Source organism: Rhizobium sp. P2_G9 (assembly GCF_056403475.1).
Genome location: NZ_JBFUFK010000049.1, coordinates 1 through 56,016, shown reverse-complemented (window position 1 = coordinate 56,016; position 56,016 = coordinate 1). Strand labels below are relative to the sequence as shown.

The 56,016-nt window shown below is 60.5% G+C and carries 60 protein-coding genes (1 of these 60 only partly in view); 27 read left to right on the top strand and 33 right to left on the bottom strand.

Translation table 11 applies throughout. From position 1 onward, the window contains the following. A protein-coding gene (locus AC1DYF_RS32180; protein WP_477881878.1) for a zinc-binding dehydrogenase crosses the window boundary here: on the top strand, nt 1–176 show its 3' portion. Its footprint begins 802 nt before the window's first position; 176 of the gene's 978 nt are visible here — the last part of the coding sequence; the start codon falls outside the window, past its left edge; the stop codon is at nt 174–176. Nucleotides 177–222: 46 nt separating this feature from the next. On the opposite strand, the gene AC1DYF_RS32175 is transcribed toward AC1DYF_RS32180, so the two are convergent. The 4 genes from AC1DYF_RS32175 to AC1DYF_RS32160 are packed head-to-tail and all read right to left on the bottom strand — an operon-like array spanning nt 223 to nt 1,708. Next, nucleotides 223–690, bottom strand: a complete 468-nt coding sequence (locus tag AC1DYF_RS32175) for a DUF1801 domain-containing protein (RefSeq protein WP_477881877.1) — start codon at nt 688–690, stop codon at nt 223–225. Between the two features lie 11 nt (nt 691–701). Continuing rightward, entirely contained in the window at nt 702–917 is a 216-nt protein-coding gene (locus tag AC1DYF_RS32170) for a hypothetical protein (protein ID WP_477881875.1), read from the bottom strand. Between the two features lie 39 nt (nt 918–956). Continuing rightward, nucleotides 957–1,388 carry an SRPBCC family protein gene (locus tag AC1DYF_RS32165; protein ID WP_477881874.1) on the bottom strand — a complete coding sequence of 144 codons (432 nt, stop codon included), beginning with the start codon at nt 1,386–1,388 and terminating at the stop codon, nt 957–959. Next, nucleotides 1,385–1,708: an ArsR/SmtB family transcription factor gene (locus AC1DYF_RS32160; RefSeq protein WP_477881872.1), complete on the bottom strand. Its 324-nt coding sequence runs from the start codon at nt 1,706–1,708 to the stop codon at nt 1,385–1,387. The genes AC1DYF_RS32165 and AC1DYF_RS32160 overlap by 4 nt, the downstream gene beginning before the upstream one ends. Nucleotides 1,709–1,909: 201 nt before the next feature. Here AC1DYF_RS32160 and AC1DYF_RS32155 point away from each other — a divergent pair, with 201 nt between their 5' ends. Then, entirely contained in the window at nt 1,910–2,704 is a 795-nt protein-coding gene (locus AC1DYF_RS32155) for a lysophospholipid acyltransferase family protein (RefSeq protein ID WP_477881870.1), read from the top strand. Here the strand turns inward: AC1DYF_RS32155 and AC1DYF_RS32150 are convergent. After that, nucleotides 2,689–3,234, bottom strand: coding sequence for a gamma-glutamylcyclotransferase (locus AC1DYF_RS32150; protein ID WP_477881897.1), 546 nt, complete (start codon nt 3,232–3,234; stop codon nt 2,689–2,691). The genes AC1DYF_RS32155 and AC1DYF_RS32150 overlap by 16 nt on opposite strands. Before the next feature lie 43 nt (nt 3,235–3,277). Between AC1DYF_RS32150 and AC1DYF_RS32145 the strand changes: the two genes are divergently transcribed. After that, nucleotides 3,278–4,291, top strand: a complete 1,014-nt coding sequence (locus AC1DYF_RS32145; protein WP_477881868.1) for a DUF2125 domain-containing protein — start codon at nt 3,278–3,280, stop codon at nt 4,289–4,291. A gap of 409 nt (nt 4,292–4,700) precedes the next feature. Here the strand turns inward: AC1DYF_RS32145 and AC1DYF_RS32140 are convergent, their stop codons facing one another. The 4 genes from AC1DYF_RS32140 to argH form a co-directional block, all read right to left on the bottom strand. Continuing rightward, a complete protein-coding gene (locus tag AC1DYF_RS32140; protein WP_477881867.1) occupies nt 4,701–7,241 on the bottom strand; it encodes a TIGR02302 family protein in 2,541 nt (846 codons plus the stop codon). Between the two features lie 169 nt (nt 7,242–7,410). Further along, on the bottom strand, nt 7,411–8,679 hold the full coding sequence (gene lysA, locus AC1DYF_RS32135) for a diaminopimelate decarboxylase (protein WP_477881865.1): 1,269 nt from the start codon (nt 8,677–8,679) through the stop codon (nt 7,411–7,413). Between the two features lie 12 nt (nt 8,680–8,691). After that, the gene (locus AC1DYF_RS32130; protein ID WP_477881863.1) at nt 8,692–8,889 is read right to left on the bottom strand and encodes an LPS translocon maturation chaperone LptM; all 198 of its coding nucleotides are present in this window, start codon (nt 8,887–8,889) and stop codon (nt 8,692–8,694) included. A gap of 90 nt (nt 8,890–8,979) precedes the next feature. Continuing rightward, nucleotides 8,980–10,377, bottom strand: a complete 1,398-nt coding sequence (argH, locus tag AC1DYF_RS32125; RefSeq protein WP_477881862.1) for an argininosuccinate lyase — start codon at nt 10,375–10,377, stop codon at nt 8,980–8,982. A 29-nt stretch (nt 10,378–10,406) separates the two neighbouring features. On the opposite strand from argH, the gene tlpA reads away from it, so the two are divergent. From tlpA to AC1DYF_RS32105, 4 genes are all read left to right on the top strand, one after another. Continuing rightward, on the top strand, nt 10,407–11,072 hold the full coding sequence (gene tlpA / locus AC1DYF_RS32120; protein WP_477881860.1) for a thiol:disulfide interchange protein TlpA: 666 nt from the start codon (nt 10,407–10,409) through the stop codon (nt 11,070–11,072). Nucleotides 11,073–11,221: 149 nt separating this feature from the next. Then, entirely contained in the window at nt 11,222–12,583 is a 1,362-nt protein-coding gene (locus tag AC1DYF_RS32115; protein WP_477881895.1) for an adenylate/guanylate cyclase domain-containing protein, read from the top strand. 77 nt (nt 12,584–12,660) lie between these two features. Then, nucleotides 12,661–13,083 (top strand): hypothetical protein, encoded by a 423-nt coding sequence (locus AC1DYF_RS32110; protein ID WP_477881858.1) that lies wholly within the window; start codon nt 12,661–12,663, stop codon nt 13,081–13,083. A gap of 211 nt (nt 13,084–13,294) precedes the next feature. Continuing rightward, nucleotides 13,295–14,098, top strand: coding sequence for a DUF4253 domain-containing protein (locus AC1DYF_RS32105; protein ID WP_477881856.1), 804 nt, complete (start codon nt 13,295–13,297; stop codon nt 14,096–14,098). 59 nt (nt 14,099–14,157) lie between these two features. Here AC1DYF_RS32105 and AC1DYF_RS32100 read toward each other — a convergent pair whose 3' ends face one another. Continuing rightward, entirely contained in the window at nt 14,158–15,291 is a 1,134-nt protein-coding gene (locus tag AC1DYF_RS32100; RefSeq protein WP_477881854.1) for an ISAs1 family transposase, read from the bottom strand. A gap of 204 nt (nt 15,292–15,495) precedes the next feature. Between AC1DYF_RS32100 and aspS the strand changes: the two genes are divergently transcribed. Continuing rightward, a complete protein-coding gene (gene aspS, locus AC1DYF_RS32095; protein WP_477881852.1) occupies nt 15,496–17,286 on the top strand; it encodes an aspartate--tRNA ligase in 1,791 nt (596 codons plus the stop codon). A 286-nt stretch (nt 17,287–17,572) separates the two neighbouring features. Continuing rightward, a complete protein-coding gene (gene creD, locus AC1DYF_RS32090; protein WP_477881851.1) occupies nt 17,573–19,024 on the top strand; it encodes a cell envelope integrity protein CreD in 1,452 nt (483 codons plus the stop codon). 202 nt (nt 19,025–19,226) lie between these two features. On the opposite strand, the gene AC1DYF_RS32085 is transcribed toward creD, so the two are convergent. From AC1DYF_RS32085 to AC1DYF_RS32060, 6 genes are all read right to left on the bottom strand, one after another. Further along, nucleotides 19,227–20,417, bottom strand: a complete 1,191-nt coding sequence (locus tag AC1DYF_RS32085) for a YdgA family protein (RefSeq protein WP_477881849.1) — start codon at nt 20,415–20,417, stop codon at nt 19,227–19,229. Between the two features lie 246 nt (nt 20,418–20,663). Further along, nucleotides 20,664–21,065, bottom strand: coding sequence for an Ig-like domain-containing protein (locus AC1DYF_RS32080; protein ID WP_477881848.1), 402 nt, complete (start codon nt 21,063–21,065; stop codon nt 20,664–20,666). 120 nt (nt 21,066–21,185) lie between these two features. Then, a complete protein-coding gene (locus AC1DYF_RS32075) occupies nt 21,186–21,587 on the bottom strand; it encodes a hypothetical protein (protein ID WP_477881847.1) in 402 nt (133 codons plus the stop codon). A gap of 119 nt (nt 21,588–21,706) precedes the next feature. Further along, nucleotides 21,707–22,105 (bottom strand): hypothetical protein, encoded by a 399-nt coding sequence (locus AC1DYF_RS32070; RefSeq protein ID WP_477881846.1) that lies wholly within the window; start codon nt 22,103–22,105, stop codon nt 21,707–21,709. Nucleotides 22,106–22,211: 106 nt separating this feature from the next. Further along, the gene (locus tag AC1DYF_RS32065) at nt 22,212–22,706 is read right to left on the bottom strand and encodes a hypothetical protein (RefSeq protein WP_477881845.1); all 495 of its coding nucleotides are present in this window, start codon (nt 22,704–22,706) and stop codon (nt 22,212–22,214) included. A gap of 168 nt (nt 22,707–22,874) precedes the next feature. After that, nucleotides 22,875–23,246, bottom strand: a complete 372-nt coding sequence (locus tag AC1DYF_RS32060; RefSeq protein WP_477881844.1) for a DUF4189 domain-containing protein — start codon at nt 23,244–23,246, stop codon at nt 22,875–22,877. Nucleotides 23,247–23,518: 272 nt separating this feature from the next. Here AC1DYF_RS32060 and parC point away from each other — a divergent pair, with 272 nt between their 5' ends. Then, on the top strand, nt 23,519–25,768 hold the full coding sequence (parC, locus tag AC1DYF_RS32055; RefSeq protein WP_477881843.1) for a DNA topoisomerase IV subunit A: 2,250 nt from the start codon (nt 23,519–23,521) through the stop codon (nt 25,766–25,768). Here parC and AC1DYF_RS32050 read toward each other — a convergent pair whose 3' ends face one another. The 6 genes from AC1DYF_RS32050 to hemB form a co-directional block, all read right to left on the bottom strand. Next, nucleotides 25,769–26,155, bottom strand: coding sequence for a type II toxin-antitoxin system death-on-curing family toxin (locus AC1DYF_RS32050; RefSeq protein WP_477881842.1), 387 nt, complete (start codon nt 26,153–26,155; stop codon nt 25,769–25,771). Further along, the gene (locus tag AC1DYF_RS32045; protein ID WP_477881841.1) at nt 26,152–26,373 is read right to left on the bottom strand and encodes an AbrB/MazE/SpoVT family DNA-binding domain-containing protein; all 222 of its coding nucleotides are present in this window, start codon (nt 26,371–26,373) and stop codon (nt 26,152–26,154) included. Before AC1DYF_RS32045 ends, AC1DYF_RS32050 begins: the two co-directional genes overlap by 4 nt. A 50-nt stretch (nt 26,374–26,423) precedes the next feature. Further along, nucleotides 26,424–27,305, bottom strand: coding sequence for a DMT family transporter (locus tag AC1DYF_RS32040; RefSeq protein ID WP_477881840.1), 882 nt, complete (start codon nt 27,303–27,305; stop codon nt 26,424–26,426). Nucleotides 27,306–27,308: 3 nt separating this feature from the next. Beyond that, nucleotides 27,309–28,088 (bottom strand): arginyltransferase, encoded by a 780-nt coding sequence (locus tag AC1DYF_RS32035; protein ID WP_477881839.1) that lies wholly within the window; start codon nt 28,086–28,088, stop codon nt 27,309–27,311. A gap of 132 nt (nt 28,089–28,220) precedes the next feature. Further along, entirely contained in the window at nt 28,221–28,697 is a 477-nt protein-coding gene (locus AC1DYF_RS32030; RefSeq protein WP_477881837.1) for an RDD family protein, read from the bottom strand. A 243-nt stretch (nt 28,698–28,940) separates the two neighbouring features. Beyond that, nucleotides 28,941–29,954 (bottom strand): porphobilinogen synthase, encoded by a 1,014-nt coding sequence (gene hemB / locus AC1DYF_RS32025; RefSeq protein WP_477881836.1) that lies wholly within the window; start codon nt 29,952–29,954, stop codon nt 28,941–28,943. 114 nt (nt 29,955–30,068) lie between these two features. Here hemB and AC1DYF_RS32020 point away from each other — a divergent pair, with 114 nt between their 5' ends. Further along, a complete protein-coding gene (locus tag AC1DYF_RS32020; RefSeq protein ID WP_477881835.1) occupies nt 30,069–30,497 on the top strand; it encodes a DUF6163 family protein in 429 nt (142 codons plus the stop codon). Nucleotides 30,498–30,662: 165 nt separating this feature from the next. After that, the gene (ldtR, locus tag AC1DYF_RS32015; protein ID WP_477881834.1) at nt 30,663–31,178 is read left to right on the top strand and encodes a transcriptional regulator LdtR; all 516 of its coding nucleotides are present in this window, start codon (nt 30,663–30,665) and stop codon (nt 31,176–31,178) included. Nucleotides 31,179–31,419: 241 nt separating this feature from the next. On the opposite strand, the gene AC1DYF_RS32010 is transcribed toward ldtR, so the two are convergent. Beyond that, the gene (locus tag AC1DYF_RS32010; RefSeq protein WP_477881833.1) at nt 31,420–31,764 is read right to left on the bottom strand and encodes a hypothetical protein; all 345 of its coding nucleotides are present in this window, start codon (nt 31,762–31,764) and stop codon (nt 31,420–31,422) included. Between the two features lie 891 nt (nt 31,765–32,655). Between AC1DYF_RS32010 and AC1DYF_RS32005 the strand changes: the two genes are divergently transcribed. From AC1DYF_RS32005 to AC1DYF_RS31990, 4 genes are all read left to right on the top strand, one after another. After that, nucleotides 32,656–32,874, top strand: a complete 219-nt coding sequence (locus AC1DYF_RS32005; RefSeq protein WP_477881832.1) for a hypothetical protein — start codon at nt 32,656–32,658, stop codon at nt 32,872–32,874. A gap of 290 nt (nt 32,875–33,164) precedes the next feature. Beyond that, nucleotides 33,165–33,404 (top strand): hypothetical protein, encoded by a 240-nt coding sequence (locus AC1DYF_RS32000; RefSeq protein WP_477881831.1) that lies wholly within the window; start codon nt 33,165–33,167, stop codon nt 33,402–33,404. A 129-nt stretch (nt 33,405–33,533) separates the two neighbouring features. Further along, nucleotides 33,534–34,118, top strand: a complete 585-nt coding sequence (locus AC1DYF_RS31995) for a hypothetical protein (RefSeq protein WP_477881830.1) — start codon at nt 33,534–33,536, stop codon at nt 34,116–34,118. 263 nt (nt 34,119–34,381) lie between these two features. Beyond that, entirely contained in the window at nt 34,382–35,689 is a 1,308-nt protein-coding gene (locus AC1DYF_RS31990; protein WP_477881828.1) for a L,D-transpeptidase family protein, read from the top strand. Nucleotides 35,690–35,768: 79 nt separating this feature from the next. On the opposite strand, the gene AC1DYF_RS31985 is transcribed toward AC1DYF_RS31990, so the two are convergent. Then, nucleotides 35,769–37,076: a glycosyltransferase gene (locus tag AC1DYF_RS31985; protein WP_477881826.1), complete on the bottom strand. Its 1,308-nt coding sequence runs from the start codon at nt 37,074–37,076 to the stop codon at nt 35,769–35,771. Between the two features lie 221 nt (nt 37,077–37,297). Here AC1DYF_RS31985 and glyA point away from each other — a divergent pair, with 221 nt between their 5' ends. Further along, nucleotides 37,298–38,587 (top strand): serine hydroxymethyltransferase, encoded by a 1,290-nt coding sequence (gene glyA / locus AC1DYF_RS31980; RefSeq protein ID WP_477881825.1) that lies wholly within the window; start codon nt 37,298–37,300, stop codon nt 38,585–38,587. A 112-nt stretch (nt 38,588–38,699) separates the two neighbouring features. On the opposite strand, the gene AC1DYF_RS31975 is transcribed toward glyA, so the two are convergent. From AC1DYF_RS31975 to AC1DYF_RS31950, 6 genes are all read right to left on the bottom strand, one after another. Beyond that, nucleotides 38,700–39,044, bottom strand: coding sequence for a response regulator (locus AC1DYF_RS31975; protein ID WP_477881824.1), 345 nt, complete (start codon nt 39,042–39,044; stop codon nt 38,700–38,702). Then, complete coding sequence (locus AC1DYF_RS31970) at nt 39,041–40,552, bottom strand: sensor histidine kinase (RefSeq protein ID WP_477881822.1); 1,512 nt, start codon at nt 40,550–40,552, stop codon at nt 39,041–39,043. Before AC1DYF_RS31970 ends, AC1DYF_RS31975 begins: the two co-directional genes overlap by 4 nt. A gap of 404 nt (nt 40,553–40,956) precedes the next feature. Then, a complete protein-coding gene (locus AC1DYF_RS31965) occupies nt 40,957–41,448 on the bottom strand; it encodes a GAF domain-containing protein (RefSeq protein WP_477881821.1) in 492 nt (163 codons plus the stop codon). A 48-nt stretch (nt 41,449–41,496) separates the two neighbouring features. Beyond that, on the bottom strand, nt 41,497–42,258 hold the full coding sequence (locus AC1DYF_RS31960) for an amino acid ABC transporter ATP-binding protein (protein ID WP_477881820.1): 762 nt from the start codon (nt 42,256–42,258) through the stop codon (nt 41,497–41,499). Next, nucleotides 42,255–42,935: an amino acid ABC transporter permease gene (locus tag AC1DYF_RS31955; RefSeq protein WP_477881819.1), complete on the bottom strand. Its 681-nt coding sequence runs from the start codon at nt 42,933–42,935 to the stop codon at nt 42,255–42,257. The genes AC1DYF_RS31960 and AC1DYF_RS31955 overlap by 4 nt, the downstream gene beginning before the upstream one ends. Nucleotides 42,936–43,022: 87 nt before the next feature. Further along, on the bottom strand, nt 43,023–43,799 hold the full coding sequence (locus AC1DYF_RS31950; RefSeq protein ID WP_477881818.1) for an amino acid ABC transporter substrate-binding protein: 777 nt from the start codon (nt 43,797–43,799) through the stop codon (nt 43,023–43,025). 342 nt (nt 43,800–44,141) lie between these two features. On the opposite strand from AC1DYF_RS31950, the gene nrdR reads away from it, so the two are divergent. The 3 genes from nrdR to AC1DYF_RS31935 are packed head-to-tail and all read left to right on the top strand — an operon-like array spanning nt 44,142 to nt 46,374. After that, nucleotides 44,142–44,621: a transcriptional regulator NrdR gene (nrdR, locus tag AC1DYF_RS31945; RefSeq protein WP_477881817.1), complete on the top strand. Its 480-nt coding sequence runs from the start codon at nt 44,142–44,144 to the stop codon at nt 44,619–44,621. A gap of 21 nt (nt 44,622–44,642) precedes the next feature. After that, the gene (gene ribD, locus AC1DYF_RS31940) at nt 44,643–45,758 is read left to right on the top strand and encodes a bifunctional diaminohydroxyphosphoribosylaminopyrimidine deaminase/5-amino-6-(5-phosphoribosylamino)uracil reductase RibD (RefSeq protein WP_477881816.1); all 1,116 of its coding nucleotides are present in this window, start codon (nt 44,643–44,645) and stop codon (nt 45,756–45,758) included. 10 nt (nt 45,759–45,768) lie between these two features. After that, the gene (locus AC1DYF_RS31935; protein ID WP_477881815.1) at nt 45,769–46,374 is read left to right on the top strand and encodes a riboflavin synthase; all 606 of its coding nucleotides are present in this window, start codon (nt 45,769–45,771) and stop codon (nt 46,372–46,374) included. Nucleotides 46,375–46,770: 396 nt separating this feature from the next. On the opposite strand, the gene AC1DYF_RS31930 is transcribed toward AC1DYF_RS31935, so the two are convergent. Next, on the bottom strand, nt 46,771–47,688 hold the full coding sequence (locus AC1DYF_RS31930) for a S66 peptidase family protein (RefSeq protein WP_477881813.1): 918 nt from the start codon (nt 47,686–47,688) through the stop codon (nt 46,771–46,773). A 179-nt stretch (nt 47,689–47,867) separates the two neighbouring features. After that, a complete protein-coding gene (locus AC1DYF_RS31925; RefSeq protein WP_477881812.1) occupies nt 47,868–48,137 on the bottom strand; it encodes a hypothetical protein in 270 nt (89 codons plus the stop codon). 242 nt (nt 48,138–48,379) lie between these two features. Here AC1DYF_RS31925 and AC1DYF_RS31920 point away from each other — a divergent pair, with 242 nt between their 5' ends. The 4 genes from AC1DYF_RS31920 to AC1DYF_RS31905 all read left to right on the top strand — a co-directional run bounded on the left by AC1DYF_RS31920 (nt 48,380) and on the right by AC1DYF_RS31905 (nt 52,882). Continuing rightward, entirely contained in the window at nt 48,380–48,838 is a 459-nt protein-coding gene (locus tag AC1DYF_RS31920) for a 6,7-dimethyl-8-ribityllumazine synthase (RefSeq protein ID WP_477881810.1), read from the top strand. Between the two features lies 1 nt (nt 48,839). After that, complete coding sequence (gene nusB / locus AC1DYF_RS31915) at nt 48,840–49,316, top strand: transcription antitermination factor NusB (RefSeq protein ID WP_477881809.1); 477 nt, start codon at nt 48,840–48,842, stop codon at nt 49,314–49,316. A 12-nt stretch (nt 49,317–49,328) separates the two neighbouring features. Then, a complete protein-coding gene (locus AC1DYF_RS31910) occupies nt 49,329–50,555 on the top strand; it encodes an MFS transporter (protein WP_477881808.1) in 1,227 nt (408 codons plus the stop codon). Nucleotides 50,556–50,734: 179 nt separating this feature from the next. After that, nucleotides 50,735–52,882: a sodium-translocating pyrophosphatase gene (locus AC1DYF_RS31905; protein ID WP_477881807.1), complete on the top strand. Its 2,148-nt coding sequence runs from the start codon at nt 50,735–50,737 to the stop codon at nt 52,880–52,882. A gap of 188 nt (nt 52,883–53,070) precedes the next feature. On the opposite strand, the gene AC1DYF_RS31900 is transcribed toward AC1DYF_RS31905, so the two are convergent. Beyond that, nucleotides 53,071–53,583, bottom strand: a complete 513-nt coding sequence (locus AC1DYF_RS31900) for an outer membrane protein assembly factor BamE (protein ID WP_477881893.1) — start codon at nt 53,581–53,583, stop codon at nt 53,071–53,073. Between the two features lie 199 nt (nt 53,584–53,782). On the opposite strand from AC1DYF_RS31900, the gene AC1DYF_RS31895 reads away from it, so the two are divergent. The 3 genes from AC1DYF_RS31895 to plsX all read left to right on the top strand — a co-directional run. Continuing rightward, nucleotides 53,783–54,334: a ubiquinol-cytochrome C chaperone family protein gene (locus tag AC1DYF_RS31895; RefSeq protein WP_477881806.1), complete on the top strand. Its 552-nt coding sequence runs from the start codon at nt 53,783–53,785 to the stop codon at nt 54,332–54,334. Beyond that, complete coding sequence (locus tag AC1DYF_RS31890) at nt 54,331–54,897, top strand: YceD family protein (RefSeq protein WP_477881804.1); 567 nt, start codon at nt 54,331–54,333, stop codon at nt 54,895–54,897. The genes AC1DYF_RS31895 and AC1DYF_RS31890 overlap by 4 nt, the downstream gene beginning before the upstream one ends. Before the next feature lie 139 nt (nt 54,898–55,036). After that, a partial coding sequence (plsX, locus tag AC1DYF_RS31885) for a phosphate acyltransferase PlsX (protein WP_477881802.1) occupies nt 55,037–56,016 on the top strand: 980 nt, incomplete at its 3' end.

Here is a 56,016-nt window from a genome sequence, read left to right as displayed (position 1 = left end):
TCAAGACCACGCCGCGCGAAGAGATCGGCCGCTGGATCGGCGAACTCGTGCGGCTGGTGGCCGAAGGCAGGGTGACGCTGCAGGTCGGCGGCATCTTCGACCTTGCGGATATTGCCAAGGCAGCCGAGGCGGGTGCGGCATCGGGGCGTGCGGGGAAGATTTTGGTGCGGGGGTGAGTTTTGTCGCGGCTTGTTCAGCCGTGCCGCCGAACGACGCCTCCGCTCAAAGCTTCTCTCCAGGCAACCGGCTCGCCTGCTCAATCCACGCCGTCAGCAGCGCTTCGTCGATCGCATCGCCCTCACGGATATCGAGATAGCGCACCTCCTTCTGCTTGGACGTGCCCGGCGGCACGGGATCGAGCGACGTGCCGCGGAAAAAGGCGACCTTCACGTATTTCGCCAGGCAATGAAATCCAAGGAACCAGCCCTGGCCTTCAAGGCCATAGAAGGGCGTATTCCACTTGATCGCCTTCTTCACATCGGGAACGGCCCGCTCGATCAGTGCGTCGAGGCGCAAGCCGATATCGTGCTTCCAGCCAGGCATCGCAGCGATATAGGCCTGCACCGGCCCATCACCCTCGCCCTTGGCGATCTCCGGATTGCCACCGGAAAGCAATTTCGGCTGTGCACCGGCCTGTTTGGCCGATGCCGTTTTCGCTTTCTTTGCCTTGTCAGGCGTCTCGCCGGACATCGCTGGCCTCCTCAGGCGCTCCTGCTTCGCCATTTGGCGGTATAGGGCAGCGCGAACATATATAGACCGCTGAACAAGAGCAGGAAAAGCGGCGGAAGCGGGGAATAGACGATCCAGGCCGGCGGCTGGCCGACCAAAGCCATGGCGACGAAATTGGCGATCACCGTCAGCGTGAAGATGATCGACAGCCAGCGATGCAGTTGCCGGATAGAGGCATTCCAGTTCATTGATCTCTCCTTCAGGAATAATAATGGCGCCGCCGAATGTCAGTCCGCGCGGCCCGCCACCTGCTCCAGTTTTTCCAGGAATTGCTGCCATCCGGCCTTGGCGCCGCCATAGGCCTGCTTCTGGCCCGGGCGGAAGCCCGCCTGTTCCATGCGCAGATGCGTGCCGGTGCTGGTTGGCGTCAGCGTCAACGTCACCACGCTTTTGAGGTCATAGGCCGCATCCTCATGTTCGTAGTTCCAGGTATAGGCGAGCTTCCGGTTCGGCTCGACGGTCAGCACCTCGCAATCGAGCACGCCGCCCCATTCGCCACGAAGATTGAAGCGATGGCCGACCATGGGCTGGAAATCGTTCTTCATCAGCCATTCCTCGATCAGATGCGGTTGGGTCAGCGCCCGCCAGATTTTCTCCGGCGGATGCGGGATGTCGCGCTCGACGACGGCGGTGAGCACTTCAGGCGGTACTGCGTTCATTGATCCATCCTTTTCAACAGGTCTTCAAGGTCGTCGAAACGGTCTTCCCAGAACCCGGTCATCTGCTTGGTCCAATCGACCAGCGGGGCGAGTGCCGCACGCTCGGCGCTGTAATGCGTCTGCCGCCCTTCATGGCGGTCACGCACTAGGCCGGCCTGTTTCAGCACCCCGAGATGTTTGGAGACCGCCGGCTGCGACACGCCGGCCCGCGCCGTCAGCGCCGCGACCGTCTGCTCGCCTTCGCGACACAGGCGCTCGAAAATCGCCCGCCGCGTGGGATCGGCGAGGGTCTTGAACAGCATGTCCTGGATATTTTCCATCTCGAATTCATAACCCGTTGGCTATGAGTTAATCCATAACCGACGAGCTATGAATTCGTCAAGCGGAAATGTCGCCGCCCGATTGCCATCGGCAAGCCTGCCTCCGGCCGACTGCAGAAGACGAGAGTTCCGTCTTTCGCTTGCTGTCTTCATCGGTTAAGGAAGGCGCTGTCGCTTGCGCCGCTTTCGGAATCCTGCCGCATGGTCTATTTGCGTTCCGCCCTCTTCCAGGTCACCTTCTACCTGGCCTTCATCGTGCAGATGATCATCTTCACGCCGTTCTATTTCCTCCTGCCGCGCAAGATCGCCTATCACATCGCCAAGTTCTGGTGCCGCGGCAATCTGTTCATGGCCGACAAGATCGCCGGCATCAGCTACGAGATCCAAGGGCTCGAAAACCTGCCCAAGGGCGGCTGCATCATCTCGGCAAAACATCAGTCCTTCTGGGACACGTTCGCAATCGTGCCGACCTTCGACGATCCCGTCTTCATCCTCAAGCGCGAGCTGATCTGGATTCCACTCTTCGGCTGGTACCTGGCCAAGCAGCGGATGATCGCCATCGACCGTTCCGCCAAGGCGCGCGCCATCCCGAAGATGATCGAACAAGCCAACGAGGCGATGGCGGAGAGCCGCCAGTTGATCATCTATCCCGAAGGCACGCGCAAAGTGCCTGGCGACAAGCCGGACTACAAATACGGCATCGCCAAGCTCTACACCGACCTCAATGTCCCGGTCGTGCCCGTCATTCAGCATGCCGGTCTGTTCTGGCCGCGCAAGAGCTTCCTGCGCCGCGCCGGCCATATCGTCATCCGCATCCTGCCGCCCATCCAGCCCGGCATGAACGCGCGCGAATTCTTCCTGCACCTGGCCGATTATACCGAGCGCGAAAGCGACAGGCTGCTGGTCGAAACGGTCGCCRCCAATCCGCAGGTGCCGCTGACGGAGATCACGAAGAAACGGCTTGCTGAATTGAAGGGGTCTCAGCCGAGCGCCTGATAGAGGCGCAGTTTCTCGCCGACCTCTTCCATCCAGGCATCACGGATGCCGAGCGAACGCAGATGCTCGACCGTGTTGAGCACATAGTCGATGTTGCGTCCTGATTTGCCGACCGCATTGGCGGCGATACGCGCCGCGTCGTCGATGGTCAGGGCCGGCGCATATTGCTGGTGGTCGCGGTCGACGATGTAGGTGATCGCCGTTGCCCGCCGGCCATCGGCGATGCGGATCGGCAGGAAACGTTCGAGATAAACGTTTGTCACCAGTTCACGCTCACGCAGATAGGCGACGACCTCAGCGCGATTATCAGGATGCACGCGATAGGCCGCGCCCCTGCAGGCGCCGCCGCGATCGAGCCCCAGGACCAGGCCGGGATCGAGCTCGGTGCCGCGATGCACCCAGGAATGGATGCAGAGCGCACGGTGATAGCCCCTGAGCACGGCAAGATGCCGCTCCTCGAAGGCAAAGCCCGGGTTCCACATCAGCGAACCGTAGCCAAATACCCAAAATTCGTCCATATCGGCAGGCATTGGCAAGGGCGACATCTGAATCCGGGCAGTCTGGGAGCATTGAATGACAGCAGAGGCGAGCGCCGCATCTTCACCGGCCGGACGAAAAATCCGGCGGCTCGGCATAGCGGTGGTGATCGCCGTCGCCCTTTATTCCGCCGGCTGGTTCTATGTTGCAAGCAAATTCCAGGATTTTCTCGGACAATTCGTCAATCGCGAAAGCCCGGGCAAGGTGAGCTTCACCTGCGCCAACCTCTCCACCGGCGGCGCGCTCTATCTCTTCCGTTTCGGCATCGGCTTCACCTGCGAACAGACCGGCGTCACCGATCCCATCAGCGGCGCCGAAGTCAAGGCCGGCCCGGTCCAGGCCATGGCACGCGTCTACAATCCCGGCTTCGTCAATGTCGAGCTTGCCGGCCCGGCGACCGCGACGCTGGAAGACGGAACCACCGTGACGGCCAGCTGGAAGAAGCTCGGCTCATCGCTGCATGCCGGCCTTTCCGGGCTGCAGGAGCTGTCGCTGCAAGGCGATCTGCCTTCGCTGAAGATCGATTCCCCTGCTTTCGTCGGTCCATTCGACCTCAAAGTGAAGGAGGGCGAATTCCATACGCGGCAGAACAACGGCGATCTCGATCTCGCGGTCATCGCCAACGATTTCGAATGGCTGGACAAGGATGGCACCGCCATCGTGCCGAAACTGTCGACCAGCGCGGATCTGACCGTCTACGGCAAGGCCGCAGCACTGCAGGGCAAGCCGATCCGCAATCCGATGAAGGGCGAGATCCGCGCCTTCAAGATCGCCACGCCGGACGGGCTCTACGGCGAATTGTCGGGGCCGTTCACCGTCGACGAGAAGGGCTATATCAACGGCACCTTCCGCACCAGATTCGAGAAGATCGACCTCTGGGACCAGAAACTGCGCGCCCTCTTTCCGGACGCGCAGGACACGATCGGCGCCGTCGCGGCCCTGCTCAAGGGGCTTGCCAAGGGCGGCGATACGGTGACGGTCAATCTCAAGGTCGAACGGGGCGATATTTCGCTCAGCTTCATACCGCTCGGCAAACTGCCGCGGATCTGAGGCGTGCCTCTCCTTTGATCTGAGCTAGCAGGTTGAGCACGACATCCGGACGCGAAATGGCGTCGCGCCCACGGGGGTGAGCAGCGACAAATGGCGTAGCCCTCAGACACCCGTCTGACACCGGTGTCGGACGGGTGTCGACATACAGAGACGGAGACACAGACTGAGACGGAAAACGAGACGGAAAACAAAACCAAACAAAAACAAAACTTGAAACCCCGCCTTCAATCAAGGCCGCCCCCAGCCGAACCGTTGCCTAGCTCTGGAATGCAAGCAGGCGGACAGATGGGAGTAAGGAAGACAAGAGCCGTGTGGACCGGCGAATGGTCTGCTTTGCCTCTCGCCAAGACGCCAGCAAATTGTCGACGCGTCGCGTTTGATAGTCCAGCGCTGCAGCAACCTATCGGGGTCACTGCAGATCCAGCAGCCTTTCGAGATATTCCTTCTCGATAATGCTCGCCGGCCCGTCGCCAAGCTTGCGGCGGATGGCGTCGAGAATCTCGCGGGCGCGCTGCACGTCGATCTGGTCGGGCACCTTGACTTGGTCGTCGACATCGGCGCCGAGCTGGCCGGAGCGGCGGCCGAGCGGGTCGTTGCCGTCGGTCTGTTCATTGCCCGGCATCGGCATCATTTGCTGACCCTGCCGGCCGTTCTGGCTCAGCTGCTGCATCAGTTCGCCGGCACCCTTGCGCAATGCTTCGAGCGCGCGCCCCTGGGCATCGGCGGAGCGCTGGCCATCCGGCTTGCCAAGCGCCTCGTCGGAATTCTTCATCTCCTTGCCGGCATCACCGAAGCCGGGCGTTGGTTTCAAGCCGAGTTCCTTCAGCTTCTTGCCGAGACCGTCGAGGTCCTTTTCAAGGTCCTTCTGCCGCGCCTGCATGTCCTTGAGCGCCTTGCGCAGCTCTTCCGTGGTCATCTTGTCTTCGGGAGACTGCTTGCCGGGATTCTTCTGCGCCTGGTCACCGGGCTGCTGCTCGGTCAGCGGCTCGTCGTTCAGCCCTTGCTGGTCCTGGTCGCTTTGGTCGCCGCGCTGCATCCGGTCGAGCAGCTCCTGCTGCGTCCGGTGCGTGTCCTCCATCAGCTTTTCCTGCTTTTGCATCAGCTGGCCAAGCTTGTCGATCTGGTCGCGCATCGGATTGTTTTGCTGCTGCTGATTGCTGCGCCGTGCCGTCTGCATGTTGTTGAGCATGCGCTGCATTTCCGACAGCAATTGCTGGGCCTGGTCTCGGGCGCCGGAACGCGCCAGGTTTTCCAGCTGGTTCATCATATTGTCGAAATCCTGGGCACGCATCATCCGCTGCGCCTGCATCGACAGCTGGCTCGGATCGCCATCCTGCATGCGCTTGGCCAGCTCGGCGAGATAATCCTTCATCGCCTGCTTGAGCTCGCTCATCAGCTTTTCGATCTCCTTGTCGGAGGCGCCGCGTTTCAGCGCTTCGGAAAGCTTGTCCTGGGCATTCCTCAACCGCTTCTCTGCCGAGGATAGGTCGCCATCCTCGATATAGCGGGCGACATCCCAGAAATAGGCCGAGGCATCGGTCAGGTCCTGGACGCTCCGCGCCAGCCGCAGCCGATCGCCCACCGATTGCAGAAGCAGGTAGTAACTGACATTCGGGATCGTCTCGTCGGCCCGGAAGCCGGCCGCATCGTTCAGTTCCAGCGCCCGCGGAATCTGGCGGATATCCAGGCTGAACACCTGCCGCTGCTCGGCGATCGAGCCGGCGAGCGGCTCGGCGAAGAAGCGCGCCGGCAGCACGATCTCCTTGGTTTCGCTGCGGCCTTCGAGCCCTGCGGCATCCTTGGCGACAAGCGTGATCCTGACCTTCTTGCCGGAAAGCGGGTTTTCCGTCAGATCGCGGCTCGATGTTCCCTTGAGGTCTTTCGGATTGCCGCCCGGCAGGTCGAGCGGAAAGGCTGGCGGATCGAAAAGCGGCGCCGCTTTCGGATCCTGCTCCACCGGCACGATCTCGGCGCGCGCCTCGGTGACGCCATAGTCATCCTTGGCCTCGAACGCCACGTCCAGGGCACCGTTGACGGCCCGGCCCGGCTCCTTGGAGAAGACGATTTCGGGGTTATGATCGGGCGTGATGGTGAAGGCATATTCGGTATTGCCCACCGAAATCTTGCCGTCACGGACAAGCTTCAGCTTATAGCTGGCGCTGGTCGCGGGCGTTGCGGTTTCGGCGGCATCGGCCTTCGCCGTCTTGTCGGCCTTTTCCGGCTGTAGCACGACGGCCTTGTCGCTGTCGGGCAAAGTGAAAGTCACCGCATCGCCGGCCCCGTCGCCGCTGATCCGCACCGTCAGTTCGGAAAATTGCGGCACCCGGATCAGCTCGTCGGGCGCCCTGACCTGGGAACCCGAAAGATAGATCGGCGCGACACTGGTATAGGCGGGTGGAGTCACCCAGGCATCCACGCGCGTGTTCGCCGCGGCCACCTTTGGTCCGGAATAATCGAAGGCATCGGCAACCCGGCCGCCATAGTTCGACCAGGAGAAACTCCAGCCGACGACCAGGAGCAGCACCACGGCGGCGCGGAGCGCATAGGGATCGTGGCGGGCGATGTCAGGCGATGGCGGACCGCTGTCGATCGCCTTGATCCGCTCGGCCATGCGCGCCTGGTGTGCCTTCCACAGGGCTTGCGCATAGGGGTCGTCGCCGGCAGGCATTTCCGTCTGGACGCTGATTGCCTGATGTTGAAGCCCGCTTCTCTCCTCCAGCCGGCGATCGACCGCCGAGCGGGCAGGCCATTGAAAGCCGCGGAACCTGTAGAGCGCAACGACGAAGGCCAGGAGAAACAGGAGAGTGGCAGCGATCTTCAGCAGATCAGGCAGGAAACGCCAGAGCCCGAACCAGCTGACGATCAGGAACAGACCGGCGACACCGAGCACCGGCAGGGCCGCCACCAGCAATCGCTCGGCCGCCATCACCGAGAAAGCTACTGCACGCATGCCGGCGATCCGCCGCGTCAAACCGACAAATCCGGGACTTGGCTCGCTTTGGCCGCTCTCGATCATCCTCTGCCTTCGTTGTTCATCTCGAAGCACAAAGCATAGCATTGTTTTGGGCAAAGGCGAGGCAAACGGTCGCAGAAACCGATCACAATGGCTTTAGCCGCGTTTATTCCAGCCAGTCCGGAAGATCATCGGCGCCGATCATCTCGTCATAGGTCGGCCGGGCTCGGATGACGTGGAACTGGTTATCCTTGACCAGGACTTCCGGCACCAAAGGCCGCGAATTGTACATGCCCGCCTGCACCGCACCATAAGCACCGGCCGAGCCGACCGACAGAAGGTCGCCCGGCTTCGGCCGCGCCATTTCGCGGTCGAGCGCCAGATAGTCACCAGTCTCGCAAACCGGGCCGACGACATCCGCCCGGATGCGCGGGCTGTTCGCAGCGGGGACAGCCACCGGCGAAATCTCGTGCCAGGCTTCATAGAGCGTCGGGCGGATGAGATCGTTCATCGCCGCATCGACAACGACGAAAGTCCGGTCCTCGGTCTCTTTCACATAGATGACTTCGGTCACCAGGATGCCGGCATTGCCGACGATGAGGCGGCCCGGCTCGGTGACGATCTTGCAATTGAGCCCGCGCAGCTGGTTCTTGACCACTTTGGAATAGGCATCCGGGTTCGGCGGCGGATCGTTGTCGAGCTTGTAGGGGATGCCGAGCCCGCCACCGATATCGACATGTTCGATATGGTGACCATCGGCCCTGAGTGTCTCGACCAGTTCGCGCAACAGCCGGAAAGCGTCGTCGAAGGGCTGCAGCTCGGTGATCTGGCTGCCGATATGCATGTCGATGCCGTTGACGGCGATGCCCGGCAGCGTCGCGGCGCGGGCATAGATATCGCGGGCGCGCTTGTAAGAGATGCCGAACTTGTTTTCCTTCTTGCCCGTCGAGATCTTGGCATGGGTCTTGGCATCGACATCCGGGTTGATGCGGAAGGAGACCGGCGCCTTCTTTCCCTTGGCAAGCGCCCGCTCGTTGAGCACGTCGAGTTCCGGCTCGCTCTCGACATTGAAGCAATAGATGCCGGCGTCGAGCGCAAAATCCATCTCGCGCGGCTTCTTGCCGACGCCCGAAAACATGATCCTGTCCGCTGGAATGCCCGCCGCCAGCGCCCGGCGCAACTCGCCTTCCGACACCACGTCGATGCCGGCGCCGGCGCGGCCGATCGTCTTCAGCACCGCCTGGTTGGAATTGGCTTTCATCGCATAGCAGACGAGCGAATCCACATCCGCAAAGGCTTCCTGGAACACGCGGACATGCCGCTCCAGCGTCGCGGTGGAATAGAGATAGAAGGGCGTGCCGACCGCGGCAGCGATTTCCGGCACGGGCACGTTTTCGGCGCAGAGCACGCCGTCCTTATAGTCGAAATGATTCACGGCAATGGTCCGTCAGAGAAGAGGATCGAGAAGGAAGGGACGCTCGGGGATTTTGGCTTTTTGTTTGGCGCGTCCCTCGAGGTCACCGTTTTTCACCGGCGCGTGCCCCGGCGCATAAAACTCGGGCTTGCGGCCGCAGCCGGAAAGGGCAAGCCCCATTCCGGCGAGCACGGCGAGCGTCAGAGTGAGGGATCGGAGCGTGATCGGCATGTCGTCCTCGAACAATTGTCGGATGTTCTTAGCGAATCTCGGAAGTCTTGTGCACCCTGATTCTCCTGAACACAGAATCAAGGTCTTTGATCAATTGCGCGCCCGCCACCAGGCGATCTGCTTGCGCACTTCTTCGGGCGCCGTGCCGCCAAAGCTCTTGCGCGCCGCGACCGAGGCTTCGACGGTAACGACATCAAAGACATCCGCCGTGATCTGAGGATGGATAGCCTGCAATTCATCGAGCGGCAGATCCCATAGATCGCATGCTTTGCTTTCCGCCAGCGCCACGATCCGGCCGGTGACGTGATGCGCCTCGCGGAACGGCAGGCCGACGGTGCGCACCAGCCAGTCGGCAAGGTCAGTGGCCGTCGAATAGCCGGCGCCGGCCGCCGCCTTCATCCTGGCCTCGTTGATCGTCATGTCGCTGACCATGCCGGTCATGGCGGCAATCGCCAGTTCGAGGTTTTCGGCGGCGTCGAAGACCTGTTCCTTGTCTTCCTGCATATCCTTGGAATAGGCGAGCGGCAGGCCCTTCATGACAGTGAGTAGCGCCACCAGCGAGCCGTTGATGCGGCCGGTCTTGGCGCGCACAAGTTCGGCAGCGTCCGGATTCTTCTTCTGCGGCATGATCGAGGAGCCGGTCGAGAAGGCGTCGGAAAGGCGCACGAAACCGAATTGCGGCGTCGTCCAGATGACAATCTCCTCGGCGAAACGCGACAGATGCACGGCGCAGATCGCGGCGATCGACAAAAACTCCAGGGCAAAATCGCGATCTGACACCGTATCGATCGAATTGCGTGTCGGCTCGCGAAAACCGAGCGCCTTGGCCGTCATGTGGCGGTCGATGGGATAGGGCGTGCCGGCCAAAGCCGCGGCGCCGATCGGGCTTTCATCGAGATGTTCGATGGCATGCCGGACGCGACTGCGGTCGCGGCCGAACATTTCCACATAGGCCATGCAATGATGGCCGAAGGTCACCGGCTGCGCCGTCTGCAGATGGGTGAAGCCGGGCATGACGGTGTCGGCATGCTTTTCCGCCTTGTCGAGGAAGGCCGTGATCAGGCCGGTCAGCGCCTTCTCGGCCTTCTGCAGCTCAGCCTTGACCCAGAGGCGGAAATCGAGCGCCACCTGGTCGTTGCGCGAGCGAGCAGTGTGCAGCCGCCCCGCAGCCGGACCGATCAGGTCGGCGAGCCGTGATTCGACATTCATATGAATGTCTTCAAGTCTGCGTGAGAATTCGAACTTGCCGCTTTCAATCTCACTCTCTATCTGCTTCAAGCCGGAGACGATCTGATCGCGGTCGGCCTCGGTGATGATGCCTCGCGCGGCGAGCATGGTCGCATGCGCGATCGAACCGGCAATGTCCTGGGCGTAAAGCTTCTTGTCGAAGCCGATGGAGGCATTGATCTCCTCCATGATCGCGGCGGGACCGGCGGCGAAACGTCCGCCCCACATCTGGTTCGAAGAGTTGGAATTGCCGTCAGCCATGGCGCGCCCTGGAAAATGAGAGTGATGACATGCAGGACAAGAAGCCGAGACTTTTTCCTTCCGCAAAGCTGATCGCGATCGCGGCCGTTCTCGGCGTCCTTGCCGGTGGTGTCGCCGTTTACATGAAGGGAGGCGTCCAAAGCAATGCCGATGATGCAGCTGCGTCCATCGATTGCTCGCCGGCCGCCGCGGCCATCGCGCGCCTCTCACCCTTCGCCAAGGGGCAAGTCGCGGCCTTCGTCCCGGCCAGTCAGTCCCATGCCCTCGTCCTGCCGCCGTTCAAGGATGGCGCCGGCAAGGACGTCAAGCTCGCCGATTTCGGCGGCAAGGTGCAGCTCGTCAATCTCTGGGCCACCTGGTGCGTTCCCTGCCGCGAGGAAATGCCGGCGCTCAATGGCCTGCAGAAGGATATGGGCGGCGACAAGTTCCAGGTGACTGCGATCAACCTCGACAATGGCGATAGCGTCGACAAGCCGCGCCAGTTCATGGCCGAGACCAAGATCGATGCATTGACGCTCTTCCATGACGGCGGCCTCAGCAGCTTCAACACGCTGAAGAAGGCCGGCGTCGCCATGGGCCTGCCGGCAAGCGTGCTGATCGATTCCAAGGGCTGCATGCTGGGCGCCATGAATGGCCCGGCGGCCTGGCAAAGCGATGATGCCAAGGCGATGATCAAGGCGGCGATCGGGACTTGAACGCGGACTGAACCTGCCTTGGTGACGTCGTCGCGAGCGGATGCTAGATATGCCCTGCAACGGGGGCTCTGCTTGTGGGATTGGATTCCGTCGAACATCAACCGGACGAGGCGCGTCAGCGCGGGACTTGGATAAGTCGCTGGTTGCCAGTGGCCTGGGATCTGCGATCGACGCGTGAAGCAGACGAACGGCTGGCCGAGCGCAACCCGCATCTGGCCCGCGCGCTGGAAATCGAAAAGATGGAGGGACAGCGGATCGCGACATGGGCGCGTGCGGCTGCCTTGGCCGTCGTGGCGGTGCTGCTGATATATCTCAACCCGCGCATCGAGAGTTTATATTACGAGGCCGGACTGCTGCTGTTCGTCCTGATCGGCATCGCGCAGATGCGCGCCGCCCGCGTTGGTCAGTCGCGTCTGGAACTGGCGTTGATCACGGCAGATCTGGTGCTGCTGACGCTCATCATCACCGTGCCCAATCCGTTTTCGCGAGATTCCTGGCCGACTGCCTTCCAGTTCCGCTTCGACGGGTTCGACTATTTCTTCATCTTCCTGGCCAGTGCGACGCTCGCCTATAGCTGGCGCACGGTTCAGAGTTTCGGCTTATGGGTGGCGGTCATCTGGCTTGGTGGGATCGGCGGTGTCTGGCTGTTCGGAACCACCTATCCGGATCTGTCGGAAAAAATGCGGCAGGCGCTGGCCGGCCACGAGCGCGTGTTCGAGGCGCTCGACCCGAACAGCATCAATTTCGCCAACCGGGTTCAGGAGATGACGATCCTGGTCATTGTTGCTGTGATCCTCGGCCTGAAATCGAGGCGCGCCAGCCAATTGCTGATTCGGCAAGCAGATCTCGCCGCTGAACGGGCCAACCTGTCGCGCTATTTCCCACCTTCCATGGTCGAGGAACTGGCGCGCCGCAACGAGCCGATGGGCGGCGTGCGCTCGCAGGAAGTCGCCGTCCTGTTTGCCGATATCGTCGGCTTCACGCGCTATGCGGAGGCGCACACGCCTGCCGAGGTCATTTCGCTGCTGCGCGAGTTTCACGCCACGCTCGAAGAGGTGGTGTTTTCCCATGGCGGCACGCTCGATAAATATATGGGTGACGGTTTGATGGCAAGTTTCGGCACGCCCAACCCATCGCCATCCGATGCATCCAACGCCATTGCCGCTGCCTTCGCCATGCAGGAAAGCGTCAGGCATCTCAACGCCGAACGGACCAGCAGGGGGCTGGAAGCGATCCGGCTGTCGGTCGGTGTGCATTTCGGCTCGGTCATCCTCGGCGACATCGGCAATGCCCGGCGGATGGAATTCGCCACCCTTGGCGATACGGTCAACGTGGCCGCGCGGCTTGAGGCCGCCACGCGCAGTCTTTCCTGTGGCATCGTGGCCAGTCAGTCGGCGATGGAGGCTGTCACAGACACCGCGCTGCGCGAGCGCTACAGCCGCGACATGCGCTTCCACCAAGGCCTAGCATTGAGAGGCCGGAACGAAGCGTCCGACGTCTGGATCGCATGATCCGCGAATAATTCCCGCGTCTGAATCGTAGATCTCTCGGGACAGAAGACCAACACCTTGGATCCGGGGGGCATTCCATGAAGATGTATCTGGTTGCGATCGTCATTGCGTTCATCGGCCTGTTGATCTCCAGCGAAATCAAGGCGGCCGAGCTCTGCGGCCTCCGCTCCGATCGCGTCTTCACCGTCAAAAGCTGGAAGGTCGAACCAGCCGCAGATGACGAACTCGACTATACGATTGTGGTCAAATCCAATGACGACAAGGCAATCAAGTCCGTCGGCGGCACGATCGAATTCTTCGTCGGCAAGAAATCCATCGCCAGCACCAAGATCATCCTCTACCAGCCGGTGGCCGCACACGCGGAGGCGGAACTCGACCTCGGCGGCCCGGATGATGACAAGAGCGACAAGCTGTTGAAGCCGGGCAAGCTGAAGATCACGGCGCTGGCCTGCGTCGATAGTGTTGAGTACTCGGATGGCTCCAGCGTGATCATCAATTGAGCCTGCGACGGCATGCGCGCGATTCTGCGCTGCAAGAGTGTCGGATCGCAATCTTAATATGTCCCCCCCCTTTTCCTTGCACACTATTGCGTGACCCTCCGTCTTGCTGATTGCTGGCACGCACGCTAGCGTAGCCGTAGCAAACCTTCCAACGCCTCATAACTGGCTGGAGCATGACTTCCCGCCCGCATTTCTAGCAAGGTGTCGCAAATTGGCAGAAGCGGAATTTCCATCATCGTCCATGCCGGAACGAATTGTTGTCAGCGCCAAAAATGCGCTCCTGGAATGGGAGCGTATCAAGATCGAAGGCCCCGGCTGGCCCATAATTGTCGGCGACGATAAGCGGATGAACCAGGTCATAAGCCTGGTCGATCTTACGTCTTCGGGAAAGACGGAAATCTTGACACGCGCCGAAGCGATAGACTTTCCAGCTGACCTGGACGCGCAACGGACTGCAACGTGGTCCAAGGCGGCGAAGAAAATCAAAGCTAAATTGGCAAAACCGGATGAGGAACTTACCGGCCTCATGAACTTCAGCGAAGACAGAGGGGTCTATGAAATGACTCCGGAGGAAGTCAGAACGGATCTTCTTCGACAATTGAACGAAGGCCCGTTCCCCTTTGGCGAATGGCCGGACGAACCCCCATATCCCCATGATGCGCTGCCGATTTATGACCGCGAAAGAAACCTCTTGCCAGAGATCAACATCCTTAGAATCCCCGTCTCAACTGGCCCCGAAGCTCTCGCCTATTTCAACTACACTGCAGGAAGCGGCCCTGAACCAGAATATCATGTGGCAGCTCTGAAACGATGGTATGCCGATGTCGGCGCCGAGCTTGTTGCTTTGACCCGGGATTCGGTAACCCTTCGTGTTGCGAGCCGCCCTCAAACCAAGGAGGAAGCGTTGCGATTGGCGAAAGAAAGGGTCCTATACTGCAGCGACGACGAAAGACCGCTTGCGCACATTGCCCATGAAATAATGCACACCGATGAGTGGTTCTTCTGGTGGGACTGACCTCTCTCAGCGGTTTTGACGCCGCCCTTACGCCAACCACCCCAGGGCAATCGGGTGAGTTAATTTCCGCGGATTACGGCCTCGAGGTATTTGTCATCCCAGTTTGCGGTTTTGCGCTTGRGGTTGATKGAATCCTTGCCGGGAGCGAGCCTGAGCAGGTTTGCGGTTATGTGTTTCATTGCGGTGAAGATAGCGGGTGCATTGTCGGTGCGGACGCGGCTTTCGTCGTCGCGGAAGCTCATGTCGAGAACCCAATGAAGGCTGTTTTCGATGGCCCAGTGATCGCGCACATAGGCTGAGATATCGGCGGCACTTGCCGAAAGCGAGGTGATGTAGAACCTGGTTTCGGATTGGCTTTTGCCCTGGATTTCACGCAGGCTGTTGACCATGACGATGGATGTGAGGCTTGGCCAGTCGTGCCGGTCGGCCAGCCAGCCGAGATCGCTCAGCACATGGACGCTRCGCGTCTCGATCCGACCGTGCTCGCCGTCGACGGTCAGGTCGCTGTCATGCCGGCAATCGGCGAAGCRGCGSYCGATCTGTTCGGCTGCAAACAGTTTGACGTCCTCATGCAACGTCCCCTGATTGCCCTTTAGCGCCAAAATGTAGTTGGCTTGTTTGTCGATAATTTTGCGGGCGACCTCTTTCTGGCAGCCCATGGCATCAATCGTCACCACCGCGCCTTCGATCGAGAGCATGTCGAGAAGCACGGGGATGGCTGTAATCTCGTTGGATTTCTCCGAGACTTTGACCTGCCCCAGAACCAGTTTCTGCCGTGCTGAGAAGGCACTGAGCGTATGCAGGGTGTCATTGTTACCTTTCGTGCCGGAGCGGCGAGAGGTTTTGCCATCTATGGCGATGACCTCAGCCGGTCGACCGGTCACCGCCGCTACCCATCGGGCAAAACAGGCTTGGAACGCTTGAACATCAAGGCTTGCGAGAATGACGCCCAGTTGATCCTCACAYGGYGTTCCGTAGGTATACGGGCTRAAYCGACGCAGCAGTTCCAGCCGCTTYTSGCCAAAYCGGGCAATCTCGCTGACGCAGTTGCAGTCGCAGATCATCGCRACAAGRCAAAGAAGCAGAACCTCYTCAAGCGGATAACGCACCTTCAGGGCTTGCCGCTTGTCCGGAAGCTCWGAGAAATACGAAAGAAAAACAATCCCTTCCGAWATAGCCSKCKRCAATTCCATGCTCGAACCTCCCTCACGAATCAGAGGCTTCACACAGATTCACAGATTTCAGACGTTGTCTGCCGTTAACTCACCCGATTGCCCTGAGCGAAACCGCCTTGCGCCTTGACAAATCGGACGCAGCATGCGCTTGTCCCGCCGATTTGATGAGCCCCAAGAATCCGGGCGTTTTGACCCGGACGACAGACATTCAGGACTGACCCCATGCACCGCTATCGCAGCCACACTTGCGCCGCCCTCAGGAAATCCGACGTCGGTTCCACCGTCCGTCTCTCCGGCTGGGTGCATCGCGTCCGCGACCATGGCGGCTTGCTGTTCATCGACCTGCGCGACCACTACGGCATCACCCAGGTCGTGGCCGACCCCGATTCGCCGGCTTTCTCCATGGCTGAGAAAGTGCGCGGCGAGTGGGTGATCCGCATCGATGGCATGGTCAAGGCCCGCACCGAGGAGACGATCAACAAGCACATGGCGACCGGCGAGATCGAGCTCTATGCCCAGGAGATCGAGCTGCTCTCCGCCGCCAAGGAACTGCCGCTGCCGGTGTTCGGCGAGCCGGACTATCCGGAAGACGTGCGGCTGAAATACCGCTTCCTCGACCTGCGGCGCGAGACGCTGCATAAGAATATCGTCAAGCGCACCCAGATCGTTTCGGAAATGCGCAACCAGATGACGGCAATCGGCTTCGGCGAATATACGACGCCGATCCTGACGGCCTCGTCGCCAGAAGGCGCGCGCGACTTCCTCGTGCCGTCGCGCATCCATCCCGGCCAGTTCTTCGCGCTGCCGCAGGCGCCGCAGCAGTACAAGCAGCTGCTGATGGTCGCCGGCTTCGATCGCTATTTCCAGATCGCGCCCTGCTTCCGCGACGAAGATCCGCGCGCCGACCGTCTGCCGGGCGAATTCTACCAGCTCGACGTGGAAATGAGCTTCGTCACCCAGGAAGACGTCTGGAACACCATGGCGCCGGTGATGACCTCGGTGTTCGAGAAATTCGCCGACGGCAAGCCGGTCACCAAGGAATGGCCGCGCATTCCCTATGACGTGGCGATCCGCAAATATGGTTCCGACAAGCCAGACCTGCGCAACCCGATCGTCATGGAAGCCGTCACCGAGCATTTCGCCGGCTCGGGCTTCAAGGTGTTCGCCAACATGATCGCCAACAACCCGAAGGTCGAAGTCTGGGCAATCCCGGCCAAGACCGGCGGTTCCCGCGCCTTCTGCGACCGCATGAACGCCTGGGCGCAGTCGGTGGGCCAGCCGGGCCTCGGCTATATCTTCTGGCGCCAGGAAGGTGCCGTGCTCGAAGGTGCCGGCCCGCTTGCCAAGAACATCGGTCCGGAGCGCACCGAAGCAATCCGCACCCAGCTCGGCCTTGATGAGAGCGACGCCTGCTTCTTCGTCGCCGGCGAGCCTTCGAAATTCTACAAGTTCGCCGGTGAGGCGCGCACCAAGGTCGGCGAAGAGCTGAACCTGGTCGACCGCGATCGCTTCGAACTTTGCTGGATCGTCGATTTCCCCTTCTTCGAGTGGAGCGAAGAAGAGAAGAAGGTCGACTTCGCCCACAACCCATTCTCGATGCCGCAGGGCGGTCTCGAAGCGCTGCAGACGCAGGATCCGCTGTCGCTCAAGGCCTATCAGTATGACGCGGTCTGCAACGGCTTCGAAATCGCTTCGGGCTCGATCCGCAACCAGTCGCCGGAAGCCATGGTCAAGGCCTTCGAAATCGTCGGTCTCAGCCAGGCCGACGTCGAGGAGCGTTTCGGCGGCATGTACCGTGCCTTCCAATACGGCGCCCCGCCGCATGGCGGTTGCGCCTTCGGTATCGACCGCGTCGTCATGCTCTTGGTCGGCGCCAGGAATCTGCGCGAGATCACGCTCTTCCCGATGAATCAGCAGGCGCAGGACCTGCTGATGAACGCGCCGAGCGCTGCAACGCCGAAGCAATTGATGGAACTGTCGCTGCGTGTCATCCCGCCGGTCAAGAAAGACTGAGGCGAGCCGAAAACCGTGGCGCTGTGCGCTGCGGTTTCCCTGATCGCACCCACCTCCGAATCGCCGGTTGCCGGGCACGAACGCGTTATTATCCTACAAGATCGTCGCCGGCGGCGGGGCGATCTGTTGAGCTTCGCCGGCTCATTTGCTGTCGTCAGGCTGGATTTCTTAGATTTGCCGGAAATCCGTCCGGAATCCGGCAAATTTCTGCAGCGTTCAGGCCGCAATCGCGGCGTCAACTGTCGAAGCCCGCAGCTTGCGGGTTTCAACCGACAGGGGGTGTCGTATGTCCATATCCGAAGACCAGTCCAATCCTTCGCCCGGTGCGCCGCAAGTGTCGCCCGCAACTGACGATGTCCAGCCGCGGGGCGGCGGCTTTGCCGGTTTCATGCGCTTGCCGGGTGTAAAATTCATCATCATCGGCATCTTGTCGATGCTGCTGCTCATTCCGACCCTGCTCGTCTGGACGCTCGTCGACGAGCGTTCCGACCGCGCCAATCAGGTGTCGGCGACCATTGCCAAGGGCTGGGGCGGCCAGCAGGTGCTGAACGGCCCCTATCTCGCCGTGCCGTTTTCCGTCAACCGCAGCCAGACGAACCAGAACGGCACGGTGACCTGGGTCAAGGTCACCGAATGGGCGCTGGTCATGCCTGAAATGCTTGATATCGACGCCAAGCTGCAGACGGAAGCGCGAAAGCTGTCGATCTATTCGCTGCCGGTCTACAATGCCAAAATGGCGCTCAAGGGCCGGTTCGGCAAGGACGTCGCCGCAAGTCTCGCCCAGGTCGAGGGCACGCCGGATCTCGACCGCGCCTTCCTGGTGATGAATATTGCCGATATAACCGGCATCCGCTCCAACGCCGATATCCGCATCGACAACGCTCAACCGGTTCCATTCGAGCCCGGCATGCGCGGCATCACCGCCTACAAACCGAACTTCGAGAATACTTACTATGACAATCAGTCGGTTTCCGACACTGGCATCAACCGGCCTGTCGGCCGTGATTTGCTGGAAAAAGGCTTCGACTTCTCGATGGAATTGTCGCTCAACGGCTCGGGCCGCTTCTCCGTGGCGCCGGCCGGTCAGACGACGAAGCTGACCGCCGCCGCCAACTGGGCCGATCCCGGCTTCGAAGGCACCTTTCTGCCGGACACCAAGACGATCACCACAAAGAACTTTTCCGCCGGTTGGACCATTCCCTATCTCGCGCGTGGCCTCGACAAGGTGGTGTCGGGCACCAGCATGCCGCTCTCCAACACGCTGATGTCGGTCAACCTGGTGGAGCCGGTGAAGTTCTACCAGATGATCTCGCGGACGCTCAAATATTCCATCGGCTTCATCTCGCTGATGTTCTTCGCCGTCTTCATTATCGAGCTCAAGAGCGGCAGGCTGGTGCACTGGGTGCAATATGTGCTGAGCGGCTTGGCGCTGATCATCTTCTATATCATGCTGCTCGCCTTCGCCGAGCATCTCGGCTTCGGTATCGCCTATGCGATCGCGGCAGCGCTGACGACGGTGCTGATCGCGCTCTATGTCGGTGCGGCGACGACCAGACACAGCGGCATGGCACTGGCCGTCGTTCTCGGCGTCACCTATGGCATCATGTATCTGATCCTGCGCGAGGACGAATATGCGCTGCTCGCCGGCGCCATCGTCTCCTTCCTCACCATCGCCGCGACCATGTATTTCACCCGCAATATCGACTGGTCGGGCAGCAGGGTAGCGACAGTGCGATAGGCGCCGGCGAGGTTCCGGCGTCTCCGCGGCAGTCCCCCAACAGGGGACTGCCTCTTCGCGAATTTCGGCTGCGCCGACTGCATGATGCCGTCAGGGCGGAACGCATCGGGCCGAACGGCGCCGAGCCTTCCTCGGATGGCGCTCCCACATACAAAACCGGCGGCCAAGGGCCGCCGGTCGCAAATGAAGGCAATCAGCAAACTTACTGGTTGGCCGTGACCTTGACGTTGAGCGTCTTGGCGAGGTCGGCCGGATTGCCCATGGCCGCACCCATGATCTGCGGGAAGGGCAGGCCCTGAGCCGGCTTGGCCGAAACTTCGAGGCTCTTCGGCGCATCGAGATAGGCATTGGCGGCATCGACGATCTGCTTCTGCAGGTCGGGCATGTTCATCTGGCCGAGCATCATCGGCAGCATGCCTTTGATCGACTGGGCGAACTGCTTGCCGTCGACGCCCTGCTGCTTGCCGGCATAGTCGAGCACCTTGGCGGTGATGCCGGCATCGTCGAAGCGGATCGCAGCGCCGTTATAGGAGAGCTGCTGCATCAGGCCCATCATCGACATGCCGAGTGCTGCATTGGCGGCTGACTTGTCAGGATTGTTCTGGGCCGCCTTCACCGCGTCCTGCATGCTCTTCATCAGCGCCATCGTATAGCCCGAAAGGCTGAAATTGATGTCGAGACGGCCGACATTGTCGAAATCGAAGGCATATTCGGAGATGTCCATCTTGCCATCGGCCAGCGTCCAGCTGCCCTTCATGGTGATTTCGCCATCGAGATTCTGCAAGCCGAGCGCCTGGATCGCTTCCTGGGCCTTCGGGTCCGGCGCGGACGTCAGATCGATCTTCAGGCCGGCGATGTCGGCGTCGAAGGACACCTTGCTGTCGTCGTCGGCGTAATCATAGTTCACGGTGGTCTGGTCGATGGTCATGACGCTCTTGTTCTTCGCCATGATCGCGGTCGAGCCGACATGCACGGACTCGGCCGAGAGCATCGAGCTCAAATCGTTCGCATCCGTCTTGCTCGGGATGCCGAGACCGTTGATATAGATATCCTTGGCGGCAATCCCGTCACCATTGTCCATGATATTGAGGTCGGCGAAGGAAGCCTTCTTGACTTCATAGCCCTCGTCGTCCTGCGACACGCCTTCGAGCTTGACGTCGCCAAGCGGGATCTTCTTGTTGTCGGCGGTGGTGAGCGTGGCAGTGACGCCGCTGAGCGTGACATTGTCGCCGTCGACCGTAGCGCTCGCCGCGGCAATGACGACGCCGCTCTTCGAGCTCAGCGCATTGAGCTTGGCGACGATATCGTTGCCATCGAGCGCGAAGGCAGCACTTGCGATGGAGACGAAAGCCGTGCTGGCGAGCATCAGGCCGATGGAGCGATGGAGTTTCATGGAAGTCCCTTTCTGAGAGCGATAAGGTGGGGTTTCGGTGCAAAGGACGAGCAAAGAAAGATGATCCGGTTGGACGCCCTCCGCCTGGTCCAATGCGTCAACGGATCAGCGGAGCTTTATATTCTGAATGTGAACATAATCCGAATGAAATCGCCGGCTTTTTTTACGAAGCCGGCGACAAGAAGAAGAATTGAAAATTGTTTTGGATAAATCGACCGAGCGGTCAATGGAAGCACCGTCAGCCGGCTACTTGACCTCTATGTCGATGACATATTCCTTCGGGGAGACTATGTAGTCGTTGCCTTCGCCTTCGGAGAGCACGAACGATACCCTGTCTGAGCCGTGATAGCCTGGATTGGGCCGATAGACGACCAGCGTGCCATGTGCCGGCTTACCGGTGCAGACGCCGCCTTCTTTGCCGATCCTGAAACCTTTCCAGGCTGAGGTCACACTTCCATGCCCTGGTTTACCAGTGAGGTGAAACTTCGGCTTTGCACCCGAAGAGCAGTCATCCTGAGAACCGGTATAAAAGAAGCCAAGTCCCGAAGCGCGGTTGGCCGGGAGGACGCGGGTCTCAGACGCGAGCACCGGCGAAACAGCCGTCATGACCATGGCCGCGGAGAAAAAGACTGTGAGGAAGGAACGCATTGTTGATACCTATTTTAAGTCGCAGAGCTCGATCCGGCTCCTTCTTGAGAAGCCGGCGAGACCAAGAAAATTGTCAATCGGGTTCGTCAGACGCGCAGGTCGTGCGCCTCGGAACACGCGTTACTTGACTGTGATGTTGACGGTGAATTCCTTCGGCCGGACGAAATAGTCGTTGCCTTCGCCTTCGGAGAACACGAAGGAGACCTTGTCAGTGCCGTGATAGCCAGGTGCCGGCTTATAGACGACTTGGGTGCCGTGGACCGACTTGCCTGCGCAGCGGCCGGCGGCGCTGCCTACCCTGGTCGCTGTCCATGCCGAAGTAACGCTGCCGTGCGCCGGCCCGCCCGTGACGGTGAACTTCGGCTTGGCGCCGGAATAGCAGGTATCGCCCGAATAGGTGAAATAGAAGGCAATTGTCGAAGGGCGATTGGCTGCGACGACGCGTGTCTCGGATGCGAGCACCGGCGAAGACATCGTGATGACTGCGGCAGCGGAAAGGATGACGGAAAGCATTGAGCGCATGGTTGATACCGTGTGATGAGTTGCAGAAGTCGTGCCGGCTCTCTCTGTTCGAAAGCCGGCGATATGGGGAAGCTTGTCGATCGCGTTGGTCAGACGAGCGGGGAGCGCCTCAAGGCGTGTTACTTGACCGTGATATCGATGATCCATTCCTTCGGCCGGGCGAAGTAGCCGGACGGCGCATCGTTGCTGAATATGACGGCCACCTTGTCGGGGCCACGGTAGCCCGCCTTCGGTCGATAAATGACCAGCGTGCCATGCTCCGGCATCCCGGCGCATCTCCGTCCCTTGGGCACAACGAAGGCCTTCCACGCAGTGGCAACACTTCCATGCGTCGGCTCGCTGCTGAAGTGGACGGTCGGTTTGGCGCCTGAATAGCAAGAGTCTTCGGTTGCGGCCCAGTAGAAGAAGATTGCCGAAGCGCGGTTGGCCGGCACGACGCGCGTCTCTGAGGCAAGCGCCGGCGAAGAGACCGCAATTGCAGTGGCTGCGGAGAGGATGGCTGGAAGCAAGGAACGCATAAGTGATACCGTATTACGTGTTGTGATGATCGGCGACCATATATTTGATATATGATGGAAAATCTTATGCAACCCGGTTGCGTGTAGATTCTTTACATACTTGTATTTAAGACTTTTTGCATGTATGCCGTTGGCAATGGCTGTGGGCGACCTTGCCGATGCCCCTTGCCGGACGCGCTGGCCCCGAACGGACGCTGGTGCTGACATTGACGTCTATGTGGAAGCCGCGGCTCAGGGCATAGGTCGGCCCCGGATAGATGCCGGAGCCGATCAGGTCGAATGCGATCGAATCGATGCCCTGGAAACCCTTGTTCGGCGTATAGATGATCATCGTCCCATAGGCCGGCTGGCCGGCGCATTTCCCACTATCACTCGTCATCTTCGAAGCCTGCCATTTGGCGATGACACTGCCATGGGCAGGCGCCTGCGTCAGCCTGAATTTCGGCTTGCCGCCGTAGTGGCAGCTGCTGTGGGTATAGGTGTAGTAAAAACCGATCGTCGACGTCTTGTTGGCCGGGACGGTGCGGGTCTCGGCGGACGCTTGGCCGAGTGAAGCCAGCGCAAACGCAAAACCGACCATGCCGAATTTGAGGGGACGCATGAATGAAAGCCTATCCAGATTGCGGATGCTGCACTGTTATTTGGTTGCGAACAACAACGCAACCAAAACGAAAGGCTTTCAGTCTCCGGATGTAAGTGAATGCCCTAGCGCGCACGGCCGGCAATACCCGGCGCCGGTGGCGGCCGGCCATCCAAACCGACGATCGCTTCATTCGGTGCAGATGCTGAGAGCGATCTTGCAATTGGTGGTGTATTGGCCGCATGTCGCCAGCGTCTTGGTTTCGGCAGCCGTTGTCGTCGAGTCCCAGTTCGAGCCCCAGCCGTTGTCGCCCATGGCGATCGCGGCGCAATTGTTCTTGAACGTATTGGTGAGCTTGCAGTCGGTTGCACCCTTTTCTGCGCATTTCGCCATCGCGCCCTGTTCCGCGTCGTCTTTCTCCTTGTCGTTCTTGACCCAGCCGATCTCACCAGTGGCGGGCGAATAGGCGATGGCGCCGAAGGAGTCATCCGCAAAGGCGGCCGCGGGCGCCGCGACAATAAGAAGAGCAAGTGCGATTGCCGGCATTGATCTTATTGGCATAGGATGTTCCCTCACGATCGTTGATGGTGGTTCAGCCCGCCGCCTCGCTCCTGACGATCCCCGGCCGGACAGTGCGTCCCTGAGGCTTCATAGCGGATCGTCAGCCACGGCGGGCGACCATTTCTGGGTGTATCGACACCTCCTGGATGCCGGGGCGTCATTATAGCCGCCACGCCTGCCTGCCAATTTCCACCAACCACGTCAACGCGCTGTCCACAGCCTGTTTGCCGGGAATTCTTGCTCGCTGCGGCCGGTTCGGATAGACGGGGGTCATGGGAACAAACGATATGCCGCCCTCTGGCGGAGACGACATCCAGCCGGTGGACCTGAAGACGGCGCTCGAAGAGCGCTATCTCGCCTATGCGCTATCGACCATCATGCACCGGGCGCTGCCCGATGTCCGCGACGGTTTGAAGCCGGTGCATCGCCGCATCATCCACGCAATGAGCGAAATGGGGATCCGCCCCAACACCGCCTACAAGAAATGCGCCCGCATCGTCGGCGACGTCATGGGTAAGTTCCACCCGCATGGCGACCAGGCGATTTACGACGCCCTGGCGCGCTTGGCGCAGGATTTTGCCATCCGCTATCCCGTGGTCGATGGTCAGGGCAATTTCGGCAATATCGACGGCGATAATCCGGCGGCCATGCGTTACACCGAAGCGCGCATGACCGAGGTGGCGGCGCTGCTGCTCGACGGCATCGACGAGGACGCCGTCGATTTCCGCCCGACCTATAACGAGGAAGACAGCGAGCCGATCGTCCTGCCGGGCTCATTCCCGAACCTGCTCGCCAATGGCGCCTCCGGCATCGCCGTCGGCATGGCCACCAATATCCCGCCGCATAATGTCCACGAGGTCTGTGACGCTGCACTGCATCTGATCAAGAATCCGGATGCAACGATCGAAAAACTGGTCGAATATATCCAAGGCCCAGACCTGCCGACCGGCGGCACGATCATCGAAAGCCGCGCCAGCATCATCGACGCCTATGCCACGGGCCGCGGCGGCTTTCGCGTTCGCGCCAAATGGGTGCAGGAAGACCTGGGCCGCGGCGGCTACCAGATCGTCGTCACGGAAATCCCCTATCAGGTGCAGAAGTCGCGGTTGATCGAAAAGATCGCCGAACTCCTGATCGCCCGCAGGCTGCCGCTGCTCGAGGATGTGCGCGACGAGTCGGCGGAGGATATCCGCATCGTGCTGATGCCGAAAAGCCGCACGGTCGATCCGAAGCTGTTGATGGAATCGCTCTTCCGCCTGACCGAGCTCGAAAACCGCATCTCGCTCAACATGAACGTGCTTTCCATGGGCCGCGTGCCCAGGGTGATGTCGCTCAAGGAAGTGCTGACGGAATGGCTGGCGCATCGTCGCGAGGTCCTGGTGCGCCGCTCGCGGCATCGGCTGGGTGTTATCGACCGGCGGCTCGAAATCCTCGGCGGCTATCTGATCGCTTATCTCAATATCGATGAGGTGATCCGCATCATCCGCGAGGAGGATGAGCCGAAACAAGTCATGATGGAGCGCTTCAGCCTCACCGACTTGCAGGCAGAGTCGATCCTCAACATGCGTCTGCGGTCGTTGCGCAGGCTCGAAGAATTCGAGATCAAGACCGAATTCGACAATCTCTCGTCCGAAAAGGCCGGTATTGAGGCACTGCTCGCTTCGGAAGAAAAGCAGTGGCAGACGGTTTCCTGGGAAATCGGCGAGGTGAAGAAGAAATTCGCCAAGGCCACCCCACTCGGTCGCCGCCGCACAGATTTTGCCGATGCGCCTGATACCGACAATGAGGCCATCCAGCAGGCGATGATCGAGAAGGAGCCGGTGACCATTGTCGTCTCAGAGAAGGGCTGGATTCGCGCGATGAAGGGTCATATGACCGATCACAGCGGCCTGCAGTTCAAGGAAGGCGACAGCCTCAGGATCGCCTTCAATGCACAGACGACCGACAAGGTCATCATCTTCACCACCGGCGGCAAGGCTTTCACGCTCGGCGCCGACAAGCTGCCGGGYGGCCGCGGTCATGGCGAACCGTTGCGTATCATGATCGACATGGAAAACGACCAGGACGTGCTGACCGCCTTCGTGCTCGATACGTCGCGCAAGCTGATCGTCTCGTCAGTCCAGGGCTATGGCTTCGTCGTGCCGGAAGCGGAACTCGTCGCCAACACTCGCAAGGGTAAGCAGATCCTCAACGTCGCGATGCCCGACGAGGCCAAGCTCGTCGTGCCGGTCACCGGTGATCACGTCGCCGTGGTCGGCGAAAACCGCCGGCTGGTCGTCTTCCCGCTGGTGCAGATCCCGGAAATGACCCGCGGCAAGGGTGTTCGCCTGCAGCGCTACAAGGACGGCGGTGTTTCCGACATCCGCACCTTCCGCATGGAAGACGGCCTCACCTGGGACGACAGCGCCGGCCGCACCTTCGTGCGCAAAAAGGACGAACTGGCGGAATGGCTTGGCGACCGTGCCGGCGTAGGGCGGACGGTGCCGAAGGGTTTCCCACGTTCGGGCAGGTTCGCCGGGTGATCAGAGTGGGACGGTGAAGTCGCGCAGAAAGCGCGTCGCGCCGTCCTCGTCGATTTCGCCCGCTGCGACCTCCAGCGCGAATTCGATGACATCCGTCTGGTCGGCTTCGATGAGGTAGCCGTTCAGGTATAGAAAGGTGAAGGCAGCAAGATAGCCGGTTCGCTTGTTGCCGTCCGAGAACGGATGGTTTTTGACGAAGCCATAGAGATAAGCAGCGGCGAGCGTGAATATGTCGTCTTCGCCATAGGCCGCCTTGTTGAGCGGCCGGGCAAGTGCAGACTCCAGGGCGTTCTCGTCCTTAACGCCGGCGAGCCCCCCATGTTCGGCCAACTGCTCACTGTGGATGATCTCGATGGCCTCGCGCGTCAGCCAACGGAATCCGGTCATTTCGCAAGCTCGCGCAGCGCGACACGGTATTTCGCCATGCCAATGCGCGCAGCCTTCAATTGATCGGCCAGGTCAGCATTCTGTGGGTGTAGTTCGATGGATTTTTCACCTTCGACCACATCGACGGCGTCACCTTCCTTGATACCGTAACGATCGAGCATTTCCTTGGGAAGGATGATGCCGAGAGAATTGCCAACGCGGCGAACTGTAATATTCATAGCCGTACCTCGAATGTTGTTACGGCATTATAACATATCGCCGTCCGCAATCAATGCAGCGGTATCTTGTCCCGCCGCATCGTGTGCGTCGAATGCCAGATCAGCGCCCCGAGGATGATTGCCCCGCCGATCAACGTCGGCACCGGCGGTCGATCGGCGAAAATCAGCCACACCCAGACCGGCGCCAGTACGGTTTCCAGCAGATAGAACATCCCCGTCTCCGCCGCGGAGAGAAAGCGCGGGCCGGTTGCCAGCGCCCAGAAGGCGAAAGGCGTGAGGAACAGTCCGTTGAAGATGATCCAGCCGGGCGAAACGATGTGAAAGCCGCCGGTCTGGGTCGCCAGGAACCCGCCAACGACCGCTGGCAGGATCGTTGCCACCATCGGGGTGAAGCCGAAATCCTGTTTCGCGGCGCGGCTATAGGTCAGTGCGCAGGCGATCGAGAAGGCGGAGAGCGCCGCACAGCTATCACCGAACAGATGCCCGCTTTTGAGCCCGCTGCCGACGATCAGCAGCACACCGGCCGTCATCGCCGCCATGGCGACGAAGGTCGCCATCCGCGGCCGCTCTCTCAGGAAAATCCAGGAGAGCAGGGCAGCGAACATCGGATTGAACGCCAGGATAAAGGCGACATTCGCCGTTGTCGTATTGAACACCGACAAGATGAAGGCGATGCTGCTCAGCGAATAGAAGATTGACACGATCACGCCTGCGCGGCCGGGCACCAGCACCGGTGCTTTGCCGGCAATGAGCCGCAACGCGGTCCAAAGGATAAGCGTTATGATGAGCGTGCAAATGCTGCGCACCGCCAGGATCGACCATGCCCCGCCGTCGGCGAGACGAACGACCGGGATGTCGAAGGACAGCGCCAATCCGCCGAGGAAGGTGATGAACACACCTCGGGCGTGAGGCGACAGGAAGGAGAGCGGCATGACTTATTTGCCTGCCACGCCCGGTTCGCCAGCCGGCGGCTGGTAGAGCGTCCAGCCCTGGTGCAGCAGATGCTCCTGCGGCAGGAAGCGGGTCTTGTAGGTCATCTTGCGCGAGCCCTCGACCCAGTAGCCGAGATAGACATGCGGCAGGCCCTTGGCCTTGGCGCGGCGGATATGATCGAGGATCATCCAGGTGCCGAGCGAACGGTGATCTTCTTCCGGATCGTAGAAGGAATAGACCATGGAGAGCCCGTCGGCCATCACGTCGGTCAGCGCCGTGGCGATCAGCTTGCCGGTCGGGCGTCGCTGCACGCCATCGCCTTCCTCGCGGATGCGGAATTCGATGATGCGGGTGTTGACATGCGTGTCCTCGACCATCATCGCATAGTCGAGCACCGACATGTCGGACATGCCGCCCTGCTGGTGGCGGCTGTCGAGATATTTGCGAAACAGCGTGAACTGTTCGGTCGAGGGTTCGGCGGCATATTCCCGGGCAACGAGATCGGCATTGGCGGCAAGCACGCGCTTCATCGATTTCGTCGGTTCGAACTGGTCGGCGAGGATGCGCACCGAGACGCAGGCGCGGCAGCTCTCGCAAGCCGGCCGGTAGGCGATGTTCTGCGAGCGGCGGAAACCGCCCTGTGTCAGGATATCGTTCATTTCCGGTGCGCGCTGTCCCACCAGATGCGTGAACACCTTGCGCTCGACCTGGCCCGGCAGATAGGGGCACGCCGCCGGTGCCGTCATGAAGAACTGAGGAGAGGGATGGACCTGAGTATTCATTCTCGACGCAGTATCTCGCTTCCTTCGATGCAGCCTATCAGCATGGCGAAAGAATAGAAAACGTCAACTGTCCAAAGCGGCGCGAGACGGTCTTTTCCCGCATCTGCGGCAATGAGGTGGCGCAATTCGGCCTTAGCGCCAGCCCGGCGCAAGCCACCGGCTCGCCCGTACCTGCACGGTGCCGAGCGCGATGTCGTGCAGCAGGCGCTTGCGGTTGGTAAAAAGGGCCGCGAGCAGGATGAAGGGTGTCAACACTGAATTGAGGATCCAGAAGATCACCAGATGCGCGATCGCCGTCGGAAAATCGATCCGCAAGCCGTCGTCCCGGACCATCATCACATCCATGACTCGCATGCCCAGGCTCGCCTGCGCCGACGAGGAGAGCGTCAGCCCGAAATAAAGGCCGGCTATGATGAAGAACAATACCGGATAGAGATAGAAGCCGAGCCCCAGCGTCAGCACGCCGATGAAGAATACCGCCACCGCAGCCGGGATCATCAGGAAGGCCACGATCATATAATCGATGACGAAGGCCAGCATGCGCCGGGTGAGAAGTCCGTCGAGAAGATAGTGATCGAGCGCGCGATCATCGTCATAGATATTTGCCATCTGTTCCGCCTTTCGGGACAAGCACGTGGGCCAGATGTGGGAATGCAAGGCAGGCGCCGCAAGATGCGCACGCCTGAGGCCGCTTGGACGACAACTTATGGCTCCGGCCATGTTGGTCCGGAGAAGCCTCGTTCATCGGTTTGAGGGCATTGGAATGCCTGAATGCAGGAATTCAATTCTTGCGCCGATATAGTGCAGAACTCCCTGGCATCGCGGCCGCATTTTCCCAAAACGGCATCATTATCAGCGGCGGCTGAGAATTTTCGCCACATCCATGGCGAAATAGGTGAGAATGCCGTCGCAGCCGGCGCGCTTGAAGCAGAGCAACTGTTCGAGCATGACACGCTCGCCGTCGATCCAGCCATTGGCGGCGGCGGCCTTGACCATCGTATATTCGCCCGACACCTGGTAGGCATAAACCGGCAGGCCATAGGCCTCCTTGATCCGCCAGCAGATGTCGAGATAGGGCAGTCCCGGCTTGACCATCAGCATATCAGCACCTTCCTCGACATCCATCGCCGCCTCGCGCAGCGCCTCGGTGCCGTTGGCCGGATCGATGTAGTAGGTCTTCTTGTCGCCCTTGAGCAGGCCGCTGGTCGAGATCGCCTCGCGATAGGGACCATAATGGCCGGAAGCGAATTTTGTCGCATAGGACATGATGCCGACATCCTGGTGACCGGCGGCGTCGAGCGCCCGGCGGATCACGCCGATACGGCCGTCCATCATATCCGACGGCGCGATGATGTCGGCGCCGGCATCGGCCTGCATCACCGCGGCACGGGCGATCTGGTCGACCGTCTCGTCGTTGACGATGATGCCCTCGCGCAGGATGCCATCATGGCCGTGGCTGGTGAACGGATCGAGCGCCACATCGGTGATCACGCCGATATTCGGCACCGCCTTCTTGATTGCCGCTGTCGCCTGGTTGATCAGGTTGTTCGCGTTGAGGACTTCCGAACCCGTATCGTTGCGCAGGCCCAGATCGACATTGGGAAAGGTGGCGAGCGCCGGAATACCGAGATCCGCCGCTTCTTTCGCCGCCTCCACCGCCTTGTCGACCGAAAGCCGGTTGACGCCGGGCATGGCCGGGATCGGCTCGACCACACCGGAACCCTCGGCAAGAAAGATCGGCCAGATCAGGTCGTCGACCGTCAGCCGGTTCTCCTGGATAAGCCGCCGCGACCAGTCGGCCTTGCGGTTGCGGCGCATGCGGCGATGGCCGGTGATTTCGTCAACGATATGGGTCTTGTCGGTCATGGCGGAGATCCAAGCGGGGAGGTGGCGCGTGATTAGCATGTAGATAGGCGCATTGCAAAAACCAGAATGCCGCGGGCTCTGGTTTTCATATCAGCCATCGACTAGAAAGAATGCATGACCGACTTTGCCCTGAAACCGCCAAAGCTCTTCCTGCCCGATCTGCTGATGACGCTGTTCCTCAGAGTGGTTTCACTCGGCTGCCTTTGGTATGGCCTGCAATTGTGGGGCGATCTCATCGGCTACAGTCATGGCGGCAAGCTGCGCTTCGATCTGATCGGGGTCGATATGAAGGCGGCGCATACGACGCTGGCCGTGCTTTATCCGGTGGCGGCACTGGGGCTCTGGCTGCGCGGCGCCTGGGGGCCGGTCATCTGGACGGCGGCCGCGGCGATGGAAGTCGGCATGCATGAACTGATGCGGCCCACCTTCGGCGATGACCGCATCAAGGTCATTGCGATTGCCGCAACGGCACTGGTTTACATCATTTTCAGGCTGGCGATCTTCTTCCTCAAACCCGCTCGCAACGCTGCCGCGCGCGGTTAACAAACCCTTTACATTAAGCCTCTGTTGACTCTGTCGCTTCGTTCTTTCCCCGTAACGACGCGTTAATCCTATGATTTAAGTAGAATTTTAGAGGTCCCCGCTACTTTGCTCATACAAGGCGGGATCAAAAAAACAAGAACCGCCGGCAAACAGCGAGGCAGAAAAATGAACCCGAAATTCAAAGTCCAGGCAGCACCGGTCGCCGTCGATCCGCAGGAACAGGTCATCCACAACCTCTATCTCGAATCCGTCCACCTGGTGGAGCGTTTGCATCGCCGCCTGCTCGACGTGATCAAGGACGAATTCGACCGCTCCGGCCGCGACGACATCAATGCGGTACAGGCACTGCTGCTGTTCAATATCGGCGCCTCCGAGCTGACCGCCGGCGAACTGCGTTCACGCGGTTATTATATGGGCTCGAACGTTTCCTATAACGTTAAGAAGCTGGTCGACATGGGCTTCATCAATCACTCCCGCTCGCGCATCGACCGCCGCTCGGTCCGCATCTCCTTGACCGACAAGGGCCAGTCCGTGGCCGAAACCGTCGCCAAGCTCTACCAGCGCCATGTCGGCTCGATCCACAAGGTGGGCGGCATCGGCACCGACGAATTCGGCCAAATGAACAAGCTGCTGCAGCGGTTGGACAGGTTCTGGAACGACTCTATCCTCTATCGTCTCTAAGGAACTAAGTAGCTGAAACTGCTTCATTTCCTCCAGTCATGAAGTGGCACGACGGGGCGCATGAGGGCATGAAAATGCGCTCGGATGCGCCCCGTCTCGTGCCGTTTTCGTGCCAGTAAATTCGGTCGCCAGAGGCCTCTGGCTCTGGCCAAAGCAGCCCACCGTGTCCTGCCGGAGTTCGACGCCAACCTCACCCGCCGACTGCGCCGGAATCTGAGAGGGTGCCTCTGGCACGGGCTGCCTAATTCGCGCATGGGTACAGGGTTTCAAATATTTTCTGCACCCTATCAACACCATAGACGCCATCTGTCGGCGGGTGTGCCTTTGCGTAACTACACATCGCTTCGGCTGCAGCTAGACCAGTCGTGCCATTGGGCGCGCAATACGCACCGAGGATCGCTTTCTTAAGGGTATCGTAATCTTTGTTTCGAGTTGCATCGTGGGCCGCAATCTGGGCGTCTAACACTTTGCCGAAGTCGCTCATCTTTTGAAACATAATGCCCGTCAAATACCCCTTCAACACATCTCTGTTGGCGCACATCAGGACAACGGCGTCTCGCGTTTCCGCCGATGCAGGGGAACTCATGGACAGTATCGCAATCAAAACTAGAATAGCACGCACAAATCACCCCTATGCTTCGTCGGCTTCCACACTATCTGCTCCTTCGCTTCCTTCAAGAGCCACTCCTCGAAGATGGTCGTAACCTCGTAGCTGTCACACTGCTCATATTTGAAGGGCAGCGATTCCGGCGTGCGGTGATGGCCGCACATTCCTGCCAAATCAGCTGCCATGAATCGCGCCTCGCGCTGTCAGGTTGGGCAAGTTATATTGTAGGTGCGGCTGCTCAATTGTAGGTGGATCTATGTCACACAATATTGTTGCCGTTGTCGGGCCTCTTGCCGCGCTTACAGCGATCGTCGAGGCAGCAGGCTGCCCTGAGCCCACCTTATTGCCCTTCGGGTTGGCGATTGTACCATTGGGCGATCAGCAGATTGACCGACTGACGAACCTGCAGCCCCGCCACTACCGGGAAGGCTTCCGAAGCCTGTCCTCGGCCATCGAGAAAGCCCTTGTCGCAGTGTCCAGGAACGGTCCGCAGGCTTATATCGAGACGAGCTATTTCGGTGGTGTGGGTTCGCAAGCGGCCGCGGTAATTCGTGGGCGGAGACGAGGTCTTTTGCGCGGCGCTTCTGATCTCGCGAAACCGGGCTGGCCCCGGCGACCCGATCAATGCGGCCCTACGCGTTCTTGATGTTGAAGCAGGCGAGCGTGGTGATGAGTTCGATGTCTTGGGTCTCGGCCGTTTTCGTCGTCTCGAAGACCTCAGGATCGACGAAGAGGACGACGATTAGGCGCCGGTCGCACTTTCCTAACCTCTTGAGAATTGGTTAAGCAAGATCGCAGAAATAAACCGCCTGCACGGAACTTTGACCAAATCTTGTGGCTTCATCGCTTGAACGAGCAGGCGAACCGAACATGACGGAATGGTTTGATCAGCGCTATATCTCACGCGACGAACACCAGCAAATCGTCGATTATTACCGCAAGCAGGTGGCGCGGCTCTATCATGAATTGTCCGAATTGCGCTCCGGGATGGAAGCCCAAGGCAGGAAAGACACCGTAGAGCGCGCTCTGCCGCAGCAGGCTGCCGATGGCGACAACGTTATCAGATTGGACTTCCGGCGCCGACACTAACGGCTCGGCGATATGAAGTTGCGATTGGAACGCTGACGTTCGATTTCACCTGTCGCCATCAAAAAGCGGCCCTCGCCGAGAGGGGACGAGGGCCGAGGTTCCGGCTTGGGAGGATCGCCGGGTTGGAAACCGCGCTCAAACCATCCAGCCCTGCTGAGGGTTCCCCATCCAAATGGTCTTTCAATTAATGTTCGGAACAATCGATTTTTTAAAATCGATCGCTGGCCATGATCGAATCGTCCGTTTGTGCGTTTAGGCTAGGCAAAGCCAATCCAGCCAGGGAGCCGATCATGGCCAAGACATTCGACCTATCCGACTTTTCCGAAGACGAACTGACCCGGTTGATCGACGAGGCGACCAGCCTGCGCCATACGCTACGGCAGAGCCGCGAGCGTGAATTGCCGGCGGCTGTCGATGGCTCGCGGGGACAGGACGTGCGTGACCCCGACCATGGCGTGATCCCGGTGCCGACACCGCGCGAGGTCAAGGAGGAGGGGCCGGCGCATGGCGCGGTCCGGCAGACCGGTTGATGCCACTTCCGGCAGAATCGACCGAGTCCGGCGGGAAGATGCGAGACAAAATTCGCAGGCCGGTGGAATGACTCCGCCGCCTGAAACGTCTCCACGGAAAGGCAGCTTGTCGCCTGGCGGAGATTTGAGATGCGTCTTGCAAAATTGGTGATCGCACTGTTGGCGCTGGTCTGGCTGGCCGGCTGCTCTTTCCAGTCCGATGTCATCCTGCCGACCGCCGATGCCGCCGGCGATGCGATCCCCGGCCTGCCGACCGATGCGCCGTTCAAGCTCGAAAGTTTTGACCGCGACACGCAAAAATTCCGGCTGACCGGCACGATGACGCCCGTGAAAGCCGTGGCAAGCGACCAGATGCACTACACCTTCATGTTCAACGGCGAATCCGACCAGTTGGCCATCCGGGCGCAGAAACTCGGCGATAATGCCTATGTGCTGCGCTATGCCGAGACCGGCAAGCCGGATGCCAGCGCCAGCCAGACAGCCCTGGTTTTCCTGACCGCGGACAATGGCACTTACTACGTGCTTACCAGTCTCGCAGACCAGAAACTCTATGACAAGGTGTATGCGACGGGGACGCGGCCTGAGATCATGGGCAACGACGCCAAGTTCGCCACCATCGACCAGGCAAAACAGCTCGCCGACTATTTTGTCGCCCACCGCTCCGAATTCCTGATCAACCAGGACTATATGCAAATGCGCGTTGCCCGGCCGTAGGCGCTTTACCTCGTCCGAGGATCAAGGCAATCCGGTGCTCACGCGCTCGTGAATTCCTCTCTGCACATTCCGGCCACATTATTGTGGCATGCCGGCCACAACGGGGAAGGCAATCGGGTGGGCTTGACCATTCGTCCGATCAATAAGTTGCGACGCGTTCTACGGCAGTGCACAAGGAACGCGAGACTTCCCCATTGTTAACCACGACCGTGTTAGGGYGAAGCGCGATCCACAATTTGCCGGATAGTTGGAAGGCAGTACGCATGTCGGACAAGGACAATTCTTCTTCTTTTTCCCGCCGGGCTTTTCTGCGCTCGGCGACTTTTCTGGGTGCCGCGGCCATAGCCGGCCGCGCCGCTGCGGATGATCTTTCCCTGCAGGATATCATCAATGCGCCGCGCCGTGGCAACTGGGATGACCAGTTCGACGCCAAGGCGTCGCGCACAGCCGCCGCGGTCGTTTCCAACAATCCGATCTTCGGCGTCGACGCCGCCGCCAATCTGCAGCAGGCAATCTACGATTACGAGACCATCAACGCCAATGGTGGCTGGCCCAAAGTGGTGACAAACCAGAAGCTGCAGATCGGCGTGGCCGATCCGGCCGTGGCGGCGCTGCGCAAACGGCTGATGATCTCCGGCGACCTGTCGCATTCCGCTGGCATTTCCAATTCCTTCGATTCGCTCGTCGAAGAGGCGCTACGCCGCTTCCAGGCGCGCCACGGCCTGCCCGAAGACGGCGTGCTCGGCAATTTCACCCTCGAAGCGATGAATATTCCGGCCGATATGCGCCTGGCGCAGCTGCGCACCAACCTGACGCGTGTGCAGGCGATCACCACCGATCTCGGCCAGCGCTATGTCATGGTCAATATCCCGGCCGCCTATATCGAAGCGGTGGAGAACAACCGCGTCGTGCAGCGCCATACGGCGATCGTCGGCCGTATCTCGCGCCCCACGCCAATCCTGGACTCGAAAATCTACAACGTCACGCTCAACCCCTATTGGACAGCGCCGCGCTCGATCATCGAAAAGGATATTGTGCCGCTGATGCGCAAGGATCCGACCTATCTGACGAAGAGCAAGATTCGTCTGTTCGATGCCAAGGGCAATGAAGTCGATCCCAAGACCATCGACTGGAACGCCGAAAAGGCGCCGAACCTGATGTTCCGTCAGGACCCGGGCAAGATCAATGCCATGGCGTCGACCAAGATCAACTTCCACAACCAGTTCGACACGTATATGCACGACACGCCGCAGCAGGGCCTGTTCAACAAGCTCTCGCGCTTCGAATCGTCGGGCTGCGTGCGCTGCCAGAACATCCGTGATCTGACGACCTGGATCCTGCGCGACACGCCCGGCTGGAGCCGCCAGCATATCGAGCAGGTGATCAAGACCGGCGTCAACACGCCGATCGATATCACTGAGGAAATCCCGATCTATTTCAAATATGTCACCGCCTGGTCCGCCAAGGACCATGTCGTGCAGTTCCGCGACGACATCTACCAGATGGATGGCGCCCAGGAACTGGCGCTGCAGACCGGCCTCAACCAGGAACCGGCCGTCGCCAACAACTGAGTACGGATAAGAACATGCAAAAGCCCGCCAAACTGGCGGGTTTTTGCATGTCTGCGAACACATTCTTCCTGAGCATTGATCAGGCGCGCGAGCGGCCTGTGCGGCCCTTTCGCAGCCAGGCGCGTGGCGAAAGCCGGCTCGGCTTGAGCGGCAGAGGCGGTCGCGCCGCCCGGTCGAACGACGGCAGATGGACGGCCGTCGCCACGCTTTCGATGATTTCGGCGGTTTCGAACACGGCGCGGTTTTCGGGGATGTTGTTGGCGATATTGGCCTTGTAGCGGTCGAGATCGGCAAGGATGCGTTCGGCGGCGCCGACAATCTCCTTGCGGAAGGAGCGGACGACGATGCCGACATCGTTGTCTCGCACCCATTTGACGTTCGGCAATTCCTGCGGCATCGTCGTCGCATTGCCCTCGACGATGACCGGCCGGCCGAGATGCACCGCCTCGCTGATGCTGCCGGGGCCGGGTTTGCCGATGAGGAAATCCGCAAGCCGGATATAGTCCGCGACATTGGTGATGAAGCCGAGGGGATGACAATTGGCGCGGCCCTGGAGGCTGGCAGCAAGCTTGGCATTGTGCCCGCAGAGCACGATCGTCTGGATATCGAGCTTGGAACGCTCGAACTGGGAGAGGATTGCCAGCGTCGAGCGCAGCGATCCATTGCCACCGAACATGATCAGCGCTGTCGGTTTCTTGGGATCGAGGCCGAGTGAGGCGCGCGTCAGGCCTTCCGCTGCCGGCGCGGCATAGAAGGATTCCTTCAGCAGCATGCCAGAGACACGGAAAATCTTCTCCGGTGCGTAAAAACCGGTCTCCACGGCCTGCTCGAACGCCTTCTCAGTGCCACAGACCATATACTGGTCTTGGTCCTCCATCCAGAAATGCGGCGGGCAATCCACCATGTCGGTGATCACGGTGAGATAGGGTATCGCCGTGTCGAACCGGCGCAGCGCCCGGAACATCACACTGTTGAAATTCGGGATGACCGAGACCACCAGGTCCGGCCGCGGCGTTTCAGGCCGGCGCCAGCGCGCTTCGAGCAGCATTTCGATCTGTGGCGAATAGCGGCGCACGAAGCCCTGCAGGATCGGCAGGATCGCGCCCATGCCCCGCGTCGCCCCGCGCTTCAGCGCCGTATTGTAGATATCCTGCGCCTGGATGGGCGAAAGCGCAAATCTTGGCGCCAGGAACCGCTTCAGCGATCCAGTCAGCTTCAGCGTCATCCGGTAGACGGGGTCGATCGGCTCAAGCAGCTTCTGCAGGTCGACGGGAATGATCAGCCAGTCCGGGTGCTGCACGCTCAATTGCCGCGACAGGACATTCATCGCGTTGCGGTGGCCGCCGCCGGCGTCGAAATAAAAGAGCTCGACGGTTTTGGAAGACAAGTCAGGCTCTTTCGGTGTGGCTCTCGATTCAGGTGGCGCCATCTTTGCCAGTTTCCGCCAGGTGTCAAGCTGCGGCGAAATCGCCACATGCGGCGGCGAGCGGGCTCGCCAAGAACGCCGCCGTGCCGCAGGCGTCACATTCGTCGGCGCAAATCGTCTTGCTCCTCCGCCCGTCTGCCGCTAAGACCGCTCACATTCCTGGTTCCCGGAGAGATGAGCCCATGAGCGCCACCGATACCTTCTTCACCCGCACGCTTGCCGATACCGATCCTGACATTTTTGGCGCCATCACCAAGGAACTCGGCCGCCAGCGCCATGAGATCGAGCTGATCGCCTCCGAAAACATCGTCTCCCGCGCCGTGCTCGAGGCGCAGGGCTCGATCATGACCAACAAATATGCCGAGGGCTATCCGGGCAAGCGCTATTACGGCGGCTGCCAGTTCGTCGATATCGCCGAGGAACTCGCCATCGAGCGCGCGAAAAAACTGTTCGGCGTCAATTTCGCCAATGTCCAGCCGAATTCCGGCTCGCAGATGAACCAGGCCGTGTTCCTGGCGCTGCTGCAGCCCGGCGACACGTTCATGGGGCTCGACCTCAATTCAGGTGGCCACCTGACCCATGGTTCGCCGGTCAACATGTCCGGCAAGTGGTTCAACGTCGTTTCCTACGGCGTGCGCGAGGAGGACCACCTGCTCGATATGGACGATGTCCGCAAGAAGGCCGAACAGACCAAGCCGAAGCTGATCATCGCCGGCGGCACCGCCTATTCCCGTATCTGGGATTGGAAGGCTTTCCGCGAGATCGCCGATTCCGTCGGCGCCTATCTGATGGTCGACATGGCTCACATCGCCGGCCTCGTCGCCGGTGGCCAGCATCCGTCGCCGTTCCCGCATTGCCATGTCGCCACGACGACGACGCATAAGTCGCTGCGCGGCCCGCGCGGTGGCATGATCCTCACCAATGATGAGGATTTGGCCAAGAAAATGAACTCGGCCGTGTTCCCCGGTCTGCAGGGTGGCCCGCTGATGCATGTCATCGCCGCCAAGGCCGTCGCCCTCGGCGAAGCGCTGCAGCCGGAATTCAAGGAATACGCCGCCCAGATCGTCAAGAACGCCAAGGCGCTGTCTGCCTCGCTGATCAAGAACGGTCTCGACGTCGTCTCCGGCGGCACCGACAACCACCTGATGCTGGTCGACCTGCGCAAGAAGAACGCCACCGGCAAGCGCGCCGAAACCGCGCTCGGCCGCGCCTACATCACCTGCAACAAGAACGGCATTCCCTTCGACCCGGAAAAGCCCTTCGTCACCTCCGGCGTCCGCCTCGGCGCCCCGGCCGGCACGACGCGCGGCTTCAAGGAAGCCGAGTTCACCGAGATCGGCAACCTGATCGTCGAAGTGCTGGACGGCCTGCGCGAAGCCAATTCGGATGAGGGCAATGCCGCCACGGAAGCCAAGGTGCGCGACAAGGTCGTGGCGATGACCGGCCGCTTCCCGATGTACGGCTATATGTAAGCTTGATTGGCTTTTGGGCCGATCCTTGGGACCTTCTCCAGCGATGGAGAGGGTTCTTTCTTTAGGTAGCCTTGTTGTTCGGTTGCGCTTGAGCCCCCGTGCCGCAAGTCCGCTATCGTGCCGGCACCCGCAGCAGCATTTTCGCGATCTGGTCGACCTCGAACGGCTTCTGCAGCACCGGCGCACTGCGATAGGGGTCGACCAGGCCGGCAAGGCCATATCCGCTGGCGAACATGAACGGAATGCCGCGCTCGATCAGTCGATCCGCCACGGGAAATGATTGCTTGCCCGCAAGGTTGATGTCGAGAATGGCAAAATCGAAGTCTTCCTCGCCGGCCGCCGCCAGTGCCGCGTCCAGCCGCATCGCAGGCCCGACCACCTGATGTCCGAGATCGGTGACCGCGTCTTCGATCAGCATGGCGACGAGCATCTCGTCTTCGACGACAAGTATTCTCAAAATTTATCCTCTGATCGGCGCGGCTTGTCGCTGACGGCCTCAAGCGTCGTGGTCAGGCTGAAGACCACGCCAGTGCAACGATAGTCGATCTCGGCGGTTCCTTGCAGTTCCTTCGGYAGCACATGAAGGATCAACCTGGAGCCAAAGCCTGTCCGATCTGTTGTAACGACGGTTGGGCCTCCGGTTTCCATCCAGGCAAGTTTGAAGACGTCGCCGGATCCAACCGACCAGTTTACGTCGACGACTCCCGTTGGACTGGAGAGACTTCCGTATTTTGCGGCATTGGTCGCAAGCTCATGCATTGCCAGCCCGATGGAAAGAGCGGCGTGGGGACCGACGCGCAATTTCGGACCTGAAATATGGATCGCCGCGCGCCCGGCATGCTGGAACGCCTCCAGCGAATGCTCCACCATGGTGCGCAGGTCGGCGCCATCCCAATTCTCGTTCGTCAACACATTGTGCGCGGTCGAGAGCGCCTGGATGCGTGAGGAGATCGCCTTCGATGCCTCCTCCGTGGTCTGCACGCCTCTCAACGTTTGCGAGACGATAGCCTGGATCGACGCCAGCGTGTTCTTGACGCGGTGATTGAGTTCGTTGATCAACAGTTTCTGATGGTTTTCGGCGCGGAYCCGCTCGGTCACATCGTATCCTTGCACGAAGATATGAGTCACCGTTGCCTTTTCATCGCGGATCGGCTGATAGACGAAATCGACGAAGCGCTCTTCGAGAGGACCTTCGTCGGTCCATCTCAACAGGATGCGCTCGGATGTTCTGGCAATCGCTTCACCCGTCTGGAACACCTGGTCGAGCAGCGTGACAAAACCCTGCTCGACGACTTCCGGCAACCCTTCGGCAATGGTTTTTCCGTCGACCAGGCGATTGCCGATCAGCTTACGATATTCGGGGTTCACCAGTTCGAAGCAGTGTTCCGGCCCACCGAGCACGGCCATGAAGGTCGGGGCCTGCGAAAACATGTTCTGCAGACGCTGAAACTCTTCCTTGTTGCGCCTCTCTGCCAGCACGCGTTCGGTCGTCTCGACGACGATGGCGATCACGCCTGCCGGCTTGCCGTTTTCATCAAGAACCGGGGAGTAATCGAGGTTCATCCAGACCTGCTCCGGATAGCCTTTTCTGTGCAGGGTAAGTTCCTGGTCGCGATAGGCAAGCGTGCCACCGGAGAGGCCGACTTTCATGACGTTGTCGTTGAAGTCCGCGACCTCCGCCCAGCCTTCGCGCACATTGGAACCAAGCAGCGCCGGGTGGCGATGGCCGGCGAAAACCGAATAGGCGTCGTTGTAGATCATCACGCCGGTCTCACCCCAGAGCATGACGATCGGCACGGGAGAATGAAGCAGCAGAGCGGTGGCAGTTTTGAGGGATGGCGGCCAGCTTTGCACGGGGCCGAGAGGCGTCGATGCCCAGTCGAAATTCCGGATCAGGCGGGCAACATCGCCGTTATGGCCAAGAAATCGGAAGGGATCACCGCCATGAAGATCGCCCTGCAACATGTACGTCCCCTGTTTACTCGTTACCTTGCTTGGCCGCGACGGGGACCGATGAGCAAATCATGCAGTCAAGGTGTGTTTTCCATTCTTCAAGAATGAAACTCCCCAGCACCTATAATTATTGAGACACGGATTTGTTCCGCCGAACCGAGACGCAATGCCGTGGCTGGCGACTTGGTTTTCGGGCGGATTATTTCATGCAACGAAAAGTAACATTGCAATGGCGCAGTGCAATTCAGTTGACATGCCTTTGCGCTCCGCCGCTCTCCGGCACGTTCCGGATATCCCCCGGTTTTCTAAGCTGAAGTTACATGATCTGGCCAAAAAGCATACGGCGCAATGCGCATACGGTGCGGTGAAGTTTGAGGCCAGGACCTGCCAAATTCGAGTAGAACGACAGGTGAGGGTCAGACATCGCTCGCGCCGACATAGATCTCGGCAAGGCGTTCGAAGCCCGCTTGGTCCGCGGTGTCGAACCGGCCCGGCAAGGGGCTGTCGAGATCGAGTACACCGATGACCCGGCCATTAGCGATCAGCGGCACGACGAGCTCAGAGCGGGAATTGGCGTCACAGGCGATATGGCCCGGAAAAGCATGGACATCCGGGACCAGCATCGTCCTTTTCTCCGCCACCGAGCTGCCGCAGACGCCTTTGCCAACCGCGATGCGGACGCAGGCTACCTTACCCTGGAACGGGCCAAGCACCAGTTCCTGCGGCGTTTTCAGGAAATAGAAACCTGCCCAGTTGAGATCCGGAGCCTGATCGAACACAAGCGCCGAAAGATTAGCCGCATTGGCAATCGGATCGCGCTCGCCTTCGAGTACGGCTGCCAGTTGTTGGGCAAGTTCAGCGTAGAACGTCGTCTTGTCGGATGAGTTGATGGCGGCAACACTATGCATGTCGGAAAAGCGTCCTCTGCGCTGGCATTCAAAATCTGACAACAGGGCTCAGATATCGTAACTATGCCCCGCATTCAGCGAGGCAATGAATCTTTTCGTTCGCTCCCGCTCCGGCGACTGGAAGATCGCCTTTGGCGGACCGCTTTCGACAACCAAACCGCCGTCGAGGAACAGGACCTGCTCGGCCACGCGAGACGCGAGCCGCAGGTCATGCGTCGCCATGATCATCGTCGTGCCTTCACGGGCAAGCCGGCTTAGCACCTCGACAACTTCCTCTGCGAGTTCGGGATCAAGCGCCGAGGTCGGCTCGTCGCAAAGCAGCACGCGTGGCGATGGCGCCAATGCCCGGGCGATGGCGACGCGTTGTTGCTGGCCGCCCGAAAGCGTGGCCGGCCAGGCATCGGCCTTGTGGGCCATGCCGACTTTCTGCAGCAGTTCGAGCGCATGCGCTCGGGCTTTCGCTTTCGGCCATTTCAGCACTGTCACCAACCCTTCCATGACATTCTCGATAGCGGTCTGGTGCGGAAAGAGCTGAAAACTCTGAAACACCATGCCCGTCTGCCGGCGCAGGTGCTGGATCGCATCCCAGCCGACCTTTTTGCCCGGCTGGAAGTGGATGTTTTCCTCGCCCAACCGGATGTCGCCCGAGGTCGGTATTTCCAGGAGGTTGATGCAGCGCAGCAGCGTGCTCTTGCCGCCGCCCGAGGGGCCGACAAGCGCCGTCACCGTGCCTTCTGAGATCCGGACGCTGATATCCTTCAAGACGATATTGTCGCCGAAGCGCTTTTCGATATGGGAGAGCTCGATCATGTCCGCGCCTCCAGGAAGCCGCCATAGCGGGCGAAGCGGCGCTCGAGCCGCACCTGCAGCGCTGAAAGCACCGAACTCATGGCAAGATAGATCAGCGCCGCTTCGATATAGAGGATAAGAGGCTCATAGGTAGTGGCGACGATGCGTTGCGCCGTCTGGAACAGTTCCGGCACCGTGATGGCGGCGGCGAGCGACGTATCCTTGACCAGCGAAATGAAGGTGTTGGAGAGCGGCGGCACCGCGACGCGGGTCGCTTGCGGCAGGATGGTGCGGCGCATGGCCTGGCTCCAGCTCATGCCGATGGAATAGGCCGCTTCCCATTGCCCGCGCGGGACCGAGGAAATCACGGCGCGGATGATTTCGGACGTATAGGCGCCGATATTGAGCGTGAAGCCGATCAGCGCCGCGGGGAAGGCGTCGAGGAGGATGCCGAGGCTCGGCAGGCCGTAGAAGATGACGAAGAGCTGCACGAGCAACGGCGTGCCGCGGATCACCCAGACGTAGAACCGGACGATGACGACCAGCGGTTTGGGCCCGAATAGCCGAACCACAGCCACGACCAGCCCGAGCGTCAGCCCCAGCGCGAAGGACAAGAGCGTCAGCGGTATGGTGAAGATCAGCCCTGCCCAGAGCAGAGGCTGGAGCGAATCCAGCATGAGTTGAAGCCAGGAAGGCAAATCGGACCCCTTGAACGAAAATCCGCTCCGGCACCCGGAGCGGATCGAACTATAGTGCCTTGTGTCGAACGGTGAAATCGCCGGAAATTATTTCGAAACGTCCGCGCCGAAATACTTCTTCGAGATTGCGTCATAGGTGCCGTCGGCCTTGATGTCCGCCAGGGCCTTGTTGACCGCCGCCAGTAGCTCCGGCTCGCCCTTGCGGATGATCACGCCGGAATAGTCGGCATTGGCTTCCTGTGCCACGATCTTCACCGGCGCATCCGGCTTGTGCTTCTTGAAGTCGAGAAAGGACAGGCTGTCATTGATGGTGGCGTCGGCGCGGCCGGTCAGCACCAGTTGGATCGACTGGTCGAAGCCGTCCGTGCCGACGAGCTCGGCGCCGGAGGATTCGGCCAGCTTGCCGAAATTGCTGGTCAGCGACTGCGCCGACTTCTTGCCCTTGAGATCGGCGAAGGTCTTGATGCCATCATTGTCGCTCTTGACGATCAGCACCGCCTTCGAGGCGATATAGGGCTCGGAGAAGTCATACTTCTTCTTGCGTGCGTCGGTAATGCCGACCTCGTTGATGACGGTGTCATAGCGCTTGGCATCGAGGCCCGCGATCAGGCCATCCCACTTGCCTTCGACGAATTCCGCCTTGACGCCGATCTTTTTGGCAATCGCCTGGGCAATCTCGACATCGAAACCAACCAGTGCGCCGGAGGCATCATGATAGGTGAAGGGTGCATAGGTGCCCTCGGTGCCGACCTTGAGAGTGCCGGCCGACTTGATGTCTTCAAGGTTGGAGCCTGCAAGTGCGGCACCAGCCGAAACGATCTGGGCGAGAGCCGCGGCGGCGAGGAGAGTCTTGATCCATTTCATGATGTTTTTCCAATTCTGTGATCTGCTTGGGAGCAATGGGACAATCGCACAGGGCGCCTCTGCCGGAAGCGAACAGAACTTTAAATTCGAGACAAAACCGCGAAGGTTTTCCGCGGTTCCGCGATCGCGACGAAAATTTTGACCACTTATAAGGCGATAGCTCATATTTTAGGCGGCGAACCAAGCCGCCAATGCGACTAAAACGGTGCTCGGAACCTGTTGGCAGTCTCTCTTCCTGGTTTTCAGAGGGACCTTTGCTCCCGGCTTGGCTATACCCCTTGTCCCGCCTGTCGCCGGACGCTATTTGAACGCCGGAGTGATTTCTCCCCGATAAGGTTCTCCATGCGCTGCCCGTTTTGCAATTCCGAAGATACACAGGTCAAGGATTCCCGCCCCGCGGAGGATGKCTCCTCCATTCGCCGGCGGCGTATCTGCCCGGATTGCGGCGGCCGCTTCACCACATTCGAGCGCGTGCAATTGCGCGAACTGATGGTGGTCAAGAAATCCGGCCGCAAGATGCCGTTCGACCGCGACAAGCTGGTGAAGTCCTTCGAGATTGCGCTGCGAAAGCGGCCGATCGACCGCGACCGGATCGAGCGCGCCGTGTCCGGCATCATCCGCCGGCTCGAAAGCTCGGGCGAGACGGAAATCAGCTCGACCGAGATCGGCACGCAGGTGCTTGAAGCGCTGAAGAACCTCGATGACGTCGCCTTCGTCCGCTACGCCTCGGTCTATCGCGACTTCACCCATATCGAGGACTTTTCCGAGGCGATAAAGCAAATCTCGGCAAAGATCGCCCGCGACCCGATCGAGGAGCGCTGAGGTCTTTCCCGGCGGCGCCGAATGGACATGGACCAGCACACACGTGACGCAGAGCAACACCGCCTGGATGAGCGCTTCATGGCGGCGGCCATCCGCCTGTCGCGCTGGCATCTGGGGCAGACGGGCTCCAACCCGTCGGTCGGCTGCCTGATCGTCAGGGACGGCGTCATCGTCGGCCGCGGGGTCACCGCACTTTCCGGCCGGCCGCACGCCGAACCCCAGGCGTTGGCTGAGGCAGGCGAAGCGGCGCGCGGCGCCACGGCCTATGTGACACTGGAGCCCTGTTCCCACCATGGCAAGACGCCCCCCTGCGCCGAGGCCCTGATTGCTTATGGTGTGGCGCGTGTGGTCGTGGCGCTGACAGATCCGGATGAACGGGTTTCGGGCAGGGGGCTGAAAATGCTGGCCGACGCCGGCATCGAGGTCGTTGCTGATGTGTTGCGCGAGCAAGCTGAAGAACAACTTGAAGCCTATTTGAATCGGCAGCGCAGGAAGCGGCCGCAAGTGATTCTGAAGCTTGCGACTTCCGCTGACGGCATGATGGGCAAGCAGGGTGTCTCCCAATTCCCGATCACCGGCAAGGGTGCGCGAGCGCAATCGCATATCCTGCGCGCGGAAAGCGACGCGATCCTCGTCGGCCTCGGCACGGCTTTGACCGATGATCCTGCACTGACCTGCCGCCYACCAGGTTTGGAGGACCGATCGCCGCTGAGAATCGTGCTCGACAAGCGGCTCGACCTGCCGCTGACATCAAAGCTCGTCCGCACGATCCACGACGGGCATCCGCTTCTCGTCGTTGCCGAGCCGGAAGCCGATGCAGGCCGTCAGCAGGCGCTGGAAGCTGCCGGTGCGGAAATAATTGTCGAGGCAGAACTTGCTGTTTTGCTCGAGGCGCTGGCAGCTCGAGGTCTGTCGTCGCTGATCGTGGAGGGCGGTGCTCAAACGGCGAACCGTTTTGTCAACGAACAACTCGTCGACCGCATCCTGCTCTTCTCCTCGCCTGTCGTGGTTGGAGAGGGAGGAATACCGTCGCCGGTTTCGCAACAGAGCGTAGCTGATGGATTTGCCGTTCGCAGGCACGAGTGCCTTGGCGACGATGCCATGGACGACTATATCCATCGATCGAATGGAGAATGAGGGATAAGTCATGTTCACTGGCATCGTCACCGATATCGGCACGGTCGAGAAGATCACGCCGCTCAATGAAGGCATCCGGCTGCGTATGTCCTCCGGCTATGATCCGCAGACGATCGCCATCGGCGCATCGATTTCCCATGCCGGCGTTTGCCTGACGGTGACGGCGCTGGCCGAAGAAGGATCAAACCAGCGCTGGCACGAAGTCGAGGCATGGGAAGAAGCGCTGCGCCTGACCACGGCAGGCGCCTGGACCGAGGGCGCGCGGCTCAATCTCGAACGAGCGCTGAAGGTCGGCGACGAGTTGGGCGGCCATATCGTTTCGGGCCATGTCGATGGCATGGCGGAGATCGTCAAGGTCGATGAGGAGGGCGACGCGACCCGCTTCACCCTTCGGGCGCCGCGGGAATTCGCCAAATTCATCGCGCCGAAAGGATCCGTGGCGCTCGACGGCACGTCGCTAACGGTCAACAAGGTCGATGGAACGGATTTCGACGTGCTGATCATTCGCCACACACAGGAAGTGACCACCTGGGGCGAGCGCAGAACCGGCGACAAGGTCAATCTGGAAATCGATACGATGGCGCGCTACGCGGCGCGGCTTGCGGAGTTCAAATAGGCAACGAGGTGGGCCGGGGAGGTCAACCGGCCCATCTCGCTAGTCGCCGATGAACTCCGGGGGCACGAGGTTCAACGGACGTAGAGGGTCATGCCGCCATCCATGGCGGTCTTGGCGGCGACGGGCGTAGTTGCGCGGCTGATGACAATGAAGCGGTTCATGGCTTTGCTCCTTGGTCCTGTCACCACCTGCGGCGTGGATCGATCGGTCCGGTCCATCGTCGCGCTTGCAAACCAAGATCTGGACGCCGAATACGGCCGTTTCAATGCAATAAGGCACTGAAAAGAATTAAAGTTTTTTCATGTTGCGCTGCCGCGAAGATGTCGTCATGCGGCAGGATTGCGGCAGCTTGTGGGGCGCACCAAAATGCCGCACCGATGCCGCGGGTGAGACGTGTCAGCAACCGAAGGACAAAGTGCCTTTTGCTGTGTCGATCCTCGCACGCGCTCCGATCGGAACAACCATCGGCGAACTGCCGTGACCGAGCGGCAGACCGCCGAGCACGGGGACGCCGAGTTCAGTCATGTGTTCGCGCAGCACATCGATCACCGAATAGCGCTTGTTAAGCTCGAATCCAGTGAACTGTCCGAGCGCCACGCCCGTCAGGCCGCGGAGATGGCCGCCTTTGCGCAATGCCGTCAGTTGCCGGTCCACCTGGCCGATATACATGTTCGTCGCCTCGATGAAGAGGATTGCGCCTTCCATCGACGGCAGACCCCATCCCGCCATCGTAGAGACCATGTCGAGATTGCCGCCAATCAGGCGGCCGGCGGCGGAACCTTCGGTCGTCAGCGCCGATGTCGGCTCGTCGCGCCGCCACGCCACTGTTGCAAAGTCCGGCGACATGAGTGCGTCGCGCAGCGTAGCGACCGCGCTGTCGTCATCGACATCCACCAGTGCGCCGTGAATGCCGACCAGGCCGCTGGCGCTGCAGAGCATCAGATGCAGTGCCGTGATATCACTGAAACCGATGAGATATTTGGGGTCGCGCACGATAGCGGGGAAATCGAGCCGGTCGGCGATGCGATAAGAACCCTTGCCGCCTTGCGTGGCGAAAACGGCCCTGACCTCCGGATCGCGAAATGCCGCGTTGAGATCCTCCAATCGCTCCGCATCTGTGCCGGCCAGATATCCGAGCCTGTTGGAGGCATGCCGGCCTATGTCGACCTTCAGGCCCCAGGTTTCCAGGACACTGATGCGGGCAAACACGGCGTCCTCGCCGGGTGTGCTGGCGGGCGAGACGAATCGAACCTTGTCGCCGGGCCGGAGCTTCGGCGGAAACAACGGATTGGGAATATCAACCTCCGCCCGCAATCATCGATATCGATCCTCGGCATCAAAGGAGCCCGTGTCATTTCAATGAAGAAACCGGACCATTTGCTCGTGCAGGCAACCGGCATCCGTTTCGTCCATACATTCTGCATCACGACGGCAGCAAAAAGCCGGCATCGAGGCCGGCTTTATCTTTCATGGTCGCTCTGGGCGAGGCCGGCTTATTTCAGATCGCCCTTCTTGTGGAAAATGATGTCGCCATTTTCCAACGACCAGCCACTCACCGTGTCCTCGTTACGGTAAGAATCAGGCATCATGCCGAGCCCACTGTTGGTGCCGCCCTGCAGCTGACCGTTCAGACGCGCCGTCGTCGGGTCGTCGGTGGCGTTGATGCCCAGCGGGTCGCTGGTCGTCGACTGGGCATGAGCGGCACCCGCGAGCGTGCCAGCTGCGAGAGCTGCAAAAAGTGTCGCGGTGGTAAGGCGGTTCATCGTCTGATTCCTTTTCAACATGCCGAGTCTTGACGGACTTCATGTAGGTACGCGAAGCCGATTTGAGAAGCTCCGTTTCTGTCATATCATTATGGTGTGAAGCATTCTTTGCCAAGTGTGACGCGGATGCATTTTCCGGGGGGCTGGATAGGCGAAAAACCCCTTGCCAAGGCGCATCGTCCGTGGTTTGACCGGGGCCAAACGACGGCCGGGCGCCGATTTGCACATTTTCCGAGGAAAACATGGCCAAGAAGAAGAACAAACCGCATCTGTTGATCGTCGAGGCGCGTTTCTACGACGACATGGCGGATGCTTTGCTGGAAGGCGCCACCGAGGCGCTGAAGGCGGCCGGAGCCACCTATGACGTCATCACCGTGCCCGGCGCGCTCGAAATCCCGCCGGCAATCTCCATGGCGCTCGACGCCGCAGATGAGGACGGCACCGAATATGACGGCTTCGTCGCGCTCGGCATGATCATCCGCGGCGAGACCTACCATTTCGACGTCGTCGCCAATGAATCGGCACGTGCGCTGATGGATCTGGCCGTGTCGGAATCGATGCCGATCGGCAATGGCATTCTGACCGTCGAAAACGACGAACAGGGCTGGCGTCGCGCAAAACGCAGCGAACTCGACAAGGGCGGCTTTGCCGCGCGCGCGGCGCTGACCATGATTGCCCTCAAGAAGAAGCTTGGCGCCTGAAATGTCCGACGAAGCCGAAAAGCAGGACGTGAAGCAGGCAAACCAGCGGGGTGCCGCGCGCCTCGCCGCCGTGCAGGCGCTCTACCAGATGGAACTCTCCGGCACCGGCGTGCTTGAGATCGTCAATGAGTACGAGAATTTCCGCCTCGGCCAGGAGATCGACGGCCAGCAATATCTGAAGGCCGATCCGTCCTGGTTCCGGTCGATCGTCTCCGGCGTGGTGCGTGACCAGCGGGCGCTCGACCCGATCATCGCCGATTCGCTCCTCGAAGGCTGGCCGCTCTCCCGGCTCGATGCGACGCTGCGCGCCATCCTGCGCGCCGGCACCTTCGAGATCATCGAGCGCAAGGACGTGCCGACCGCCGTCATCGTCAGCGAATATGTCGAGATCGCTCATGCCTTTTTCGATGAGGAAGAGCCGAAACTCGTCAATGCCGTGCTCGACAGCGTCGCCCGCAAGCTGCGCGGCAAGAAGTGATCGGGTGACGGCGTGACGGCCTCTGTCGAAGGACTGGAGACGGAGATCCGTTCCGCGCACCGCAACGTCGCGCTGCTGGCCGCGGCGCAGGCAATACTCGGTGCGGCGCCTTCCATCACCTTCGCCGTCGGCGGGCTCGCCGCCTATCAGATGCTCGGCGCCGACAAGTCGTTGGCGACCGCACCGCTGACGGGATTCAATGTCGGTACGGCAGCCGGTACCGTCCTGGTCGCCATGCTGTCCCGCTACCTGTCGCGGCGCCCCTCCTTCATCTTCGGGGCATTGCTCCTGGGTATCGGCGGCCTGCTGGCGTCGATCGGCATTTATCGGGGCAATTTCTGGCTCTTCGTGGCAAGCCTGATGCTGACCGGCGTCGCCGCTGGCTTCACCCAGAAATTCCGCTTTGCGGCTGCCGACGCGTCACCATCCTTCTACAAGGGTACGGCGATCTCCTGGATCCTCGCCGGCGGCATCGTCTCCGCGGTGCTTGGCCCGCAGATTGCGATCCATGCGCGCGACCTCTTCGCACCGATCGCCTTTGTCGGCCCCTTCGTCGCCTTCGCGCCGATGAGCATAGCGGGCGCCCTGATTCTGTCCTTCCTGAAACTGCCGGCCTTGACGCGCGCACATGCAGATACTCATGCGCCATCGCGGCCGCTTTCGGAAATCGTCTTCCGCCGCCGCTTCCTCACTGGCATGTATTGCGGCATCGCGTCCTATGCGCTGATGACCTTCATGATGACTGGCGCACCGCTCGCCATGGTCGTCGGCTGCGGCTTCTCGGACGGTCAATCGACGCTCGGCATCCAGTTCCACGTGCTCGCCATGTTTGCTCCAAGTTTCTTCACCGGGCGGCTGATCCGCCGGTTCGGGGCGGAACGAATCGTGGCGACCGGCCTCGCTATCCTGATGATCTGCGCCGTGATCGCCCATATGGGCGTCCAGCTGTGGAATTTCTGGGGGGCGTTGACGCTGCTCGGCGCCGGCTGGAATTTCGGCTTCATCGGCGGCACCTCGATCGTCGCCCGGAGCTACAGGCCCGACGAGGCAGACAAGGTGCAGGGTTTTCACGACATCATCCTGTTCTCCACCGTGGCGCTCTCGTCTTTCGCTTCCGGCCAGATTTTCAGCCGCTTCGGCTGGGATGCGATGATTCTGCCGGTCTGGCCGCTCGCTATACTCGGCCTCGTCCTCTTGTTCTTTTTGAACCATTCCGAACCACGCTCCGAAGAAGTTTAATATTCAACTGAATTATTTGACCCGACCGATCCAAACCTGGCGGCGGAGACTTGACGTGGCGGACGCCACCCATCAATGTCCACGCGATTTGTGAATCCGGATGACTGGCGTGGGGAGTTTGCCGGTTGTCGCAGAAACTGCGGATGGCCAATCCGCCGTCAAATTGGAGGAATTTGGGAATGGGGATTTTGTTGTGCGTGATCGTGTGCGGGCTATTGTCCATCGCCTATGCTGTATGGGCGACGCAATCGGTCATGGCCGCAGACCAGGGCAACAGCCGCATGCAGGAGATCGCTGGCTATATTCGCGAAGGTGCGCAGGCCTATCTGACGCGCCAGTATACGACGATCGGCATTGTCGGCGTTGTGGTTTTCATTCTCGTATTCGCGCTCCTTTCCGCTGCAGCGGCTTTCGGCTTCCTGATCGGCGCCGTACTGTCGGGCGCGGCTGGCTTCATCGGCATGCATGTCTCGGTCCGCGCCAATGTCCGCACCGCCCAGGCCTCATCGAAGGGGCTTGCGGAAGGTCTTGAAATCGCCTTCAAGTCGGGCGCCATCACCGGCATGCTGGTCGCCGGCCTGGCGCTGCTCGGCGTCTCCGTCTACTATTTCATCCTCACCCACATTGTCGGCATGCAGCAAGGCAGCCGTGAAGTCATCGACGCGCTGGTGGCGCTCGGTTTCGGCGCCTCGCTGATCTCGATCTTTGCCCGTCTCGGCGGCGGCATCTTCACCAAGGGCGCCGACGTCGGTGGTGACCTGGTCGGCAAGGTCGAGGCCGGCATTCCGGAAGACGACCCGCGCAACCCGGCCACGATCGCCGACAATGTCGGCGATAATGTCGGCGACTGCGCCGGCATGGCCGCCGACCTGTTCGAAACCTACGCCGTGACCGTCGTTGCCACCATGGTTCTGGCGTCGATTTTCTTTGCCGGTACGCCGATCCTCGAAAGCGCCATGCTCTATCCGCTGGCGATCTGCGGCGGCTCGATCATCACCTCGATCATCGGCACCTTCTTCGTCAAGCTCGGCCCGAGCAACGACATCATGGGCGCGCTCTACAAGGGCCTGATCGTCACCGGCGTTCTCTCGATCGTCGCTGTCGCGCTCGCCACCTGGCTGACGGTCGGTTGGGGTCCGGTCGGCGCTGCCGGCACGACGGTCAACGGCACCAATCTGTTCCTTTGCGCACTGGTCGGCCTGATCGTCACGGCGCTCATCGTGGTGATCACCGAATACTATACCGGCACCGGCAAGCGGCCGGTTGTGTCGATCGCCCAGGCCTCCGTTACCGGCCACGGCACCAACGTTATCCAGGGTCTGGCTGTCTCGCTCGAATCGACGGCGCTGCCGGCCATCGTCATCGTCGGCGGCATCATCGCCACCTACCAGCTCGCCGGCCTGTTCGGCACCGGCATCGCCGTTACCGCCATGCTCGGCCTTGCCGGCATGATCGTGGCGCTCGACGCCTTCGGCCCGGTCACCGACAATGCCGGCGGCATCGCCGAAATGTCGCATCTGCCGCCGGAAGTGCGCAAGTCCACCGACGCGCTCGACGCTGTCGGCAACACCACCAAGGCGGTGACCAAGGGCTATGCGATCGGCTCGGCCGGCCTTGGCGCACTGGTCCTGTTCGCCGCCTATTCCAACGACCTGCATTTCTTTGCCACCGAGGCCAACAAGGCAGGTTCGACCCTCTACCCCTACTTCAAGGGCATCGGCGAAATCTCCTTCGACCTCTCCAACCCCTATGTCGTCGCCGGCCTGATCTTCGGTGGCCTCATCCCCTATCTCTTTGGTGGCATTGCCATGACTGCCGTCGGCCGCGCCGCCGGCTCGATCGTCGAGGAAGTGCGTAGGCAGTTCCGCGAGAAGCCCGGCATTATGGAAGGTACGGAACGGCCCGATTATGGCCGCGCCGTCGACCTGCTGACCCGGGCGGCGATTCGCGAAATGATCGTGCCGTCGCTGCTGCCGGTGCTGGCGCCGCTGGTCGTCTATTTCGGCGTGCTTTTGCTCTCCGGCTCCAAGGCCTCGGCTTTCGCCGCACTTGGCGCCTCTCTGCTCGGTGTGATCGTCAACGGTCTGTTCGTGGCGATCTCGATGACCTCCGGCGGCGGCGCCTGGGACAATGCCAAGAAAAGCTTCGAGGACGGCTTCGTCGACAAGGACGGCGTCCGCCACATGAAGGGTTCGGATGCGCACAAGGCCTCGGTCACTGGCGACACCGTGGGCGACCCCTACAAGGACACTGCCGGCCCCGCCGTCAACCCGGCGATCAAGATCACCAATATCGTGGCGCTGCTGCTGCTCGCCGTTCTGGCCTGAGCCGATCAAATAAAGCGCGTCGCACAAAGTGACGCGCTTTATCTTCTGTTTCTGCGGATATCACTATCCTGAAACAAAGGACCAGTTTCGGCTCATATGCCGTAAAAATCGAAAGCCGCATCGGGGTGACCGGATGCGGCTTTTTCTACATCTGCGAAGAATGCGGGAGCCAAACGGCTCCGTTCAAATCAATAGTGCTGGCCCAAGGTGCTGGGCACGTGTCCGAGCAGTTGCTGCGCTGCGTCGGCCGGATTGATGCCGCCGGAGAGCAGACGCATCAGGAAGGTCTTTTCGACTCCACCGGTCGGTGTGGTCATGGTCAGCATGTCGATGACCCGGCCATCCTTCAGCGAATAATGCGCCAGATGGTCGACAGTGCCGTCCTTGGTGAAATAGACGGCCAGCACCGTCTGCTCTTCAAGCCGCGGCTTCATGAAGGCGATCGCGCGGTAGCGCTTCTGCGAGATATAGTAGAAGACCTCGTTGTCGAAAGTTGCGGTCGCCGAAGGCGTGCCGAGCGAGAGGTAAACCTGCTCCTTGCTCGATCCCGCAGGCACAAGCGCCAGCGTCTGCTGGTCGACGACATAGCCGTTCTGGATCGTTTCACCGAACGACGAGCAACCGGAAAGCGTCGTCGCGGCCAGCGCCATCGCCAGGAAAACGCCATGCGCAGCTTTGGCGCGGTGCCCGTGAAATTGCATTCTCAACGACATCTCCACAGTCTATGGCTCCTGGCCATCGCCCCGTCCATCCGCGCCGGCCGGGATGCCGGGACGGTTTGCACCAGATGCGCCAACGCCATTGCAATTCGTGCCTGCTTCGGTAAACCAGCTTTTGGCAGGATGCAACACGGCGCTTGCCTCTGTGTCGACTTTCACAAAGGCAAATCAGGGCAAATTGATGATATTGGGCTTCTTTCGGCGAAATAACGCCAATCGCGCGATTATCGACCGACAGTATGGCATTTTGACAACAGCGGCGCGTCAGAAAGCGTTTTATCTGAGCGCCGATGTCCCCGACACCGTCATGGGCCGGTTCGAAATGCTCTCCGTCATCATGATTCTCTATTTCCGCCGCACCAATAGCGAAGGCGCCGCGATCAAGGACATCGCCCAGGAGATCGTCGACGCCTTCTTCCTGGACCTCGATCATTCGATTCGCGAGCTGGGCATCGGCGACCAGGGCGTGCCAAAACGCATGAAGAAGCTGGCGTCGATGTTCTATGGACGCGTCGATTCCTACGGCAAGGCGCTCGATGCCGGCGACGAGGTCGCCCTTGCGGCGGCGCTGAAGCGCAATTTTTACCCGCAAAGCCAGGATGCCGAACTTTCTATGGCGGTGCTTGCACGCTATATGATGCGCGCTGCAGCGGCGCTTGCAGAGGTGAGCACCGAGGCCCTGGAGCGCGGGGAAGCGGAGATTCCGGTGATGGACGATGGAGGCGAGCGATGATGCGCCATGAAAATACAGGCGAGAGGCCGCCGTTTTCCTACCAGGTCAAGGTGGGCCACGTTTCGCATAATCCGATCGAGGTGCATGTCGAAGCTGATGCGCGTGAGCTCAAGGCGCTTGCCGTGCTCTGGAAGGTGCAGAGTGTCGAAGCGTTGCGCGCCGAACTCAAGATACGCCGCTGGAAGAAGGACGGCGTCAAGGTTTTCGGCACCATTCATGCGCATGTCACCCAGGCCTGCGTTGTCACGCTCGATCCGGTCGAGTCGGATATCGATGAGGAGATGGACCAGATCTTCGTGCCGGAAGGCTCGGCGCTCGCCCGAATGCCTGCCAATGACCAGGGTGAGATGATCATCGATCCTGATGGGCCGGACCTGCCGGAGATGTTTGCTGGCGACACGATCGATATCGGCGCGGTCGTCGCCGAGTTTGCCGCCATGGGCATTGATCCCTATCCGCGCAAGATGGGTGTCGAATTTGAACCACACATCGAAAATTCCGCTGGAACGGAGGCGAAACCCTCGCCATTTGCCGTGCTCAAGAACCTGAAAATCGATAAATGAGCGCCAGTCCGACAGATTTTGCCGATCTGGGCAGGTTTGCCACAAAATTGTGGCAACTCGCCCTATAAGCAGTGACCGGCCGGCAAGGACCCAAGCAAAGACGCCGCCAAAGGCGCGAAACGACAAGGACTAGGGACGCGTGATCAGAATCTCTCTCGACGCTATGGGCGGCGATTTCGGGCCGGAAGTCAGTCTGGCGGGAGCCGCGACGGCTTTGGTCCGGCAGCCCGACATTCAATTCATCCTCTATGGCCAGGAAAGTGTCTGCCGCCCGATCCTCGAACGCTATCCGAAGCTCAAGGCCAATGCGGCCTTCCATCATTGCGACATCGCAGTGCGCATGGATGAGAAGCCGAGCCAGGCGCTCCGGCGCGGTCGCTATTCGTCGTCGATGTGGAAGGCGATCGAAGCGGTGAAGCTCGGTGAAGCCGATGTCGCGGTGTCCGCGGGCAATACCGGCGCTCTGATGGCAATGTCGAAATTCTGTCTGCGCACGATGGCAAATGTCGAAAGGCCGGCGATTGCGGGCATTTGGCCGACAATGCGGGGCGAGAGCATCGTCCTCGACATCGGTGCCACGATCGGCGCCGATTCGCAGCAGCTTCTCGATTTCGCGCTGATGGGCGGCGCCATGGCGCGGGCGCTGTTCGAAATCCGCCGACCGACCGTCGGTCTGCTCAATGTCGGCGTCGAAGAGATCAAGGGCCAGGAAGAGGTCAAGGAGGCCGGCCGGCTATTGCGCGAGGCCGATCTCGATACGATCGATTATCGCGGCTTCGTCGAGGGCGACGATATCGGCAAGGGCACGGTCGATGTCGTGGTCACCGAAGGCTTCACCGGCAATATCGCGCTCAAGGCTGCAGAGGGCACTGCCCGCCAGATCGCCGATTTCCTGCGCATGGCAATCGAGCGGACCTGGATGGCCAAGCTCGGCTATCTGCTCGCCAAGAGCGCTTTCGACCGGGTGCGTGAGAAGATGGACCCGCGCAAGGTCAATGGCGGCGTGTTTCTCGGATTGAACGGCGTTGTCATAAAAAGTCATGGCGGAACGGATGGCGAGGGCTATGCGGCGGCCATCAAGGTCGGCTATGACATGGTCCGCAACACATGGTCCGCAAC

Coding starts and splice junctions, on each gene's coding strand:
- AC1DYF_RS32160 (WP_477881872.1), bottom strand. CDS start 1,708: ATGGAAAATATCCAGGACATGCTGTTCAAGACCCTCGCCGATCCCACG.
- AC1DYF_RS31950 (WP_477881818.1), bottom strand. CDS start 43,799: ATGAAATGGATCAAGACTCTCCTCGCCGCCGCGGCTCTCGCCCAGATC.
- AC1DYF_RS31905 (WP_477881807.1), top strand. CDS start 50,735: ATGGGGATTTTGTTGTGCGTGATCGTGTGCGGGCTATTGTCCATCGCC.
- AC1DYF_RS32075 (WP_477881847.1), bottom strand. CDS start 21,587: ATGCGCTCAATGCTTTCCGTCATCCTTTCCGCTGCCGCAGTCATCACG.
- AC1DYF_RS32150 (WP_477881897.1), bottom strand. CDS start 3,234: ATGCCTGCCGATATGGACGAATTTTGGGTATTTGGCTACGGTTCGCTG.
- AC1DYF_RS32005 (WP_477881832.1), top strand. CDS start 32,656: ATGACGGAATGGTTTGATCAGCGCTATATCTCACGCGACGAACACCAG.
- AC1DYF_RS31900 (WP_477881893.1), bottom strand. CDS start 53,583: ATGCAATTTCACGGGCACCGCGCCAAAGCTGCGCATGGCGTTTTCCTG.
- AC1DYF_RS32065 (WP_477881845.1), bottom strand. CDS start 22,706: ATGCGTCCCCTCAAATTCGGCATGGTCGGTTTTGCGTTTGCGCTGGCT.
- ldtR (WP_477881834.1), top strand. CDS start 30,663: ATGAACCCGAAATTCAAAGTCCAGGCAGCACCGGTCGCCGTCGATCCG.
- AC1DYF_RS32040 (WP_477881840.1), bottom strand. CDS start 27,305: ATGCCGCTCTCCTTCCTGTCGCCTCACGCCCGAGGTGTGTTCATCACC.
- AC1DYF_RS31920 (WP_477881810.1), top strand. CDS start 48,380: ATGGCCAAGAAGAAGAACAAACCGCATCTGTTGATCGTCGAGGCGCGT.
- AC1DYF_RS32070 (WP_477881846.1), bottom strand. CDS start 22,105: ATGCGTTCCTTGCTTCCAGCCATCCTCTCCGCAGCCACTGCAATTGCG.
- AC1DYF_RS32050 (WP_477881842.1), bottom strand. CDS start 26,155: ATGACCGGATTCCGTTGGCTGACGCGCGAGGCCATCGAGATCATCCAC.
- AC1DYF_RS32165 (WP_477881874.1), bottom strand. CDS start 1,388: ATGAACGCAGTACCGCCTGAAGTGCTCACCGCCGTCGTCGAGCGCGAC.
- AC1DYF_RS32175 (WP_477881877.1), bottom strand. CDS start 690: ATGTCCGGCGAGACGCCTGACAAGGCAAAGAAAGCGAAAACGGCATCG.
- AC1DYF_RS32140 (WP_477881867.1), bottom strand. CDS start 7,241: ATGCGTGCAGTAGCTTTCTCGGTGATGGCGGCCGAGCGATTGCTGGTG.
- AC1DYF_RS32080 (WP_477881848.1), bottom strand. CDS start 21,065: ATGCGTTCCTTCCTCACAGTCTTTTTCTCCGCGGCCATGGTCATGACG.
- nusB (WP_477881809.1), top strand. CDS start 48,840: ATGTCCGACGAAGCCGAAAAGCAGGACGTGAAGCAGGCAAACCAGCGG.
- aspS (WP_477881852.1), top strand. CDS start 15,496: ATGCACCGCTATCGCAGCCACACTTGCGCCGCCCTCAGGAAATCCGAC.
- AC1DYF_RS32010 (WP_477881833.1), bottom strand. CDS start 31,764: ATGAGTTCCCCTGCATCGGCGGAAACGCGAGACGCCGTTGTCCTGATG.
- AC1DYF_RS32145 (WP_477881868.1), top strand. CDS start 3,278: ATGACAGCAGAGGCGAGCGCCGCATCTTCACCGGCCGGACGAAAAATC.
- AC1DYF_RS32170 (WP_477881875.1), bottom strand. CDS start 917: ATGAACTGGAATGCCTCTATCCGGCAACTGCATCGCTGGCTGTCGATC.
- AC1DYF_RS32045 (WP_477881841.1), bottom strand. CDS start 26,373: ATGAATATTACAGTTCGCCGCGTTGGCAATTCTCTCGGCATCATCCTT.
- creD (WP_477881851.1), top strand. CDS start 17,573: ATGTCCATATCCGAAGACCAGTCCAATCCTTCGCCCGGTGCGCCGCAA.
- AC1DYF_RS32020 (WP_477881835.1), top strand. CDS start 30,069: ATGACCGACTTTGCCCTGAAACCGCCAAAGCTCTTCCTGCCCGATCTG.
- argH (WP_477881862.1), bottom strand. CDS start 10,377: ATGGCTGACGGCAATTCCAACTCTTCGAACCAGATGTGGGGCGGACGT.
- AC1DYF_RS31890 (WP_477881804.1), top strand. CDS start 54,331: ATGATGCGCCATGAAAATACAGGCGAGAGGCCGCCGTTTTCCTACCAG.
- AC1DYF_RS31965 (WP_477881821.1), bottom strand. CDS start 41,448: ATGCATAGTGTTGCCGCCATCAACTCATCCGACAAGACGACGTTCTAC.
- AC1DYF_RS31925 (WP_477881812.1), bottom strand. CDS start 48,137: ATGAACCGCCTTACCACCGCGACACTTTTTGCAGCTCTCGCAGCTGGC.
- AC1DYF_RS32130 (WP_477881863.1), bottom strand. CDS start 8,889: ATGCCGATCACGCTCCGATCCCTCACTCTGACGCTCGCCGTGCTCGCC.
- AC1DYF_RS32030 (WP_477881837.1), bottom strand. CDS start 28,697: ATGGCAAATATCTATGACGATGATCGCGCGCTCGATCACTATCTTCTC.
- AC1DYF_RS32110 (WP_477881858.1), top strand. CDS start 12,661: ATGAAGATGTATCTGGTTGCGATCGTCATTGCGTTCATCGGCCTGTTG.
- AC1DYF_RS31935 (WP_477881815.1), top strand. CDS start 45,769: ATGTTCACTGGCATCGTCACCGATATCGGCACGGTCGAGAAGATCACG.
- AC1DYF_RS32060 (WP_477881844.1), bottom strand. CDS start 23,246: ATGCCAATAAGATCAATGCCGGCAATCGCACTTGCTCTTCTTATTGTC.
- AC1DYF_RS31995 (WP_477881830.1), top strand. CDS start 33,534: ATGCGTCTTGCAAAATTGGTGATCGCACTGTTGGCGCTGGTCTGGCTG.
- AC1DYF_RS32035 (WP_477881839.1), bottom strand. CDS start 28,088: ATGAATACTCAGGTCCATCCCTCTCCTCAGTTCTTCATGACGGCACCG.
- AC1DYF_RS32000 (WP_477881831.1), top strand. CDS start 33,165: ATGGCCAAGACATTCGACCTATCCGACTTTTCCGAAGACGAACTGACC.
- glyA (WP_477881825.1), top strand. CDS start 37,298: ATGAGCGCCACCGATACCTTCTTCACCCGCACGCTTGCCGATACCGAT.
- AC1DYF_RS31960 (WP_477881820.1), bottom strand. CDS start 42,258: ATGATCGAGCTCTCCCATATCGAAAAGCGCTTCGGCGACAATATCGTC.
- hemB (WP_477881836.1), bottom strand. CDS start 29,954: ATGACCGACAAGACCCATATCGTTGACGAAATCACCGGCCATCGCCGC.
- tlpA (WP_477881860.1), top strand. CDS start 10,407: ATGCAGGACAAGAAGCCGAGACTTTTTCCTTCCGCAAAGCTGATCGCG.
- AC1DYF_RS32085 (WP_477881849.1), bottom strand. CDS start 20,417: ATGAAACTCCATCGCTCCATCGGCCTGATGCTCGCCAGCACGGCTTTC.
- AC1DYF_RS31990 (WP_477881828.1), top strand. CDS start 34,382: ATGTCGGACAAGGACAATTCTTCTTCTTTTTCCCGCCGGGCTTTTCTG.
- AC1DYF_RS31895 (WP_477881806.1), top strand. CDS start 53,783: ATGATATTGGGCTTCTTTCGGCGAAATAACGCCAATCGCGCGATTATC.